At 71.8% G+C, this 57201-nt stretch carries 48 protein-coding genes (2 of these 48 only partly in view); 19 read left to right on the top strand and 29 right to left on the bottom strand.

What is annotated here, in order from left to right:
• A protein-coding gene (locus AC1PME_RS05440; protein WP_254460644.1) for a phospholipid scramblase family protein crosses the window boundary here: on the bottom strand, positions 1 to 163 show its 5' portion. Its footprint begins 425 nt before the window's first position; only the first 163 of its 588 coding nucleotides appear in the window; its start codon is at positions 161 to 163; its stop codon lies off the left edge, out of view.
• A 970-nt stretch (positions 164 to 1133) separates the two neighbouring features.
• Complete coding sequence (locus tag AC1PME_RS05435; protein WP_481097548.1) at positions 1134 to 2117, bottom strand: LysR family transcriptional regulator; 984 nt, start codon at positions 2115 to 2117, stop codon at positions 1134 to 1136.
• Positions 2118 to 2284: 167 nt separating this feature from the next.
• On the opposite strand from AC1PME_RS05435, the gene cobA reads away from it, so the two are divergent.
• On the top strand, positions 2285 to 3481 hold the full coding sequence (gene cobA, locus AC1PME_RS05430) for a uroporphyrinogen-III C-methyltransferase (protein WP_481097547.1): 1197 nt from the start codon (positions 2285 to 2287) through the stop codon (positions 3479 to 3481).
• A gap of 27 nt (positions 3482 to 3508) precedes the next feature.
• Entirely contained in the window at positions 3509 to 4468 is a 960-nt protein-coding gene (cysK, locus tag AC1PME_RS05425; RefSeq protein WP_481097546.1) for a cysteine synthase A, read from the top strand.
• Between the two features lie 1094 nt (positions 4469 to 5562).
• Here the strand turns inward: cysK and xdhC are convergent.
• The 15 genes from xdhC to AC1PME_RS05350 form a co-directional block, all read right to left on the bottom strand.
• Positions 5563 to 6621 (bottom strand): xanthine dehydrogenase accessory protein XdhC, encoded by a 1059-nt coding sequence (gene xdhC, locus AC1PME_RS05420; RefSeq protein WP_481097545.1) that lies wholly within the window; start codon positions 6619 to 6621, stop codon positions 5563 to 5565.
• A complete protein-coding gene (gene xdhB, locus AC1PME_RS05415) occupies positions 6611 to 8944 on the bottom strand; it encodes a xanthine dehydrogenase molybdopterin binding subunit (RefSeq protein WP_481097544.1) in 2334 nt (777 codons plus the stop codon). The genes xdhC and xdhB overlap by 11 nt, the downstream gene beginning before the upstream one ends.
• Positions 8937 to 10409 (bottom strand): xanthine dehydrogenase small subunit, encoded by a 1473-nt coding sequence (gene xdhA, locus AC1PME_RS05410; protein WP_481097543.1) that lies wholly within the window; start codon positions 10407 to 10409, stop codon positions 8937 to 8939. Before xdhA ends, xdhB begins: the two co-directional genes overlap by 8 nt.
• 1 nt (position 10410) lies before the next feature.
• Positions 10411 to 10776, bottom strand: coding sequence for a hydroxyisourate hydrolase (uraH, locus tag AC1PME_RS05405; RefSeq protein WP_254460637.1), 366 nt, complete (start codon positions 10774 to 10776; stop codon positions 10411 to 10413).
• Complete coding sequence (locus AC1PME_RS05400; RefSeq protein ID WP_481098075.1) at positions 10740 to 12161, bottom strand: FAD/NAD(P)-binding protein; 1422 nt, start codon at positions 12159 to 12161, stop codon at positions 10740 to 10742. Before AC1PME_RS05400 ends, uraH begins: the two co-directional genes overlap by 37 nt.
• Positions 12162 to 12178: 17 nt before the next feature.
• Positions 12179 to 12670, bottom strand: coding sequence for a 2-oxo-4-hydroxy-4-carboxy-5-ureidoimidazoline decarboxylase (uraD, locus tag AC1PME_RS05395; protein ID WP_481097542.1), 492 nt, complete (start codon positions 12668 to 12670; stop codon positions 12179 to 12181).
• A complete protein-coding gene (gene hpxZ, locus AC1PME_RS05390) occupies positions 12667 to 13047 on the bottom strand; it encodes an oxalurate catabolism protein HpxZ (protein ID WP_481097541.1) in 381 nt (126 codons plus the stop codon). Before hpxZ ends, uraD begins: the two co-directional genes overlap by 4 nt.
• Positions 13044 to 13934 carry an allantoinase PuuE gene (gene puuE / locus AC1PME_RS05385; RefSeq protein ID WP_307549034.1) on the bottom strand — a complete coding sequence of 297 codons (891 nt, stop codon included), beginning with the start codon at positions 13932 to 13934 and terminating at the stop codon, positions 13044 to 13046. The genes hpxZ and puuE overlap by 4 nt, the downstream gene beginning before the upstream one ends.
• Positions 13931 to 15127, bottom strand: a complete 1197-nt coding sequence (locus AC1PME_RS05380) for a pyridoxal-phosphate-dependent aminotransferase family protein (RefSeq protein WP_481098074.1) — start codon at positions 15125 to 15127, stop codon at positions 13931 to 13933. The genes puuE and AC1PME_RS05380 overlap by 4 nt, the downstream gene beginning before the upstream one ends.
• 52 nt (positions 15128 to 15179) lie before the next feature.
• Entirely contained in the window at positions 15180 to 16436 is a 1257-nt protein-coding gene (locus AC1PME_RS05375; RefSeq protein ID WP_481097540.1) for an allantoate amidohydrolase, read from the bottom strand.
• A 449-nt stretch (positions 16437 to 16885) separates the two neighbouring features.
• The gene (locus tag AC1PME_RS05370) at positions 16886 to 17800 is read right to left on the bottom strand and encodes a LysR family transcriptional regulator (RefSeq protein WP_481097539.1); all 915 of its coding nucleotides are present in this window, start codon (positions 17798 to 17800) and stop codon (positions 16886 to 16888) included.
• A gap of 142 nt (positions 17801 to 17942) precedes the next feature.
• Positions 17943 to 18344, bottom strand: a complete 402-nt coding sequence (locus AC1PME_RS05365) for a tetratricopeptide repeat protein (RefSeq protein ID WP_481097538.1) — start codon at positions 18342 to 18344, stop codon at positions 17943 to 17945.
• Positions 18345 to 18349: 5 nt separating this feature from the next.
• Positions 18350 to 19930 carry a gamma-glutamyltransferase family protein gene (locus tag AC1PME_RS05360; RefSeq protein ID WP_481097537.1) on the bottom strand — a complete coding sequence of 527 codons (1581 nt, stop codon included), beginning with the start codon at positions 19928 to 19930 and terminating at the stop codon, positions 18350 to 18352.
• Positions 19930 to 21387 carry an AtzE family amidohydrolase gene (locus AC1PME_RS05355; protein WP_481097536.1) on the bottom strand — a complete coding sequence of 486 codons (1458 nt, stop codon included), beginning with the start codon at positions 21385 to 21387 and terminating at the stop codon, positions 19930 to 19932. The genes AC1PME_RS05360 and AC1PME_RS05355 overlap by 1 nt, the downstream gene beginning before the upstream one ends.
• A gap of 189 nt (positions 21388 to 21576) precedes the next feature.
• Positions 21577 to 22677, bottom strand: coding sequence for a nucleoside hydrolase (locus AC1PME_RS05350; protein WP_481097535.1), 1101 nt, complete (start codon positions 22675 to 22677; stop codon positions 21577 to 21579).
• Between the two features lie 296 nt (positions 22678 to 22973).
• On the opposite strand from AC1PME_RS05350, the gene AC1PME_RS05345 reads away from it, so the two are divergent.
• Positions 22974 to 23480 (top strand): methyltransferase family protein, encoded by a 507-nt coding sequence (locus AC1PME_RS05345; protein WP_307549021.1) that lies wholly within the window; start codon positions 22974 to 22976, stop codon positions 23478 to 23480.
• 22 nt (positions 23481 to 23502) lie between these two features.
• Here AC1PME_RS05345 and AC1PME_RS05340 read toward each other — a convergent pair whose 3' ends face one another.
• A complete protein-coding gene (locus tag AC1PME_RS05340; protein ID WP_481097534.1) occupies positions 23503 to 24009 on the bottom strand; it encodes a hypothetical protein in 507 nt (168 codons plus the stop codon).
• 126 nt (positions 24010 to 24135) lie between these two features.
• Here AC1PME_RS05340 and AC1PME_RS05335 point away from each other — a divergent pair, with 126 nt between their 5' ends.
• The 3 genes from AC1PME_RS05335 (at position 24136) to AC1PME_RS05325 (ending at position 32538) form a co-directional block, all read left to right on the top strand.
• Complete coding sequence (locus AC1PME_RS05335; RefSeq protein WP_254460625.1) at positions 24136 to 24678, top strand: O-acetyl-ADP-ribose deacetylase; 543 nt, start codon at positions 24136 to 24138, stop codon at positions 24676 to 24678.
• Between the two features lie 239 nt (positions 24679 to 24917).
• Complete coding sequence (locus AC1PME_RS05330) at positions 24918 to 26615, top strand: ShlB/FhaC/HecB family hemolysin secretion/activation protein (protein ID WP_430543938.1); 1698 nt, start codon at positions 24918 to 24920, stop codon at positions 26613 to 26615.
• A 13-nt stretch (positions 26616 to 26628) separates the two neighbouring features.
• Positions 26629 to 32538 (top strand): MBG domain-containing protein, encoded by a 5910-nt coding sequence (locus tag AC1PME_RS05325; RefSeq protein ID WP_481097533.1) that lies wholly within the window; start codon positions 26629 to 26631, stop codon positions 32536 to 32538.
• A 166-nt stretch (positions 32539 to 32704) separates the two neighbouring features.
• Here AC1PME_RS05325 and AC1PME_RS05320 read toward each other — a convergent pair whose 3' ends face one another.
• Positions 32705 to 34777 (bottom strand): sensor histidine kinase, encoded by a 2073-nt coding sequence (locus AC1PME_RS05320; RefSeq protein WP_481097532.1) that lies wholly within the window; start codon positions 34775 to 34777, stop codon positions 32705 to 32707.
• A gap of 67 nt (positions 34778 to 34844) precedes the next feature.
• Between AC1PME_RS05320 and AC1PME_RS05315 the strand changes: the two genes are divergently transcribed.
• Positions 34845 to 35528 carry a response regulator transcription factor gene (locus AC1PME_RS05315; RefSeq protein WP_254460621.1) on the top strand — a complete coding sequence of 228 codons (684 nt, stop codon included), beginning with the start codon at positions 34845 to 34847 and terminating at the stop codon, positions 35526 to 35528.
• Positions 35529 to 35685: 157 nt separating this feature from the next.
• Here the strand turns inward: AC1PME_RS05315 and AC1PME_RS05310 are convergent, their stop codons facing one another.
• From AC1PME_RS05310 to AC1PME_RS05280, 7 genes are all read right to left on the bottom strand, one after another.
• Positions 35686 to 36690: a class I fructose-bisphosphate aldolase gene (locus AC1PME_RS05310; protein ID WP_010341500.1), complete on the bottom strand. Its 1005-nt coding sequence runs from the start codon at positions 36688 to 36690 to the stop codon at positions 35686 to 35688.
• A 118-nt stretch (positions 36691 to 36808) separates the two neighbouring features.
• Positions 36809 to 38218 (bottom strand): HD-GYP domain-containing protein, encoded by a 1410-nt coding sequence (locus tag AC1PME_RS05305; protein ID WP_481097531.1) that lies wholly within the window; start codon positions 38216 to 38218, stop codon positions 36809 to 36811.
• A 108-nt stretch (positions 38219 to 38326) separates the two neighbouring features.
• Positions 38327 to 39793: a pyruvate kinase gene (pyk, locus tag AC1PME_RS05300; RefSeq protein ID WP_010341498.1), complete on the bottom strand. Its 1467-nt coding sequence runs from the start codon at positions 39791 to 39793 to the stop codon at positions 38327 to 38329.
• Positions 39794 to 40028: 235 nt separating this feature from the next.
• On the bottom strand, positions 40029 to 40679 hold the full coding sequence (locus AC1PME_RS05295) for an HAD-IA family hydrolase (RefSeq protein ID WP_307549004.1): 651 nt from the start codon (positions 40677 to 40679) through the stop codon (positions 40029 to 40031).
• The gene (locus tag AC1PME_RS05290) at positions 40676 to 41851 is read right to left on the bottom strand and encodes a phosphoglycerate kinase (protein ID WP_254460618.1); all 1176 of its coding nucleotides are present in this window, start codon (positions 41849 to 41851) and stop codon (positions 40676 to 40678) included. The genes AC1PME_RS05295 and AC1PME_RS05290 overlap by 4 nt, the downstream gene beginning before the upstream one ends.
• 193 nt (positions 41852 to 42044) lie before the next feature.
• Positions 42045 to 43409, bottom strand: a complete 1365-nt coding sequence (locus tag AC1PME_RS05285) for a DUF3999 domain-containing protein (RefSeq protein WP_481097530.1) — start codon at positions 43407 to 43409, stop codon at positions 42045 to 42047.
• The gene (locus AC1PME_RS05280) at positions 43406 to 46123 is read right to left on the bottom strand and encodes a DUF2339 domain-containing protein (RefSeq protein WP_481097529.1); all 2718 of its coding nucleotides are present in this window, start codon (positions 46121 to 46123) and stop codon (positions 43406 to 43408) included. Before AC1PME_RS05280 ends, AC1PME_RS05285 begins: the two co-directional genes overlap by 4 nt.
• Positions 46124 to 46379: 256 nt before the next feature.
• On the opposite strand from AC1PME_RS05280, the gene AC1PME_RS05275 reads away from it, so the two are divergent.
• The 3 genes from AC1PME_RS05275 to AC1PME_RS05265 all read left to right on the top strand — a co-directional run bounded on the left by AC1PME_RS05275 (position 46380) and on the right by AC1PME_RS05265 (position 48754).
• Positions 46380 to 47456, top strand: a complete 1077-nt coding sequence (locus AC1PME_RS05275; protein WP_481097528.1) for a methyl-accepting chemotaxis protein — start codon at positions 46380 to 46382, stop codon at positions 47454 to 47456.
• A gap of 300 nt (positions 47457 to 47756) precedes the next feature.
• Positions 47757 to 48239: a hypothetical protein gene (locus tag AC1PME_RS05270; RefSeq protein ID WP_307548997.1), complete on the top strand. Its 483-nt coding sequence runs from the start codon at positions 47757 to 47759 to the stop codon at positions 48237 to 48239.
• Between the two features lie 53 nt (positions 48240 to 48292).
• Positions 48293 to 48754 (top strand): hypothetical protein, encoded by a 462-nt coding sequence (locus AC1PME_RS05265; protein WP_481097527.1) that lies wholly within the window; start codon positions 48293 to 48295, stop codon positions 48752 to 48754.
• 94 nt (positions 48755 to 48848) lie between these two features.
• Here the strand turns inward: AC1PME_RS05265 and gap are convergent, their stop codons facing one another.
• The gene (gene gap, locus AC1PME_RS05260) at positions 48849 to 49850 is read right to left on the bottom strand and encodes a type I glyceraldehyde-3-phosphate dehydrogenase (RefSeq protein ID WP_043094937.1); all 1002 of its coding nucleotides are present in this window, start codon (positions 49848 to 49850) and stop codon (positions 48849 to 48851) included.
• A 159-nt stretch (positions 49851 to 50009) separates the two neighbouring features.
• Here gap and AC1PME_RS05255 point away from each other — a divergent pair, with 159 nt between their 5' ends.
• The 3 genes from AC1PME_RS05255 to AC1PME_RS05245 all read left to right on the top strand — a co-directional run bounded on the left by AC1PME_RS05255 (position 50010) and on the right by AC1PME_RS05245 (position 52468).
• On the top strand, positions 50010 to 50639 hold the full coding sequence (locus AC1PME_RS05255) for an OmpW/AlkL family protein (RefSeq protein ID WP_481097526.1): 630 nt from the start codon (positions 50010 to 50012) through the stop codon (positions 50637 to 50639).
• A gap of 248 nt (positions 50640 to 50887) precedes the next feature.
• Complete coding sequence (locus AC1PME_RS05250; RefSeq protein WP_481097525.1) at positions 50888 to 51508, top strand: OmpW/AlkL family protein; 621 nt, start codon at positions 50888 to 50890, stop codon at positions 51506 to 51508.
• A gap of 147 nt (positions 51509 to 51655) precedes the next feature.
• Positions 51656 to 52468 (top strand): S1/P1 nuclease, encoded by an 813-nt coding sequence (locus AC1PME_RS05245; protein ID WP_481097524.1) that lies wholly within the window; start codon positions 51656 to 51658, stop codon positions 52466 to 52468.
• 157 nt (positions 52469 to 52625) lie between these two features.
• On the opposite strand, the gene trxC is transcribed toward AC1PME_RS05245, so the two are convergent.
• Entirely contained in the window at positions 52626 to 53063 is a 438-nt protein-coding gene (trxC, locus tag AC1PME_RS05240; protein ID WP_481097523.1) for a thioredoxin TrxC, read from the bottom strand.
• Positions 53060 to 53539 (bottom strand): OsmC family protein, encoded by a 480-nt coding sequence (locus AC1PME_RS05235; protein WP_481097522.1) that lies wholly within the window; start codon positions 53537 to 53539, stop codon positions 53060 to 53062. The genes trxC and AC1PME_RS05235 overlap by 4 nt, the downstream gene beginning before the upstream one ends.
• Positions 53540 to 53732: 193 nt before the next feature.
• Here AC1PME_RS05235 and AC1PME_RS05230 point away from each other — a divergent pair, with 193 nt between their 5' ends.
• The 6 genes from AC1PME_RS05230 to AC1PME_RS05205 form a co-directional block, all read left to right on the top strand.
• Positions 53733 to 54101 carry a rhodanese-like domain-containing protein gene (locus tag AC1PME_RS05230; RefSeq protein ID WP_254460607.1) on the top strand — a complete coding sequence of 123 codons (369 nt, stop codon included), beginning with the start codon at positions 53733 to 53735 and terminating at the stop codon, positions 54099 to 54101.
• A gap of 4 nt (positions 54102 to 54105) precedes the next feature.
• The gene (locus AC1PME_RS05225) at positions 54106 to 54447 is read left to right on the top strand and encodes an ArsR/SmtB family transcription factor (RefSeq protein ID WP_481097521.1); all 342 of its coding nucleotides are present in this window, start codon (positions 54106 to 54108) and stop codon (positions 54445 to 54447) included.
• On the top strand, positions 54444 to 55274 hold the full coding sequence (locus tag AC1PME_RS05220) for an MBL fold metallo-hydrolase (protein ID WP_481097520.1): 831 nt from the start codon (positions 54444 to 54446) through the stop codon (positions 55272 to 55274). Before AC1PME_RS05225 ends, AC1PME_RS05220 begins: the two co-directional genes overlap by 4 nt.
• Before the next feature lie 145 nt (positions 55275 to 55419).
• Positions 55420 to 56205 carry a molybdate ABC transporter substrate-binding protein gene (gene modA, locus AC1PME_RS05215; protein ID WP_481097519.1) on the top strand — a complete coding sequence of 262 codons (786 nt, stop codon included), beginning with the start codon at positions 55420 to 55422 and terminating at the stop codon, positions 56203 to 56205.
• Positions 56206 to 56214: 9 nt separating this feature from the next.
• Positions 56215 to 56910 (top strand): molybdate ABC transporter permease subunit, encoded by a 696-nt coding sequence (gene modB / locus AC1PME_RS05210; protein WP_481097518.1) that lies wholly within the window; start codon positions 56215 to 56217, stop codon positions 56908 to 56910.
• 28 nt (positions 56911 to 56938) lie between these two features.
• Positions 56939 to 57201: the 5' end (the start) of a molybdenum ABC transporter ATP-binding protein gene (locus AC1PME_RS05205; RefSeq protein ID WP_481097517.1), read on the top strand. It continues 355 nt past the right edge of the window; only the first 263 of its 618 coding nucleotides appear in the window; it begins with the start codon at positions 56939 to 56941; its stop codon lies beyond the right edge, outside the window.

Below are 57201 nucleotides of genomic sequence, written 5' to 3'. Positions count from 1 at the left end.
CGCTGAAACGAAAGATCCTGGTGAACACGCCCAGGTTCGGCTCGCGGCATTCCAGCAGCTTGCGGTTGCTGTGCGGGTCGAACACGTCGTAGTTGTTGGCGGCCTTGAACATGCCGACCTGTTCCTTGACGAAGAACAGGTTGTGCTGGAGAACAGGATGCATCGGGCGTCCTTGCGTTGGGAAAGTCGACACGCGCGAGGCACCGGCCGCAGCGACGGCGCATGGCCGGCAGCCGCCGGCACGTCCAGGGGCGCGGTCTGCCGGGTGGCAGAGCGGGCCGCATGATAGGGGGCGACTGCGGCGACGGCAACGCACGCGGTCCTGCCGCGCCAAGCGGCCACGTCGCTGCGTGGTCTTCCTTCCAGCATCCAGTACAGGCCGCGCAGTCGTTGCCCACGCGTCCTTTGCTCGAACGCCTGCCTGAAGCCAATCGGCTCATCAATCGCGGCGCGCCACTGTCGCGATTCCCCAATCCCGATTCCCGACTCCCAGCTTTATCGCGCTGCGCGCCTTAGCCAGCGATGGTCCGGTGGGCCGCGCCAAGCGGCCACATCGCTGGGTGGTCTTCCTTCCAGCATCCAGTACAGGCCGCGCAGTCGTTACCCATGCGTCTTTTGCTCGGACACCTGTCCGAAGCCGATCGGCGCATCGAGCACGGAACGCCGCTGTCGCGATTCCCCAATCCCGATTCCCGACTCCCAGCTTTATCGCGCTGCGCGCCTTAGCCAGCGATGGTCCGGTGAGCCGCGCCAAGCGGCCACATCGCTGCGTGGTCTTCCTTCCAGCATCCAGTACAGGCCGCGGTGTCGTTGCCCACGCGTCTTTTGTTCCGACATCTGCCTGAAGCCGATCGGCGCATCGAGCACGGCGCGCCGCTGTCGCGATTCCCCAATCCCGATTCCCGATTCCCGACTCCCGGCTTTATCGCGCTGCGCGCCTTAGCCAGCGATGGTCTGCTCAGTCGCGCCAAGCGGCCACGTCGCTGCGAGGTCTTCGTTCCAGCATCCAGCCCAGGCCGCAGCGTCGTTGCCCGTACGTCTTTTGCCCGGACGTCTGCCCGAAGCCAATCGGCTCATCGCTCACGGGGCGCCGCTGTCGCGATTCCCCAATCCCGATTCCCGACTCCCAGCTTCTAACTGGTAATGGTCTGGGTCAACGCCTCCCAACTCGGCGGCGCCGGCCAGTCCGGCTGCTGGTTGCCTTCCATCACCCGGCGCAGGTCGCGGGTGTCGATCTGCGGCGCCAGCACGTGCACCAGTTCCAGCGCGTAGTCGCGCAGCACCCGGTCGCGCGGCAACACCGCCCAGGCGATGCATTCGGGAATCTCCGGCGGCGCCGGCCAGGCGCGCAGGTCGGTGTCGTTGGCGCTGACCGCCATTTCCGCGAGCAGGCCCACGCCCAGCCCGGTGCGCACGTAGGTCTTGATCAGGTCCGCGTCCAGCGCGGTCAGCGCGATCCGCGGCTCCAGCCCGAGCCGGCCGAAGGCGCGCTGCAGCGAGGAGCCGGCGCGGGTCGAGGATTCGTAGCTGATCAGCGGCTGCGCCGCCAGCGCGGCCATGTCCGGTACCCGCTTGGACACGTCCAGCGCATGCCCGCGCGGCACCAGCACCAGCCGCCGCCAGCGGTACAGCGGCACGGCGATGCCGGCGGCCGGCGCGCTGCCGGCGGTGCTGACGATGGCGATGTCGGCATCGCCCTGGCTGAGCAGGTCCAGCGCCGCGCTCTCGGCGGCCTGCTGCAGGTGCACGCTGACCTGCGGGTAGGCCTGCTTGATCTGCGCCACCGCCGGCGGCAGCACGAAGCGCGCCTGGGTGTGGGTGGTGGTCAGGGTCAGCTGGCCCTGGCTCTCGCGGCGCTGGTTGGCCGCGTAGGTGCGGATGTTGTTGGCCTCGGCCAGCACCGCCCGCGCGCGTTCGATGACCTCGCGCCCGGCCGGCGTCACCGTCTCCAGGCTGCGGCCTTTGCGCACGAACAGCAGAAAGCCCAGTTCGTCCTCCAGCTGCTTGAGCTGCTTGGACAGCCCTGGCTGGGTGGCATGCACGCGCGCCGCCGCCAGGGTGATGTTCAGATCGGCATCGGCAATGGCGACGAGGTAGCGGAGTTGGGTCAGCGTCATCGGGACGAGGGCGAGGCGCCGCCTGGCGGGACGCTCGACTGTAGTGGAATTCGGCCTTCCACCTTATAACCGAAAGCTATCTGCCTTGGGCATGAAGTCATTTCCTGGGGCTATGAGCCGGCGCTACGGTCGTCGCTCCGCCCTTCCCCGCGTTGCGAGCCGCCCCTGTGAGCCCTGCCCCGATTGCCCTGTATCCGGACCTGCGCGACCGGGCCGTATTGGTGATCGGCGGCGGTGCGGCCGCCGAGCGCCAGGTGCAGGCGCTACTGGCCGCCGGTGCGGTGCCGCGGGTGGCGGCCCCGACCCTGACCCCGGCCTTACACGCGCTGGCCGCGCAGGGCCGGCTGGCCTGGCTGCGCGATGCGTTCGACAGCGCTTGGCTGGAGAGCGTGTGGTTCCTGTTCGCCGCCAGCGAGGATCCGGCGGCCAACCGGCAGGCGCTGCAGGCCGCCGCCACCCGGCGGGTATTGGCGCAGGCCGTGCCGGCCGAGCCGGCATCCGCGGTCGCGCCCCCCGATGATGCCGGCGAGACCGCCGCGGGCCAGGCGCTGCCGCTGCGCCCCGGCAGCGTGACCCTGGTCGGCGCCGGCCCCGGCGATCCCGGCCTGCTCACCGGCCACGCGCTGCAGGCCCTGCGCCAGGCCGACGTGGTCCTGCACGACCGCCTAGTCAGCGCCGCGATCCTGCAGTTGCTGCCGGCCGGCACCGAGCGCATCGCCGTCGGCAAGTCGGCCGATGGCCACAGCGTGGCCCAGGACCGGATCCATGCCCTGCTGCTGGAGCACGCGCGGCGCGGGCGCCGGGTGGTGCGGCTGAAGGGCGGCGACCCGTTCGTGTTCGGCCGCGGCGGCGAGGAACTGGAATACCTGCGCGCCCACGACGTCGACTACGCCGTGGTGCCCGGCATCACCGCGGCGCTGGCCTGCGCCGCCTATGCCGGCATCCCGCTGACCCATCGCGACCACGCGCAATCGCTGCGCCTGGTCACCGCGCACTGCAAGGCCTCGCTGGACACCCTGGACTGGGCCGCGCTGGCGCAGGAGCGACAGACCCTGGCGGTGTACATGGGCGTGGCCGGCCTGGACACGGTGCGCACGCGCCTGCTCGCCGCCGGCCGTGCCGCCAGCACACCGTTCGCGCTGGTGGAGAACGGCTCGCGCGCGGAACAGCGGGTGGTGCTCGGCACCCTCGCCGACCTGCCCGACACCGCCCACGCGCATGCGGTACGTGCGCCGGCGCTGCTGATCCTCGGCGAGGTGGCCGCGCTGGCCGACACCCTGCACTGGTTCGGCGCCGCGCCGCTGCGCGCGCCGTCCTCACCTTCCCCGACGCCGGCGGCGCCTACCCTGGCCCACGCCGCCTGACCCGCCTTCTTCCCGGAGACATTGCGCATGGCCATCTACGACAACATCCTCGACACCATCGGCCACACCCCGATCGTCAAGCTGCAGCGCCTGGCCCCGGCGCACGTGGACCTGTACGTCAAGGTCGAGGCTTTCAATCCCGGCGGCTCGGTCAAGGACCGCCTCGCGCTGGCGATCGTGCTCGACGCCGAGGCGCGCGGCCTGCTCAAGCCCGGCGACACCATCGTCGAAGCGACCTCCGGCAACACCGGCGTGGCCCTGGCGATGGTTGCCGCCGCGCGCGGCTACAAGTTCGTGGCGACGATGGTGGAGACCTTCTCGATCGAGCGCCGCAAGCTGATGCGCGCCTACGGCGCCAAGGTCATCCTGACCCCGGCTGCCGAGCGCGGCAGCGGCATGGTGCGCAAGGCCGAGGAACTGGCCAAGCAGCACGGCTGGTTCCTGGCCCGGCAGTTCGCCAACCCGGCCAATCCGGCCTACCACCGCAGCACCACCGCCGCGGAGATCCTGCGCGATTTCGCCGGCCGCCGGCTCGACCATTTCGTCAGCGGCTGGGGCACCGGCGGCACCCTCACCGGCGTCGGCGAAGTGCTGCGCCTGGCCCGCCCGGAGGTGCGCATCACCGCCACCGAGCCGGCTGGCGCGGCCCTGCTGCAGGGCCAGGAGTGGAAGCCGCACAAGATCCAGGGCTGGACCCCGGACTTCGTGCCCGAGGTGCTCAACCGCGAGGTCTACGACGAAGTGCTGAGCGTGGAGGACACCGACGCCATCACGGTGTCGCGCCGCCTCGCCGCCGAGGAAGGCATCTTCACCGGCATCTCCGGCGGCGGCACCGTGGCCACCGCCCTGCGCGTGGCCGAGACCGCCGCGCCTGGCGCGGTGATCCTGGCGATGCTGCCGGACACCGGCGAGCGTTATTTCTCCACGCCGCTGTTCGCCGACATCAACGAAGGCAGCGACGACGACTGGCTGGCCGGCCTGCCGTAAGCGTCGTCGTGGCGACGCGGGGATGCAGCCGCGTCGTCACGCCATGGCGGCACGTCAGCCGGGTGCACGACAAGGGAGCTTCGGCCCGACCCATCGCGCCGTCGGAAAGCACTGCGCTGCGTTCGTCGCGGCTGAAGCCGCTCCTACAGGGACTTGCGGCGAGCTTGCCGGGTGCATTGTGGGAGGGACTTCAGTCCCGACGCAGTGCGCCATCGGTGAGCGCACCGCTTCGCTCGTCGCGGCTGAAGCCGCTCCCACAGGGACTTGCGGCGAGCTGGCTGAGGCACTGTGGGAGGGACTTCAGTCCCGACGCAGTGCGCCATCGGAAAGCGGACCGCTTCGCTCGTCGCGGCTGAAGCCGCTCCCACAGGGGCTTGCGGCGAGCTGGCTGGGGCACTGTGGGAGGGACTTCAGTCCCGACGCAGTGCGCCATCGGCGAGCGCACCGCTTCGCTCGTCGCGGCTGAAGCCGCTCCCACAGGGACTTGCGACGAGCTGCCTGAGGCACTGTGGGAGGGACTTCAGTCCCGACGCAGTACGCCATCGGCGAGCGCACCGCTTCGCTCGTCGCGGCTGAAGCCGCTCCCACAGGGACTTGCGACGAGCTGCCTGAGGCACTGTGGGAGGGACTTCAGTCCCGACGCAGTGCGCCATCGGCGAGCGGACCGCTTCGCTCGTCGCGGCTGAAGCCGCTCCCACAGGGACTTGCGGCGAGCTGGCTGGGGCACTGTGGGAGGGCCTTCAGTCCCGACGCAGTACGTCATCGGCGAGCGCACCGCTTCGCTCGTCGCGGCTGAAGCCGCTCCCACAGGGGCTTGCGGCGAGCTGCCTGGGGCACTGAGGGAGGGACTTCAGTCCCGGCGCAGTGCGCCAAGTGCGCCATCGGTGAGCGCACCGCTTCGCTCGTCGCGGCTGAAGCCGCTCCCACAGGGGCTTGCGGCGAGCTGGCTGGGGCACTGTGGGAGGGACTTCAGTCCCGACGCAGTGCGCCATCGGTGAGCACACCGCTTCGCTCGCCAACGCTAAAGCCACTCCCACTCCATTCGTCGCGACTGATCGCCCCGGGCCGCGCAGCGACGCTTCCACAGTGCGATGTCATCGCGCAGCGAGCGCGGATTGCAGTGGCAGCGACGTGGCGTCCTCCGCCAGCGGACGCTGCGCGTCCAGTGCCGATGCGCGCAGCAACAGCTGCGCGGCCACCGCCACCGCGATCACCGCCGGGGCCTTGCCCTCAATCCCCGGCAGGCCGATCGGACAGGTCAGCCGCGCCTGTGCGGCCTCGCCCAGGCCGTCGTGGCGCAGCCGCGACAGGAAGCGCGCGCGCTTGGACGCCGAGCCGATCAGGCCGACGAAACCGGCACGGCCGGCCAGCGCCGCGGCGGTGAGCCGGTAGTCCAGGGCATGGTCGTGGGTCAGGATCAGCAGCATCGCCTCGGCCGGTGCGCTGCGGGCACGCGCAAGCAAGGCAGCGTCATCCAAGTGCGCGGCGCCGGCGGCGGCGGCCAGTTCCGCGCGCGAATCGACCCAGTCCAGCGCGAACGGCAACCCGTGCAGCGCACGCGCGATGGCGATGCCGACGTGGCCGGCGCCGAACAGCAGCAGCGGCGTGCGCCGCGGGCCGATCGCCTGCCGCAACAGGGTCCCGGCGGTGGGCGCCGGCGCACGCAGCGACAGCGCCTGCGGCGGCGCGTCGTCGATGGCGTGCGCGATGCCGTCCGCCTGCAAGCGGGTCGACAACGTGCGCCCCAGCGTCGCCTGCCGCAGCCAGTCGCTGCGCGCCGGATCCAGCCGCTCCAGCAACAGGCGCACGCGGCCGCCGCAGCACTGGCCGAGCAGATCGTCGGCCGCGGCGTGCGTGGCGCAGTCGCGGCAACTGCCGCTGCAACGCGCCGCGCGCGCCGGCGCCGCCGCACCCAGCGTGTAGTCCTGCACCTGCCAGCTGCCCGGCGGCTGCGCCAGCAGGTCGCGCGCCAGCGCGCAGGCGCGCCATTCGAGCACGCCGCCGCCGATGGTGCCGATGCTGCCATCGGCGCTCACCAGCATGCGCGTGCCGGCCTCGCGCGGGGTCGAGCCGGCCGTGGCCAGCACCGTGACCAGCGCGGCCGGGCCTCGCGCCAGCGCCGCTTCGGCATGCAGGCTCCAGTCAGCGCGCATCGGCCGCACGCCTTGCGATCGCGGCCAGGATCCGCTCCGGCGTGGCCGGCGCGTCCAGGGCCGGCACGCCGGCGCCCGGTGCCGCCGCGGCCACCGCCTGGGTCAGCGCCGAGAACACCGAGATCGCCAGCATCAGCGGCGGCTCGCCGACCGCCTTGGAGCGATGGATGCTCGGCTCCTGGTTGCGCCCGGCCTGCCACAGGCGGATGTCCATCCGCGCCGGGCGGTCGCCGGCGGTGGGGATCTTGTAGGTCGAGGGCGCATGGGTCAGCAGCCGGCCATCCGCGTCGTAGACCAGTTCCTCGGTGGTCAGCCAACCCATGCCCTGGACGAAACCGCCCTCGATCTGGCCCAGGTCGATCGCCGGGTTCAGCGAGCGGCCGACGTCGTGCAGCACGTCCACCGCCAGCACCTTGTGCTCGCCGGTCAGCGTGTCGATCACCACTTCGCTCAGCGCCGCGCCATAGGCGAAGTAGTAGAACGGGCGACCACGGTGGCTGGCGCGGTCGTAGTGGATCTTCGGCGTGGCGTAGTAGCCGCTGGCGGCCAGCGAGATGCGCGCCATGTGCGCCTGCCGGCACAGCGCGCCGAAGTCCAGCTCGAAGCGACCGGCCACGACCTTGCCGTCGGCGAAGCGCACCTGCGCCGGCGCCACGCCGCCGCGCTCGGCGGCCAGCGTGGCCAGCCGCGCGCGGATCTCGCTGGCCGCGTTGTAGGCGGCCATGCCGTTGAGGTCGGTGCCCGAGGACGCCGCGGTGGCCGAGGTGTTGGGCACCTTGTCGGTGCGCGTGGCGGTGATGCGCACGCGCGCGGTGTCGATGCCGAACACGTCGGCGACGATCTGCGCGACCTTGATCATCAGCCCCTGGCCCATCTCGGTGCCGCCGTGGTTGAGCTGTACCGAGCCGTCGGCATAGACCAGCACCAGCGCGCCGGCCTGGTTGAGATGGGTGGTGGTGAAGCTGATGCCGAATTTCACCGGGGTCAGCGCCAGACCCTTCTTCAGCACCCGGTGGCGCGCGTTGAACGCCGCCACCGCCGCCTGCCGCGCGGGGTAGTCGGCGCGCGCGGCCAGTTCCTCGATCAGCGCCGGCGCGACGTTGTCCTCCACGGTCATGCCGTACGGGGTGACGTTTCGGTGCGGCGCCGCGTACAGGTTCGCCAGGCGCACCTCCAGCGCATCGCGACCCAGTGCCGCGGCGACCGCGTCCAGCACGCGCTCGATCGCCAGCATGCCCTGCGGCCCGCCGAAGCCGCGGAACGCGGTGTTGGACACGGTGTGGGTGCGCAAGCGGTGCGAGACGATCTCCACCACCGGCAGCCAGTAGCAGTTGTCGGCATGGAACATCGCGCGGTCGTTGATCGCCAGCGACAGGTCGGTGGTGGCGCCGCAGCGCGAGGCCAGCTCCAGGCGCAGCGCCAGGATACGACCGTCGTCGTCGAAGCCGACCTGGTAGTCGACCTGGAAGTCGTGGCGCTTGCCGGTGATGCGCATGTCGTCGTCGCGGTCGTAGCGCAGCTTGGCCGGGCGGCCGGTCAGCGCGGCGACCAGCGCGCAGGCCGCCGCCGGCGCCGCCGCCTGGGTCTCCTTGCCGCCGAACGCACCGCCCATGCGCCGCACTTCCACGGTCACGTCGGCGCTGTCCAGGCCGAGCAGCGCCGCGATCAGGTGCTGCACCTCGCTCGGATGCTGGGTCGAGGACAGCACGTGCAGCTGGCCCTGTTCGCCGGGCAGGGCCACGGCGATCTGGCCTTCCAGGTAGAAATGCTCCTGCCCGCCGATCTCCAGCGCGCCGCTGCAGCGCCGCGGCGCCGCGGCCAGGGCCGCATCGACGTCGCCGCCGCGGGCCATGCGCTGCGCCGGCTCCAGCACCGCGCCGGCCGCGCGCGCCGCGGCGATGCTCAGCAGCGCCGGCAGCGGCGCGTACTCGACCCGCGCCAGGCGCGCCGCGCGCCGCGCCGCGGCATGGCTGTCGGCGGCGACCACGAACAGCGGCTGGCCGTGGTAGAGCACCGTGTCGCGGGCGAACAGCGGATCGTCGTGCGCGACCGGGGCGACATTGTTCTCGCCGGGAATGTCGGCGGCGGCGAACACCGCCACCACGCCCGGCGCCGCGCGCACCGGCGCCAGGTCCAGGCGCAGCAGCCGCGCATGCGGGTGGTCGCTCAGGCCGAACGCCAGGTGCAGCAGGCCGGGCGGTTCGGGCAGGTCGTCGATGTAGCGCGCCTGCCCGCTGACGTGCGCCGGCGCGCTGTCGTGGCGCAGCGCGCGGTGCACCTGCGAGGACGCGGCGGCGGTAGCGGCGGTCGGACCGTCAGCCATCGGCCAGCTCCAGCACCGACAGCGGCTCGTGCGGATGCGCGTGGCCGATCCACAGCCGCCGCAGCAGGTTCGCCGCGACCGCCAGGCGGTACCCGGCCGAACCACGCACATCGCTGAGCGGTTGGAAGTCCTGCGCCAATGCCGCGGCGGCGGCCTCGACCGTGGCCGCGTTCCATGGCTGCCCGAGCAGGGCCTGCTCGGCACCGCGCGCGCGTTGCGGCGTGCCGGCCATACCGCCGAAGGCGATGCGTGCCTGGCGCACCGTGCCGTCGCCGATGCGCAGCGCGAACGCGCCGCAGACCGCGGAGATGTCGCTGTCGAAGCGCTTGCTCAGCTTGTCCACGCGGTACAGCAGGTCCGCGGGCGGCCGCGGCACGTCCACGTGCTCGACGAACTCGCCCGGCTGCAGCGCCTGGCGGCCGTAGGCCAGGAAGAAGTCCTCCAGCGGCAACGTGCGCCGCACATCGCCGCGGCGCAGGGTCAGGCAGGCGCCGAGCGCGATCAGCGCCGGCGGCATGTCGCCGATCGGCGAGCCGTTGGCGATGTTGCCGCCGATGGTGCCGGCATTGCGCACCTGGGTCCCGCCGATGCGCCGCAGCAGCTCGCCCAGCGCCGGGTGCAGCGCCGCCAGCGCGGCCTGCGCCTCGCTGTAGCGCACGCAGGCGCCGATGCGCAGCCCGTCCGCCGTGTCCTGCAGCCGGCGCAGCTCGGGGATGTCGCCGATGAACACCACGTCCTCGAGCACGCGCTGCTGCTTGGTCACCCACAGGCCGACGTCGGTCGCGCCGGCGACCAGGCGCGCGTCGGGCCGCTGCAGCAGCAAGGCGGCAAGCGCGTCGGCGCTGCGTGGCGTGGTGGCGCGGCGCGCGCCCCCGATGGCGGCATCGGCCTGGGGCTGCGCCAGCGCAGCGGTGCGGCGCAGCGCGCGCAGGCCGGCCAGCGTGGCCGCATCGTCGCGCGACGCCGGCGGCACCGCCGCGCCGGCGTCCAGGATCGGGCCATAGCCGGTGCAGCGGCAAAGGTTGCCGGCGAGTACGTCGGCCACGGCCGCCTGGCCGGTGCCCAGCGCGCCGATGCTGCGCGCGTACAGCGACATCACGAAGCCGGGCGTGCAGAAGCCGCACTGCGAACCGTGGCGCTGCACCAGTTCCTGCTGCACGGCATGCAGTGCGCCGCCGACCGCCAGGCTTTCCACCGTCAGCAGCGCTTTGCCGTCGAGCATCGGCACGAACAGGATGCAGGCATTGAGCGCGCGCCAGCGCACCTGCTCGCCAGCATCGGCGCCATCGCCATCGGCCAGTTCGCCGACCAGGACCGTGCACGCGCCGCAATCGCCTTCGGCGCAGCCTTCCTTGCTGCCGGTGCGGCCGAGCCGGTAGCGCAGCAGGTCGAGCACGCTGGCGGTCGGGTCGCCCGCCTCGAGTTCCATCACCTGTCCATCGAGCAGGAAGCGCACCGTGTCCATCTCAGCTGCCCCGGTAGGTGGAGTAGCCGAACGGCGAGACCAGCAGCGGCACGTGGCAGTGCCCCGTCTCGGCCAGGCCGAAGGCGATCGGCACCACGTCCAGGAACGGCGGCTCGGGCAAGGCCACGCCGCCGCCGCGGAAGTAGTCGGCCACGGCGAATTCCAAGCGATAGCGCCCCGCCGCCAGGGTCAGCGCGCGCAGCGCCGGACAGCGGCCGTCGGCATCGGTGACGTCCTCATGCAGCAACGCCTCGCCGGCAAACAGGCGCAGCGCCACGCCGGCGGCGGGCAGCCCGCGGCTCAGGTCCAGCACATGGGTCGACAGGCTGCTCATCCGACGGATTCCTCCAGGTGCGGCATCGGCCATTGGCCGACGAATTCGGGTTCGGCGTAGTCCATGTACGCGGCGAGCATCGCCTCGCGCTCGTCCAGGAACAGTTGGTCGGCGACCGCCTTCACCAGCCGCGGCAACGCGTGCTTGAGCCCGGACAGCGCCGCCGCCGACAGGCCCAGGCTCAGCAGCGCCGAGTAGTTGAACGCGAACAGGCCGTGCAGCGCCGCCGCGTGCGCCGGCGTGCGCGGCAGCAACTCGAAGCCCGGCCCCAGGTAGGGATGCGCGTCGAGCAGCGGCAGTTCCTGTCCCGGCGGCGGGCGGTAGCGGTCGCGCCAGCGCGCGATGCCGTCGGCCACCGCCGCCAGTTCCGGGCGCAACGCCGGGTCGGTGACCAGGCCGGTGGACAGCACCACGAAGTCGAACGGCAGGCGCCCGTGCGGCGTGGTCACCAGCACCCCGTCGGCGGTCTCGGCCACGTCCTGCCACGGGCTGCCCAGGTGCAGGTGGAAATTGGGCCAGGCCGCGGCGCGTTCGAAGGTGTCGTTGGTCGGCGGCTGGTTGCGGCGGAAGAAGCTGGCCATCATCGCGTACTTGTCGGCATCCGCCAGCGCGGCGAAGCGCGGGATGATGCCGCTGCGTTCCATGTGCCGGATCGGATTGACCCGCGGCAGCGCGTTGCGGCGCACGAACACGTGCACCTCGCCGACGCCGGCGGCCAGCGCGTGCTGGGCGTTGTCGAAGGCCGAGGCGCCGCCGCCGAGGATGCCGATGCGGCGCCCGGCCAGCGCCGCGTAGTCGATCGCCTCGGAGGTGTGCGCGTAGCGCGCGCGGGTCAGCTTGCCGGCCACCAGCGACGGCACGTGCCATTGCCCGCCGCCCTGGATGCCGGTGGCCAGCACCACCTTGCGCGCCAGCAGCGTGTCGCCGCCGTCCAGGTGCAGGCGTTGCAGGCGCTGCGTCGGCAGCGGTTCGATGCGCAGCAGCCGCGCCTGGTTGCGCACCGGCAGGCCGAGCACCTGGCGGTACCAGCGCAGGTAGTCCATCCAGTCCGCGCGCGGGATCTTGCCCAGCGCGTCCCAGGCCGCGGCGCCGTGGAGGGCTTCCCAGTAGGCGCGGAAGGTCAGCGACGGCATGCCGAAGTCCAGCGCGCTCAGTTCCTTGGGCGTGCGCAGGGTGACCATCCGCGCGTAGGTGACCCACGGCCCTTCCTGGCCGGCGGGATTCTCGTCGATCACCAACAGGTTGGAGATGCGCTCGCGCAGCAGGCCGAAGGCCGCGCCCAGCCCGCTCTGGCCGCCGCCGACGATGACCACGTCGTAGACGTGCTCGCCATCGTGCGGCTGCGCGCGGGTCCAGTCGGGCCCGCCGTGGCCGAGCCACTGCAGCTCGCGCGCGACCTGCGCCGACAGCGCCTGCAGCCCGTCTGCGGCGGCGCTCACGACAGCGCCTCCAGGCGCAGCCGCGCGATCTTGCCGATCTCGTCGAGGGCGGTGGCGATCTCGGCCTCGCGCGTATTCGCCAGCCGCGCCTGCATCGCGGCGAGGATGCCGGCCTTGTCGGTCAGGCGCACGCAGACCACGAACGGAAAGTCGAAGCGCGCGCGGTAGGCGGCGTTGAGCGCGTGGAACCGGGCGAACTCCTCGGCGGTCAGGCGGTCCAGCCCGGCCTGCGCCTGCTCGGCGGCCGAGGCGGTGGTCAGGTTGCCGTCGATCGCGGCCTTGCCGGCCAGTTCCGGATGCGCGCGGACCAGCGCCAGCTGCTCCTCGGCGCTGGCCGCGTGCAGCACCTGCAGCAGGCCGGCATGCAGGTCGGCGAACGGACGCCGCGCCGCGGCGCGCTGCACCACCCAGGGCGAATGCTCGAACAGCGCATGCAGGCGCGCGACGAACTCCGCCTCGGGCAGCGCATTCCAGTCGACGCCGCTCATGCGTGGTCCCCCTGCAGCGACACGTGCGCCGACACCACCTTCCAGCCATCGGCGAAGCGCACCCAGCTCTGGCTCTGGCGGCCGCGGCGCGGACTGCCGTCGCGCTGGAACTCGGCATCGGCGGTGGCGAAGTCGCGCCCGTAGGCGACGATCTGCACGCGCAACAGCCGCCGTTGCGGCGAGCCGCCGCGGCTACGGCGGAACGCGCGGATCGCGTCGGCGCCGTACAAGGCCTCGCCGACGCCGTAGCGCACCGTGGTCGGCGCATCGTGGAACAGCTGGTCCAGCGCGGCGACGTCGTCGTCCATCAGCGCGCGTTCGTAGGCGGCGAACGCCGCCTGCACTTCGGCCAGCACCTCGGGCGCGTTGAGGATCATGCCGGGTGCACCCGCTGCCAGTGGCGGGCGATGTCGATGCGCCGCGCGATCCAGGCCTGGCCGCTGGCCAGGACGTGGTCGACGAAGCGGGCCAGCGCCAGGGCGCGCGCCGGGCGCCCGGCGATGCGCCCATGCAGGCCCACCGACATCATCCGCCCACCCTCGGCGCGTAACTGCTCGAAGCTATCGCGCAGGTAGCGGAAGAACGGTTCGCCGTCGGCGAAGCCGTTATAGGCGACGAACTTCATGTCGTTAGCGTCCAGCGTGTACGGCACCACCAGCTGCGCGCGGCCGTGGCGGCGGTCGTAGTACGGCAGGTCGTCGGCATAGCTGTCGGCGTCGTAGACGAAACCGCCCTCCTCGGCCACCAGCCGCGCGGTGTTGGGACTGGTGCGCCCCTGGTACCAGCCCAGCGGGCGCGCACCGGTGACCTGCGTGTGCAAGGCGATCGCCGCGGCGATGTGCGCACGCTCGGTCGCCTCCGGCACCTGCTGGTAGTCGATCCAGCGCAGGCCGTGGCTGGCGATCTCCCAGTCGGCGTCGCGCATCGCCTGCACCGCCGCGGGATTGGCCGCCAGCGCCTGCGCCACGCCGAACACCGTGACCGGCACGCCGCGTGCGGCGAACAGCCGCTGCAGCCGCCAGAAGCCGGCGCGGCTGCCGTACTCGTACAGGCTCTCCATCGCCATCGCGCGCGCACCGGCATGGCTGTGCGCGCCGACCATTTCCGACAGGAACGCCTCGGAGCCGGCATCGCCGTTGAGCACGCTGTTCTCGGCGCCTTCCTCGTAGTTGAGCACGAACTGCAGCGCCACCCGCGCGCCGCCCGGCCACTGCGGATCCGGCGGCTGCGCGCCATAGCCGACCAGGTCGCGCGCCGCGCTCATTGCCGCGCTCCGTCGGCGTGCCAGGCGGCCAGCGCCGCTTCCACCGCGGCGCCCGCCGCGCAGGCGTGGCCTTCGGCGCGCAGCACAGCCTCCAGCGCGCCCAGGGTGATCAGCACCTTGTGCTTCATCGCGTTGTAGCCCATCGCGCCGATCCGCCACAGCTTGCCCTGCAGCGGTCCGAACGCGGTGCCGATCTCGATCTCGAAATCCTCGCGCAGGCGCCGCCGCACCGCCTCGCCGTCGATGCCGGGCGGAATCACCACGCCGGTGACGTTGGCCATGCGGTAGCGGTCGTCGCCGAACACCTGCAGCCCCAGCGCGCGCACGCCGGCGGCGACCGCGCGGCCGGCCGCGGCGTGCCGCGCGAAGCGCGCCGGCAGGCCTTCCTGCAGCGCCACGCGTGCGCACTCGCGCGCCGCGTACAGCATGCTGGTGGCCTCGGTGTGGTGGTTCAGGCGCTTGTCGGACCAGTAGTCCATCACCATCGCCAGGTCGAAGTAGTTCGAGCCGATGCGCACGCCGCGGCCGTTGGCGATGTCGTCGCGGACGATGCCGCGCTCGACGTGGCGGCGCGCGAAGATCGCCTCGGCGGCCTGCGCGGAGACGGTGATCGGCGCCGAGCCGGACGGCCCGCCCAGGCACTTCTGCAGGCCGCCGGTGACCACATCCACGCCCCAGGCGTCGCTGGCGATCGGCATGCCGCCGATGGTCGCGGTGGCATCGACGTAGGACAGCGCGCCGGCGGCGCGGCACAGCGCGCCGAGGCCGTCCAGCGGCTGCGCCATCGTGGTCGAGGTGTCGCCGTGCACGCAGGCCACCAGCTTCGGCGCGAAGCGCTCGATCGCGTCGGCCACCGCCGCCATCGGCACCACCTCGCCCCACGGCGCCTCCACGGTCTCCACCACCGCGCCGATGCGGCCGAGGATCTCGCCCAGCAGCAGGCCGAAGCGGCCGAAGTTCAGCACCAGCACGCGCTCGCCCGGCGCCACCAGCGACACCAGCGCCGCCTCGATGCCGGCGCGCGCGGTGCCGTCGACCAGGAAGGTCCAGCGGTTCTCGGTGCCGAACAGCGGCCGGTACAGCGCCATCACCTGGTTCATGTAGCCGGTCATTTCCGGATCGAACTGGCCGAGCAGGTCCGCGGACATTGCGCGCAGCACGCGCGGATGCGCATTGACCGGGCCCGGGCCCATCAGCAGGCGTTGCGGCGGATCGATCTCGCCGAACAGGTCGGCGGGCAGCGGTTCAACGGACAAGGGTGTCTCCCAGGGAATCGAGGAAATGCAGCATCGCCGCCACCGCCAGGTCGGCATCGGCGGGATCCACGCGTTCGGCGGGGTGGTGGCTGACGCCGCCGGCGCAGCGCAGGAACAGCATCGCGGTCGGGCACAGCGCGGCCATCACCATCGCGTCGTGGCCGGCCCCGGACACCAGCCGCCGCGGTGCGATGCCCTGCGCGGCGATCGCCGTTTCCAGCGCCGCGACCAGGCGCGGAGCGCAGGGACTGGCCGGCAGGTCCTGCACGCACTGCAGGTCCAACTGCACGCCGCGCGCGGCGGCGATCGCGTGCAGGCGCTGCGCGATCGCGGCGGCCGCGGCATCGCGCGCGGCGTCGGTGCCGGCGCGCACGTCGATCGAGAACTCGACCCGCCCCGGCACCACGTTGACCGCGCCCGGCGCCACCTGCAGGCGCCCGACCGTGGCCACCAGGTCCGCCGGCCCGCTGCGCGCCACCTGCTCCACCGCCAGCACGCACTCGGCGGCGGCGGCCAGCGCATCGGCGCGCAGGTCCATGCGCGTGGTGCCGGCATGGCCGGCGCGGCCGCGCAGCAGCGCGCGGTAGCGCCGCTGCGCGGCGATGCCGCTGACCGCCCCCAACGCCAGCCCCTCGGCCTCCAGCACCGGCCCTTGTTCGATATGCGCTTCCAGGTAGGCCAGTACCTCCTGCGGCGCGCGCGCCGCACGCGGCAGCAGCGCGATGTCCAGGCCCCAGGCGGCCAGCGCCTCGGCCAGGGCGATGCCGTCGCCGTCGTGCACCTGCAAGGCCGCCGGATCCAGCGTGCCGGCCACCGCGCGACTGCTCAGCATCGACGCCGGGAAGCGCGAGCCCTCTTCGTCGCCGAAGCCGATCACCTCGATCGCGAACGGCAGCCGCCGGCCCTGCGCATGCAGCGCGGCCACGCATTCGATGCCGAGCATGACCCCGAGCGGGCCGTCGTAGCGGCCGGCGTCGCGCACGCTGTCCAGGTGGCTGCCGATCAGCAGCGCCGGCGCGTTCGCGACGGCGCCTTCGTAGCGGCCGAGCAGGTTGCCGGCCGGGTCGATGCGGGGGTGCAGGCCGGCCTCGCCCATCCACGCCGCCACCGCCGCCACGGTGGCGCGATGCGCCGGGCTGAGCCAGCCGCGGAACAGGCCGTCGGCGGTGTCGCTGTAGGGCGCCACGCCGAGCGCGTCGCAGCGCGCGACCGCGCGCAGGCCTGGCGTCGAGGCCGGCATCAGCATGGCCGCTGCCGGCTCAGCCGCGGCGGCCCGGGCGGGCGCGATGGGGATGGGGGTGGCGCATGGCGGGTCTCGCTTCGGGACAAACGGCAAGGCACTGGGGCCGGTCGGACGGGCGCGGCTTGGGATGCCGCGCGAACGCCCAGAAGTCCTTCCAAATCAATCGCTTGACAGAAGAATCCAGGCCTCGACCGGGGTTCACCGCACTATACGAACCCGCTCCGATGCACCGCAAACACCGTTTTCGCGGGCAGCCATTGCAAAAAATGCAACGCGATCCCCGCACACGTCCCATTTCGTACGCGACGCCGCGCGCGCCCACACGCGACGCCCGGTCGGAGGCTGGACCGGGCACGGCATCTCGACAGGGGCGACGGCGGTCGGCGTCGGCCGCATCCAGAAAGGGCGACGAACACGGCCTCGCGGCAGCCGCGCGACCGGCCGGCCCGCCGCTAGCGCGGCTCCAGGATCGCTTCCACGCGCGGCGCCAGCGCCTTGAGCATGGTCTGCGCGGCCCGGGACAGTTGCCGCTGCGGCGCCACGCACAGCGCCAGCGTCATCGGCCTGGCCAGGCCTTCGCGCAAGGGCACGAACGCCAGGCGCCCCTCGGCCAGGTCGGCGAGCACGTCCAGTTGCGACAGCAGGCCCACGCCGACGCCCTGGCGCACCAGCGCGCGCAGCGTGCGCACGTCGTTGCAGCGGATGCAGCGGCGCGTGTCGATGTGCTGGCGCTGGTACACCGCCTTGGCGTGTTCGTTGACGATCAGCGGCGCCGCCGGCAGCAGCAGGCGATGCTCGCCGAGCAGGTCGTTCAACTGCAGGCTGGCCCTGCCGCTGAGCGGATGCCCGACCGGCATGCACAGGCCCAGCGGGATCTCGGCGAAGGCGACCACCTCCAGGTCGATGCCGCTGACCGGATCCAGCAGCAAGCCGAAATCCACCTCCGCCGCGACCACCTTGTCGGCCACCTTCTGGTTGTCCTCGGTCTGCAGGCTGAAGGTCAGGCCCGGGTGCTCGTCGATCAGGTGCGCCAGCGCATCGACCACGATGCCCTCGCTCAACGCATCGATCATCGCGATCTCGACGTGGCCGCGGCGCAGCCCCTTCAGTTCGTCGAACAGCTCCAGCGTGCGCTGGTAGCCCTTCTCCCAGCGCCGCATGTCCACCAGCAGCAGTTCGCCGGCGCTGGTCAGGCGCAGGCCGCCCGGCAAGCGCTCGAACAGCTGCACGCCCAGTTCCTGCTCGGCCTTGAGGATCTGCCGGTCGATCGCCGACGCCGACACGTGCAGCGCCTCGGAGGCGCGGCGGATGCTGCGCCAATGCGCCACTTCCATGAAATAGCGGGTGAAGCGGGAGAAGGTCAGCATGGCGGCTCGAAGGTCCTAGGTGCCCAATACGCGGCGCGGACGCGGCGGCGTCGCGCCAGGGCCATGGTACGGAAGCGCTGCCGCCGGCGTGGCGTGCGCGGTACCGCGACGCAGGCGCGGATGGCCTGGCGCGCGGCGCGCGTCAGTGCGCATGGGCATCGAAATAGGCTTCCCAGGTCGCCGCCGATCCCGCCCGCGTGGCCGCTTGCCGGAACCACTGCATCGCCTGCTCGCCTGCGCCGCTGTTGAGCAGCGCGACGCCGAGATTGAAGTAGGTGTGGCGGTCGTCCGAGCGCAGCCGCACGGCACGCTGCAGGACCTCGACGGCCGCGTCGTACTGCCCCAGGTCGCACCGCACCGCGCCCAGGCCGGTGAGCAGCGCGACCTGGTCCGGCGCCGCCGCCAGCGCGGCCAGCAGCAGCGCTTCGGCCTGCGCCAGGGGCGCGGCCCCGCCCTGCGGATCGGTCATCGCCGCCGCCACCAGCGCCCTGGCGCGCACCAGGGCGTCGCGGCCGTGCTGCCCGCCGGCGCAGTCCGCAGGCAACGCGCCTACCACCCTGCCACCGCCCCATCGCTGCGCGGGTCGCTGGCACCGCTCAAGGTGCCGTCGGCCTCGCGCACCAGCGCGCCGGCGTGGCCCATCACCGCGGTGAACGGCGGCAGCAGTTCGACCACGTGCCCGGCCGCGCGCAGGGCCTGCACCACGGCGGGGTCGAAGCGGTCCTCCAGCTTCAGCGTGGTGCTGTCCTCGCCCCAGGTGCGGCCGAGCAACCAGCGCGGCGCGCTGACCGCCTGCTGCAGCGGCACGCCAAACCGGGCATAGCGGCTGAACAGCGCCGCCTGGGTCTGCGGCTGGCCCTCGCCGCCCATGGTGCCGTAGGCCATCAGCCGGCCGTCGTCGAAGCGCGCCAGCGCCGGATTGAGCGTATGGAAGGGCTTGCGCCCGGGCGCCAGCGCGTTCCAGCCGTCGGCGGCCAGACGGAAACTGCAGCCGCGGTTCTGCCAGACGATGCCGCTGCGCGGCAGCACCAGTCCGGAGCCGAATTCGAAGTAGGTGGACTGGATGCAGCTGACCGCGCGGCCGGCGCCGTCGATCGCGCCGAACCAGACGGTGTCGCCGGCCTGCGACGGCTGCGGCCACGGCAGCGCGCGCGCCGGATCGATACGCGCGGCCATCGCGTCGAGCGCGCCGGCATCGTCGAGCAGCGCCTGCGCGTCCAGGGTCATCCAGGCCGGGTCGCCGACATGCGCATCGCGGACCAGGAACGCCTGCTTGGTCGCTTCGACCAGGCCGTGCAGGTGCGCGTAGCCATCGGCCTGGTCCGCGGCCAGGCGGTCGAACAGCGCCAGGATCAGCAGCGAGGCCAGGCCCTGGGTCGGCGGCGCATGGTTGTACAGGCGCGCGCCGGCGATCGCCACCGACAGCGGCACGCTGGCCTCGGCCTGGTGCGCGGCCAGATCGCCGGCGCGCAGCGGGCTGCCCAGCGCCTGCAGGTCGGCGGCGAGGTCGGCGGCCAGCGCGCCGCAGTAGAAATCGTCCAGGCCGGCCGCGGCCAGGCGCTGCAGGGTGGCGGCCAGTTGCGGCTGGCGCAGCAGTTCGCCCTCGCGCAGCGGCCGCCCGGCGGGTTCGAAGATCGCCGCGTAGGCGCCGGGCTGGGCGCGCAGTTCGGCGCCCTTGGCCGCGGCGATGACGCTGCCGCCGAGGGTGACCGGCACGCCGGCCGCGGCATGCTGGATGGCGTCGTCGAGCAGGCGCGCCAGCGGCAGCCGCGCCCCGCTCTGGCGCAAGGCCAGCGCCCAGCCGGACACGGTGCCGGCGACGGTGTTGGCCGCGCCCGGCCCGCGCCAGGGAATCGCCGCCTGCCCGGCGTAGTGCTGCAGCGTGGCGCCCTGCGCGGCGCGGCCGCAGGCGTCGATCGCATTCACGCGGCCGTCGGGTTCGGCGATCAGCCAGAAGCCGTCGCCGCCGATCCCGGTCATGTGCGGATAGACCACCGCCAGGCAGGCCGCGGTCGCCACCGCCGCCTCCACCGCGGTACCGCCGTCGCGCAGCACGTCGCGCCCGGCCTGCGCGGCGAGATGATGCGGGGCGACCACCATGCCGCGCCGCGAACGCAGGGTGTGCAGCATCAGCGCGGCTCCAGCGACGGCGGGGTCGAGCCGATCAGGCCGGCGCGTTCCAGCTGCGCGGCGAGCGCGAACAGGCGGTCCTCGCGTCCCGGCGCGGCGATCAGTTGCACGCCCAGCGGCAACTGCCCAGGACGGTACAGCGGCGCGGCCAGCACTGGGCAGCGCGCCAGGCCCAGCGGCTGGGTGAACACGCCGAGATTGGCGCGCGCCGACACCGCCGCCCCGTCGAGTTGGATCGTCTCCTGGTCGATGCGCGGCGCCGCGCACGGCGTGGCCGGCGCCAGCAGCACGTCAACCTCGTCCCACAGGCGCTGCATCGCCTCGGCGAACCACGCGCCGAAGCGCTGCGCGTCGGCGATGGCCGCGGCTGGCAGTTGCAAGCCGGCAAGCAGGCGATCGCGCGTCGCCGGATCGAAGCGGTCGCCGTGCGTGGCCAGCGCCTGGCGATGGCGATAGCCGCCCTCGGCCGCGGTCATCACGAACGCGGCCGCGCGGGCGCGTTCGGCCTGCGGCAGTTCGCGCCAGGCGTTGCCGCCCAGCGCGGCATGCAGCGCGGCCAGGCCGGCGTCCAGTTCCGGATCGAGATTGCGCCGGAACCAGCCGTCCAGGCGCGCCACGCGCAAGCCGGCGGCGTCCAGCGACGGCAGCGGCTGCCCGCGCATGGCGTCGTACACCACGCGCAGGTCGGCGACCGTGGTCGCGAACGGCCCGACCACGTCGAAGGCCTCGACGAACGGGAACACGCCGTCCACCGCCAGGCTGCCGTGGCTCGGACGCAGGCCGTAGACGCCGCACAGCGCCGCCGGCACGCGGATCGAACCGTTGGTGTCCGAGCCCAGCGCGAACGGCACCCAGCGCGCCGCCACCGCCGCCGCCGAGCCGCCGGAGGACCCGCCGGCCAGGCGCTGCGGATCGTGCGGATTGGCGGTGGTGCCGTAGTGCGCGTTGACCGTGGCGAAGCCGTAGGCGAACTCGTCCATGTTGGCGGTGCCGACCAGCACCGCGCCGGCCTCGGCCAGGCGCCGCACCACCGCCGCATCGCGCGTGGCCGGCGCCGCGTCGGCGCGCAGCGCGGCGCCGGCGGTGGTCGCCAGGCCGGCGACATCGAACAGGTCCTTGACCACGAACGGCACCCCGGCCAGCGCACCGCCGTCGCCGCCGCCGGCCAGCGCCGCCTGCACGCGCGCCGCATCGGCCTCGGCCCGCGCCGGCAGCGGCCGCGTCACCGCGCACAGCTGCCGATTGCCGCGTTCGATCTGCGCCAGCGCCTGCTGCGCGTGCCGCCCGGCGGCGCTGCCGTCGGCGCGCGTGGCCGCCACCAGCGGGGCGATCACCCCGCCTTCCTGCGGCGCTGGCGCTGGCAGCGGCGGCGCGAAGTCCTGCAGCAGTTGCGCGTAGCCGCGCAGCAGCTCGGCGTTGCGCTGGATACCGGCCTGCCAGGTCTGTGGGATCTGCATGAGCTCGTCTCGATGGAGGGGGAACGGTGCACGCTGTCGATCGCCAGCGTCGCCTGCAACGCGCGCTTCGCGCAACCGGGCCGGCCAGCATGTGCGCTCCCGCCACACCTCCGCCGCGTCGCGCCTGGCAGGCACGGCGCCGATGGTCCGGGGCGCAGCGCCCGACCGGCCGCGGGCCGATGGCCCGCCCTATTCCGGCAGCGGCACGCCCAGCGCCGGCGGTTGCGGCGCGGTCAGGCGCTCCACCAGCAACTGTTCGATCGCGTCCACGTCGACCTCGCGCACCACCTGCTGCGCCTGCTCGCCCAGGCCCGGCTGGTAGCCCGGCGCCCACGACAGGATGTCGCCGTAGCCGGCGCCGAACTCGGTGTTGGTGTCCACGTACAGGGTCTCGCTGACGGTGGCCAGTTCCGGGCGCAACCACACCGCGGTGGCCAGTTCGTCCCACATCGGGAAGCCCGGCTCGCGCCGGCGCAGCGCATGGCCGATCGGCGTATCGGCGGCGCTCATCCGCGCCAGCAGCGGCGGGGTCAGTTCGGTGGCGGTGGACGGATCCACCGGCACCATCACCATGCGTCGCCACGGCGCACGCATCACGATGCTGGCCGCCTCCGGATCCCAGCGAATGTTGAACTCGCGCCGCGGCGAATTGACGAACTCGCGGGCGAACTGCGCCGCCGAGACGCTGTCGCGGCGCTGCCGCGGATTGAGGCTGCCGCCCATGTAGACCAGCTCCTTGGCCAGCGCCGCGAACTCGGGGTCGAGCCGCTGCGCGAGGGCCAGGTTGGTCAGCGGGCCGGTGGCGACGATGCTGACCTCGCCCGGGAATTCGCGCACCTTGCGGATCATGAACAGCGCCGCCGGCTCGCTGGCCGCCTGCACCACCGTCGGATTGCCCAGCGGCAGGTCCGGGACCACGTCGTGGGCGTGGTAGCGCGGCGCGCTCTGCACGGTGTCGTGTTCGATCCACTGCCGGGTCCAGGCGCCCTTCCACAGCAACTTGCCGTACAGCGCTTCCCAGCGCTCGGTGGCCAGTTCGCTGTTGAGCAGCGGGAACACCGGGCCGGGCAGCACCGGCACCTCGCCGCGCCCGGCGATCTCCAGCAGGCGCCGGGTGTGCGCCAGCGCCTCGTCGCGCCAGATGTTGCCGCTGACCACCGAGATGCCTAGCACCTCCACCTCGGGCGATTGCAGCAGCAGCAACTGCGCAGGGGTGAAGCCGTCGATGTCGTCCTCGAGGATGACCCGGCGGCGCGGGGCGGTGGCGGTGCTGGCGGAAGCGATCGGCATGGAGCTGGTCAGTCGGTTGCGAAGGGGGAACGGCACACGATCGGCGCGCAAGGTCGGCCGGTCGACGCGGGACGGGCGCGGTGCGTCGAACGGGCGCTCCTGCGACGTGCCGCGTAGGCGGTAGGGTAATCGGGTTTGCAGGTACCGCCACGCGTGACGCTGCGCCGCGCTGTGGTGCGTTGTCGCGCCGCGCGCGCTGCCGCAGCGGCGGAGCATCGGCGTGGCGCCGCCCGCGCCGACGCCGTGGGCCGCCGCGTACACTTGCCGCGGCCGCACCCGAACCAGGAAAGGACGCCATGCACGACCGAACCGACCGACCGCCAGTGCGCGCGCAGGCGCGCGTGCCGTTGCTGGTGCGCACGACCTCGCCGGCGCATTTCCTGCTGGCGCTGCTGCTCGGCGCCAGCCTGCAGCGCGCGCTGCCGTTGCCGCTGCCGCAGGGCGCCGCACTGGCCTGGCTGCAACTGGGCGGCGGCGTGGTCGCGCTGGCCGGCCTGCTGCTGGCGTGCTGGTGCTTCGTGCTGTTCGCGCGCGGGCGCACCACCCTGCTGCCCGAACGCGCGCCGTCGCAGTTGGTCTGCCACGGGCCCTACCGGTTCACCCGCAACCCGATGTACGTCAGCCTGACCCTGAGCTACCTCGGCCTGAGCGTGCAGATCGGCTGGCCCTGGTCGGCGCTGTTGCTGCCGTTGCCGCTGCTGGCCCTGCAGTGGGTGGTGATCCCCTACGAGGAAGCGCGCCTGCGCGAACGCTTCGGCAGCGCCTATGCGCGCTACTGCGCGCAGGTCGCGCGCTGGCTGTAGCCGCCGGCCTGGCCGGCGCGCCTCAGCGCGCCAGCCACCAGGCCACCGCCGCCGCGGCCGGCAGCAGCACCAGCAGCGCCCAGCGCCAGCGCCCGCCGTGGTCGCCGGCGGTCACCGTCGCGGCCATGCCCGGCGTCGGCGCGGCCTGCAGATGACGTTGCACCAGGTCCAGTGCCTCGCGCAGCGAAATGCCCGGATAGTGCTCGAACACCGCCTCGGCGGCCTTGCGCCGCTCGCCCCGGCGCAGCGCCAGTTCCGCCGCCGGCGGCAGGCGTCGTTCCTCGGCCACGGCCGGCGGCACGAGCGACTGGACCGCGGTGACCGGCGCCGCCGACACCGCGCCGGCGGCGTGCCGGTCGAGCATCTCCGCCACCGTCCGCGCCGCGCCGGCCAGCAGCCAGGCGTCGACCTGCTCCCTGGCGCTGCGCAAGTCCATGCCGCTGTGCGTCCGCAGCAGCTTGATCGCCTTGACGATCTGGCCCTGCGCGAGGGCAGCGGCGACCTGCGGAGGCGGCGGGTTCGGGTTCATGTCGCAAGTGCTGAGATGGGGACGCGCCAGTCTTGCCGCTGGCCGGTTAAGCGGCTGTAGCAACGCGGCGACGGCGTTCGCCCCGCCCTCACGTGTCCATCATTCGGCTCCCCTAAAGATCGGCCCATGAACATCGAAATCTGGCAAGGCGACATCACCCAGCTCGACGTGGACGCGATCGTCAACGCCGCCAACGAGTCCCTGCTCGGCGGCGGCGGCGTGGACGGCGCCATCCACCGGGCCGCCGGCCCGGAACTGCTGGACGAATGCCGGCGCCTGCCGGAACTCAAGCCGGGCGTGCGCTGCCCGGTCGGCGAGGTCCGCGCGACCGCGGGCCACCGACTCAAGGCACGGCATGTGCTGCATACGGTCGGCCCGGTGTGGCGCGACGGCGCCCACAACGAACCGGCGCTGCTCGCCAACTGCTACTGGCGGACGCTGCGCCTGGCCGAGCAGATGGGCCTGCACTCGGTGGCGTTCCCGGCGATCAGTTGCGGCGTCTACGGCTACCCGCTGCAGCAGGCCGCGCGCATCGCGGTCACCGAGACCGACGCCTGGCAGCGCGCGCACGCGGTGCCCAAGCGGATCCTCCTGGTCGCCTACAACGACGCCACCGCCAAGGCCTACCGGCAGGCGCTGCGCGACGCGCAGTGCGCCACCGCGGCCTGAGTCAGCGACCGGTCGCAGGGCCGGCCAAGCTCCCATGCAGCGCGGCCTGCGCCGCGCGCCAACCCAGGCGGCGGCCGACCGCCTGGCGGGGTACGGCAGCAGCGCGCTGTCGGTATTTCCCTGACACCATGTCGGGGGCACGGCACAGAGAGTGACCGCGCGCTCAGATTTGCTCAGATTGACCCGCGGTGCGACGGCTACATTGCGCGAGCCTCAACACTAAACGCCGCCTTAATATCATGACGATCTCCTGCCGTCCGCGTCCGAGCACGCTGGCGAATGCACTGTTTGCGCTCCCGTGGGCCGCCGGCCTGGCCTTGACCCTGACCTGCTTGCCGGCGCTTGCCCAGGAGGCCGCACCGGCCGCCAGCGCGTCCACCGATGCGGCGGCACCGATCGCGGTGCAGGCGATCCGCGTCACCGGCGTCGGCACCCATCCGCGCGAGCACATCGATCCGGCGCGCCTGCAGTCGCTGGCCGACGCCCGCCTGCGCGAACTCGGCGGCGGCGCGCTGCCGGCCCAGCTCAGCTTCGCGCAACTGCAGCAGATCGCCGACGCGCTGACCCAGGCCTATCGCCAGGCCGGCTTCCTGGTCGCGCGCGCCTATCTGCCGGTGCAGACCCTGGGACCGGACCAGGTGGTCGAGATCCGCGTGGTCGAAGGCCGGGTCGGCAAGATCACCGTCGAGGGCACGCGCCGCTACGACGACCGCCTGATCGCCAGCCCCGCCCTGGCCCTGCAGGGCCAAATCCTGCGCCAGCAGGACCTGCAATCGGCGCTGCTGTACGCCCGCGACCTGCCGGGCGTCTCCGCCATGTCCGTGCTCAAGCCCGGCGCCAACCCCGGCGAGACCGACGTGGTGATCCAGGCCCGCGAAGAACGCCCGCTGCAGGTCAGCCTGGGCGCCAGCAACTACGGCACCCCGAGCATCGGCCGCTACCGCGCCCAGCTCGGCGTGGACTGGAACAACCCGCTTGGCCTGGGCGACCACCTGTCCGCCAGCTACGCCTATGCGCTGGATCCGGCCAACACCTGGCAGGGCAGCCTCGCCTACCAGGTGCCGATCGCCAGCGTCGACGGCCTCAGCGCCAGCGCGTCCTACACGCGCAGTGTGGTCAACCTCGACAACGGTGCGTTCGCCGCGCTCGACATCCAGGGTCCGACCCAGCAGACGGCGCTGGGCCTGGACTGGAAGTTCGTCAATTCCGACGCCTGGCGCGTGCAGAGCTGGCTGCACCTGGTCAAGGAGAGTTCGCGCCTGCAGGGCCTGGGCGTGCTGTTGTCCAAGCAAAAATTCGACGTGGCCGAGCTCGGCACCAGCGTGCGCCACGACGACCGCCAGCGCCACGCCATCGATCTGCTGCAGCTCAGCGTGCGCGGCGCGCTCGACGACGACTCGCCGCAGACCGACTACCTGTACGCCCGCCACGACCGCCACTTCACGGTCGCGCGCCTGAGCTACACCCGGCTGCAGGGGCTGACCGCCACGCAGCGCCTGCAACTGCGCGTCAACGGCCAGTACAGCGACGACACCCTGACCCCGCTGGAACAGTTCTCGCTGGGCGGACCGACCAGCGTGCGCGCCTTCCCGCTCGGCGCCGCGCTGGGCGACCGCGGCTTCGATTCGGGCCTGGAGTACCAGGTGGACGCGCCGGGCTTCGCCACCGCCGCCTCGCCGTTCGGCGGCCGCGCCTGGGGCCAGTTGCTGACCGCCAGCGTGTTCTACGACTACGGCCGGGTCTACCCCAACGGCGCCAACCGCGCGGTGTACGACGCGGTGACCACCTTCGAGGGCGCCGGCGTCGGCCTCGGCTTCCGGCTGCCCGACTGGCACGGGCTCTCGTTCGATCTGACCGCGGCCAAGCCCACCGGCACCACCAAGCCGGGCGACGGCAAGGACGTGCGCTACTGGGCCCGCTTCGGCCTGACCTTCTGACCTGGGGATCCCCATGAACCGCATCTACCGCCTTGTCTTCAACCGCCATCTCGGCGTGCTCCAGGTCGCCTCCGAAGTCGCCGCCGGCCACGCCGGCGGCACCGGTGCTGGCGCCGGCGCCGCCCGCCTGGCCGCGCCGCTGCTGCCCTTCGCCCTGGCCTGCGCGCTGGCCGCGCCGGCCCACGCCAGCGGCGTGCCGTCGCTGTCCAGCGCCACCGGCGCCACCGTGTCGCAGAACGGCGGCACCCTGCAGATCGACCAGAACGCCGCCAAGGCGGTGCTGAACTGGAACAGCTTCAACGTCGGCAAGGACGCCAGCGTGGTGTTCGTGCAGCCGTCCAGCTCGGCGGTGGCGCTGAACCTGATCGATGCCAGCCGCGGCGCCAGCGTCATCGACGGCAGCCTGCGCGCCAACGGCAACGTGTTCCTGATCAACTCCGCCGGCATCCTGTTCGGCAACCACGCGCAGGTGAACGTCGGCGGCCTGGTCGCCAGTTCGCTGGGCCTGGCCGGCGACGACGAGCACGGCTACCTGCTCGCCCGCGGCGAGCATGGCGCCGCCAGCGTGATCAACCAGGGCAGCATCCGCGCCGGCAACGGCGGCTCGGTCAACCTGGTCGGCAACCAGGTCGCCAACCGCGGCACCATTACCGCCGACGGCGGCGCCATCCGCCTGCTCTCCGCCGATCAGGTCAAGGTGACCATGGACGCGGCCGGCGCCATCGGCATGCAACTGGTCGCGGCCGCCAGCCAGTCGGTGGACGGCACCGCGGCGGCGGTGGAGAACAGCGGCAGCCTGCGCGCCAATGGCGGGCAGATCCTGTTGCAGGCCGGCAGCAGCGGGCTGTCGCAGTTGCTGGTCAACAACACCGGCACGCTCGAAGCCACCGGCATCGACACCTCCGGCGGCAGCGTGCGCCTGGTCGGCAGCGGCGGCGACGTGGCCAGCAGCGGCCGCATCGACGTCTCCGGCCCCCGTGGCGGCAACGTGGAGCTACTGTCCGACGCGGCGGTGAACGTCGCTGGCCGCATCGACGCCAGCGGCAGCGCGGCCGGTGGCCGCATCCGCATCGGCGGCGGCTACCAGGGCGGCGAACAACTGCAACACGCCAGCGCGGCCACGGTCGCCAGCGGCGCGCTGCTCGATGCCAGCGCGACCGGCCAGGGCAACGGCGGCTCGATCGTGGTCTGGTCCGATGGCCACACCGCGGTGCATGGCGCGCTGCGCGCCAACGCCGCCGGCCACGGCGACGGCGGCCTGCTCGAAACCAGCGGCCACACCGTCGACTTTACCGGCATCGCCGTCGGCGCCAAGGGCGCCGGCCCCGGCAACGCCGGCACCTGGCTGGTCGACCCGGAAGACCTGACCGTGGACAGCGCGGCCGCCAGCACCATCAGCGGCACGTTGAACGGCGGCACCAACGTCACCCTGCTCGCCAGCCTCACCAACGCCAGCGGCCCGGGCAACGTGAGCAGCGGCAGCGGCGACATCAACGTCAATGCGGCGATCGGCTGGAGCGGCAACTCCACGCTGACCCTGGACGCGTACCACAGCATCCACCTCAATGCCGCCGTCACCGCGACCGGCGACATGGCCGGCCTGGTGCTGAACTACGGCGGCTACACCGACAACGGCACCGTCGGCGGCTCGGGCGACTACTACGTCAACACCCCGGTCTCACTCGGCGGCGCGCATGCCAGCCTGGCCATCAACGGCCAGGCGTACACGCTGATCCACTCGCTGGCCGACGCGGCCACCTATTTCAACAGCCCCGGCGCCTATGCGCTGGCCCAGGACATCGACCTGGGCGGCGTCACCCACAGCAGCGCCCTGGTGTCCTCCTTCCAGAGCCAGCTGGCCGGCCTGGGCCACAGCCTCAACAACCTGACGATCTCCGACTCCAGCGGCTACGTCGGCCTGTTCGGCACGACAAGCAGCAACAGCCTCATCCGCGATCTGCACCTGGGCAACGTCTCCATCTCCGGCGGCTTCTACGTCGGCGGCCTGGTCGGCTACGGCCAGGGCGCGATCAGGAACGTCACCGTCGACGGCACCGTGACCGGCACCTCGGGCGGCGTCGGCGGATTGGCCGGCTACAACCTGGGCTTGATCGACAACGGCGTGTTCAACGGCAACGTCAGCGGGCAGAGCGCGGTCGGCGGCCTGGTCGGCAACAACGTCGGCGCCACGATCCGCAATTCCCACAGCACGGGCAGCGTGACCGGCAGCAGCGACTACATCGGCGGCCTGGTCGGCTACAACGACGGCGGCAGCGTCACCAACGCGTATTCCACCAGCAACGTGAGCGGCACCAGTTCCGTCGGCGGCCTGGTCGGAGCGAGCCAGAACGCCGGCACGATCAAGAACAGCTATGCCAGCGGCAGCGTGACCGGCACCAACTACGGCGTCGGCGGGCTGGTCGGCATGAACTACCGGAGCGCCATCGCCAACACCTACGCGACCGGCAGCGTCACCGCACCGACCTCGGTGGGCGGGCTGGTGGGCATCAACAACCCGGGTAGCGCGGCCGTCACCTCCGCCAGCGTCGGCAACAGCTACGCCACCGGCGCGGTCAGCGGAACCAACAACGTCGGCGGGCTGATCGGCACCAATCAAGGCGGCGTCAGCAATGCGTCCTGGGACGTCGGCAGCACCGGCCAGGCCAATGCCATCAGCAGCGGCAGCAGCGGCAGCGTCACCAATCTGACCAGCTTCGGCAGCGGCAACCGCTACAACCACGCCACGTACGGCAATCTCGGCACCTGGTCGCTGCTCGCCGGCACCACCAATGTCTACGTCGCCAGCGATGGCGTCGGCAACCCGGCCTGGATCATGATCGAGGGGCAGACGCGTCCGTTCCTGGCCAGCGAGTACAGCACCAGCATCGGCAACGCGCACCAGCTGCAGTTGATGGCGTACAACCTGGCGGCGAGCTACAGCGTCTCCGCCGACATCGATGCCAGCCAGACCGCCGGCGGCACTGCCAGCGGGATGTGGAGCAGCGCCGGCTTCAGCCCGGTCGGCAACGACAGCTACGCGTTCACCGGCAGCCTGAACGGAGCAAACCACACCATCTCCGGGCTGACCATCGCACGCGGCGGCGCATCCTACGTCGGCCTGTTCGGCAATACCGGCGCCGCCAGCCGGATCGGCAACCTGGCCCTGAACGCCGCCAGCATTTCGGGTTACGCCTACGTCGGCGGTATCGCCGGCCTCAATGCCGGCACGCTCAGCGGCATCAGCGTCGCCGGCAGCATCGCCGGCACGGGCAATTTCATCGGCGGCCTCGCCGGCTCCAACAATGCCGGGGCGATCAGCGATGCGACCACCACTGGCACCGTGGTGGGCAGCGGCGGCCCGTACAGCGGCAACTACGTCGGCGGACTGATCGGCAGCAACAACGGCGGAACGATCAGCGCCGCGTTCTCGAGCAGCACCGTCTCCGGCGGCAGCGGCGTCGGCGGCCTGGTCGGCAATGACTACCAGGGCAGCTACACCAACGTGAGTGCCAGCGGCAACGCGACCAGCACCAGCAACGCCAGCGGCGACCATGTCGGCGGACTGATCGGCAACGCGACCGAGAGCCTGATCCAGAACGCCTCGGCCAGCGGCAACGTCGTCGCGACCACCACGCACGCGGGCGGCCTGCTCGGCCAGGCGTCCAGCGCCACCATCTCGAATGTGCGGGCCAGCGGGAACGTCTCCGGCTCGACCTACGTCGGCGGGTTGATCGGCTTTGCCTCCAGGGGCACCGTGACGAACGCGTCCGCGAGCGGCAGCGCGTCGGGAGTCCGCCATGTTGGCGGGCTGGTCGGCAACCTCTTCGGCACGAGCCTCAGCGACGCCTATGCCGTGGGCGATGTTTCCGGCACGTCGTTCATCGGCGGGCTGGTCGGGTACAGCAATCGCGGCGTCCTTGCCCGGGTCTATGCCACCGGTTTCGTGGCCGCCACCGAGTACGCGGGCGGCCTGGTCGGCTACAACGAGCTCGGCAGCGTCAACGCCGCCTATGCCACGGGCGGGGTGATCGGAACCCAGGATCTTGGCGGCCTGATCGGCTACAACGAAGGCGGCAGCATCAACGCCAGCTACGCCACCGGCGACGTGGGCGGCAACAACGCGTTCGGGGGCCTGGTCGGCACCAACGACGCCGGCACCATCAACGCCAGCTTCTTCGCCACCGACATCGGCGGCAATGCGATCAATACGGGCCTGAGTACGGCAGGCGCCAACACCGGCAGCATCGACACGATCAGCGGCGGCAGAACCTGGGCCGCGCTGAACACCCTGTCCACCTTCACCGACGCCGGCTGGGCGATCGACGACCGCGGCGGCACCGGCCTGACCTGGCGGCTATACGAACACATGGGTACGCCGCTGCTGCGCAGCTTCCTGACCCCGCTCACGGTCAGCACCAGCCTCTCCGGCCTCGACAAGGTCTACGACGGCAGCGGCGCCAACGGCACGCTTTCGTCCTACACGGTCGGCGGCGCCTTCGATCCCAACCTGCTGTTCGGCTCGTCGCTGCACTACGCGACCGCCGGCACTGGCGCCGGCAGCTACACCACCGGCGACGGCACGCTGCAACTCGGCGGCCTGTTCTCGTCGCAGCAGGGCTACGACATCGCCTACGTGGTCTCCGGCGGCATCGCCATCACCCCGGCGGCGCTGACGGTGACGGCGACCTCGGGCTCCAAGACCTACGGCGGCACGGCCAACCTCAGCGGCTACAGCGTCTCCGGCCTGCTCAACGGCGACACCGTCTCCAGCGTGGCCCTGGGCAGCGCCGGCGCCGGTGCCGGCGCCGCGGTCGGCAACTACGCCATCACCGCCTCCGGCGCCAGCGGCACAGGGCTGTCCAACTACGTCGTCAGCTACGTCGATGGCAGCCTGCGCGTCGATCCGGCCACCCTGCGCATCGTCGCCACCGATGCCAGCAAGACCTACGGCAGCACCGCCCCCCTCAGCGGCTACAGCGTCTCCGGCCTGCTCAATGGCGACACCGTCTCCAGCGTGGCCCTGGGCAGCGCCGGCGCCGGTGCCGGCGCCGCGGTCGGCAACTACGCCATCACCGCCTCCGGCGCGACCGGCGCAGGCCTGTCCAACTACGTCGTCAGCTACGTCGATGGCAGCCTGCGCGTCGATCCGGCCACCCTGCGCATCGTCGCCACCGATGCCAGCAAGACCTACGGCAGCACCGCCCTCCTCAGCGGCTACAGCGTCTCCGGCCTGCTCAATGGCGACACCGTCTCCAGCGTGGCCCTGGGCAGCGCCGGCGCCGGTGCCGGCGCCGCGGTCGGCAGCTACGCCATCACCGCCTCCGGCGCCAGCGGCGCAGGGCTGTCCAACTACGTCGTCGGCTACGTCGATGGCAGCCTGCGCGTCGATCCGGCCAGCCTGCGCATCGTCGCCAGCGACGCCAGCAAGACCGTGGGCAGCACCGCCACGCTGACCGGCTACCGTGTCTCCGGCCTGCTCAATAACGACACCGTCTCCGGCGTCGCCCTGGGCAGCGAAGGCGCCGGCGCCGGCGCCGCGGTCGGCAACTACGCCATCACCGCGTCCGGCGCCACCGGCGCGGGGCTGTCCAACTACGCCATCACCTACGTCGATGGTCTGTTGAACGTGGTCGCCAGTGACGGTGTCCAGTTGCCGACCACGACCGTGCAGGCGATCAACAGCTCGGTCGCCGCCGCCACCGTGACCAGCGATGCCGGCAGCACGACCGAGACGAGCCCGCAAAAGGCCGACGAAACGGCCAGGGAACTGGCCGCCGCGGCACACGCCGGCAGCAGCGGGACCGTGACGGCCGCCACCGACGCGATCCTGGTCGTCGACGGCGGCATCCGCGCCCCGGCGGTCGCCTGCAACCCGAGCGGCGCGCCCAACGGATCGGCGGACAGCTGCATCATCCGGCAATAACCGGGGACGACCTGACGACACCGCCGCACGGTGTCTTCAGGTCACGGCGCCGCTTTCATCGCGGCCTTCGCCGGCAAGCCGAGGCCGCATCGCTCATCGACGAACCCGCGATCGGGCGCAGCCGCGCCCGATCGCTTTCGCCGACGACGCAGGCCGCACGACACGCTCAGGCATCCGCTGGCGGCGGCAGGCGCGACAACGCGCGCTGTCCATCCGGGCGGCGCGGCAGCAGCAACACGAAGCAGACCGATTCGTCCGGCGCCTGCCTGGCCAGCCCCACCCAGCCACCGAGACGCTCGGCGATCCGCCGGACCAGATACAGGCCCAGCCCTGCGCCCGGCGCATGCCGCGCGTTCTCGCCACGGTAGTACTTCTGGAACAGGCGTTCGCGCTCGGCCGGCGCGATGCGTTCGCCCGGATTGGCGACCTCCAGGCGCAGGCCTTCGGCGCTGCCGCGCACGCGCACGCGGATCGACATGTCCGCCGGGCAATGGCGGTCGGCATTGGCGAGCAGGTTGCGCACGGCCACGCGCAACAGGCCGATGTCGGTGAGCAGGCCGTCGTCGTCGACGAGACTCTCGCAAACCACGCGCTGCGGCGGGAAGTCCCGGCACAGGTCGTCAAGCAGCACGCGCAGGGCACACGGCTGCAGTCGCAGTTCCGAGGCCGCCTCGCCCATGCGGTCGTCGGCGAGATACTCGTCCACCAACGCCAGCAGCCGCTGCGCCGCGTCGCGGATGTTGCCGCAGCGCGCGCGATTGCGTTCCGGCGGCGCGTCCAGCTTGCGCGCCAGCTGTTGCGCCGAGGCCATGATCACGGCCAATGGCGTACGGAACTCGTGCGACACCATGGCCACGAAATCGCGTTGTTCCTGCCTGACCTTGCGCTCGGTCTGCAGCGAAGCGCGCAGGTCGTTTTCCAGCGCCTGCCGCCTGGCGATTTCGTTGCGCAGCTCTGCCGTGCGCAGCGCCACCTCGCGCTCCAGCGCCAGGCCATGCCTGCGCGCCAGCTCCACCGCGGCGGCGGCGTGCCGCCGTTCGCGCTGGCGGCGCTGCCGCTCGTACCGGCCGATGAGGAAGACGCTCAGCAGCATCATGTGCAGCATGGTGCCGAACGTGGTGACGTACTGGGTCCACGCATTGACCGGGACGAAGCCGAGGTTGCGCAGGAATCCCAGCATCACGCCGAAATAGAACGGAAAGAACGCGAGCACGAAGAACCGCGCCGGCCGATAGCGGCGCCACAGCAGGCGCAGCCCCAGTCCCGCCAGCAGCAGGATCTCCAGCAGGCCCAGCGACTGCACCGGCTGCATGCCCCAGGCATAGTGGCCGGCGAGTACGAACACGGCGCAAGCGAGCGCGACCGCCCACAGCAGCCGCGTGCCCCAGCGCACCAGACGCGGATAAAAGGCGCGCAGGTTCAACTGCCGGCTGGCGACCTGGAACCCCACCGGCAGACTGCAGGCGATGCTGATGCCCAGCAGACTGTCGCTCCAGGCCATCGGCATGCCGGTGACCTGCTGCACCAGGCCGATCGACATCGCTTCGTTGAACACGCAGCCGCCGAGATAGGCCACGAACAGGCCGCTCATGCGCGCGCGCGTGGCCAGCCAGAACACCACGTGCAGGCACAGCAGCAGCAGATAGAAGCCGAAATACAGGCCGAACTGCAGGCCCTCCCGCCGCGACTGATTGTCGAACGGCAGGCGTTGCCAGACGTCCACGCGAGTGACCAGCGCGTTCTTGCTGCGCAACCGGATCAGCACCTCGTAGTCGCCCGGATGCGCGGGCGCGAACTGGAAGACCGGACTGCGGTAGTCCACCGGCCAGTCGCGCCGCGGAACGCGTTCGCCGCTGTGTCCCAGCGCGCGCCAGGCGCCGCCGTCGGGGCGCACGTAGGCCTGCACGTCGTCGAGCAAGGCGTTGCTCAATCGCAACATCCAGCCGCCGGGCGGTACACTTTCGACATGAACAGGCAGGCGCAGCCATACGGGACCGTCGGCGAATCCCGCGTTGACGCCGGCGGGCAGCCGGGTCCAGCCGGCCGCGGCGGCGGCCTGCGCGGCATCCAGTCGGCCGTGCGGATCGTCCAGGCGCTGCAGGTACCCGCTCGCATCGTGATGCGCGGCGCTCAACGGCAGCGCCGCGGCCGGGGATTCCGCCGCGGCGGCGGCCAGGCCCACGCCAAGCGCCGCCACCAGCCATGCGCCCACCAGCCAGCGCCACCATTGCGCCATCATTCGCCATACCGCACCGTTGCCAGCCGATGACGTTACAGCAAACCGCACGACGCGAGGATGCGCCGCGATGTCCGAGGTGATCCTGCTCGAGGACGAACCGGTGCTGCGCGAGGAACTCGGCGAATTCCTGCAGGATCTGGGTTACGTCGCCGTCTGCGTGGACAGCATCGCCGGCTTCCGGGCACGGTTCGACCCGGCGCGCCACGCCATGGCCGTGATCGACGTGGGCCTTCCCGACGGCAGCGGTCTGGACCTGGTCCGCGACCTGCGACGCGCCGGCCATCGCCTGGGCATCGTGGTGTTCAGCGCGCGCAATACCGCCAGCGACCGCATCGGCGGCCTGGAAGTCGGCGCGGACCACTACCTGGGCAAGGGCATCGACCTGGACGAACTGGCCGCGACCCTGGCCGCGCTCGGCCGCCGTTTGGCGCTGCCGCCGCCGGCCGCGCGCTGGGTCCTGGAACTGGCCGCCGCACGCCTGAACGTTCCCAACGCGCCGCCGGTGCCGCTCTCGCACCAGGATCTGCTGGTGCTGGCCTGCCTGATGCGCCAGGCCGGCGAGAGCGTGGGCCACCGCGAGATCGCCGAGGCCCTGGGGGTGAACTTCCTCGAGTACGACCGGCGCCGGCTGGACACGCAGATGTACCGGCTGCGGCGCCGCGTGGAAGAGATCAGCGGACGCCCGCTACCGGTCAAGACCCTGCGCAACAGCGGCTATCGCTTCCACGCGCCCGCCGCGCTGGCGCCCTGAGCACGACGCGTCGTTGCCGATCTCGCCCCCCGCTTGCCCAGTGCCTTGGCCATCGCTGCGGGCGTGCCTCCAGGGCTCTGGCAAGACGCCGCACCACAAACGAAAAACGCCGGCGATGCCGGCGTTCTTCGTTGCTCGTCGGCGGTGTCGGGACCGCTCAGCCCTGCCACTTGCCCAGCGCGGCCAGGCCGTTTTCCTTGGCGCGCTCGTACACCACCTGCTGCGCCTTGGCGAAATTGCCCTTCATGTCCTGCGCCCACAGCTTCAGTGCGGCCTGCTGCATGGCGCGGCCGTAGGAGAAGCTCAGCGGCCACGGCAGGTTGCCGAGCTGGTTCATCGCGTTGAGGTGCGCGGTGGACTGCTCGTCGGTCTGGCCGCCGGACAGGAACACGATGCCCGGCAGGATCGCCGGCACGGTGCTCTTGAGGCACATCACGGTGGACTCGGCCACTTCCTCGACGCTGGCCTGCTCGTCGCAGTCCTTGCCGGCGATGACCATCGAGGCCTTGAGGATGGTGCCTTCCAGGACCACGTTCTGCTCGTACAGCGCGCCGAACAGCGAACGCAGCGTGGCTTCGGTGACCTCGTAGCAGGTCTCGATGTCGTGGTCGCCGTCCATCAGCACTTCCGGCTCCACCATCGGCACCAGGCCCTGTTCCTGGCACAGCGCGGCGTAGCGGGCCAGCGCATGCGCGTTGGTCTCGATGCACACGCCGGACGGGATGTCCTCGCCGATGGTGATGACCGCGCGCCACTTGGCGAAGCGCGCGCCGAGCTTGTAGTACTCCTCCAGGCGCGCGCGCAGGCCGTCCAGGCCCTCGGTGATCAGCTCGCCCGGCATGCCGGCCAGCGGATGCGTGCCCTTGTCGACCTTGATGCCGGGGATGATGCCGTGCTCGGCCATGTACTTGGCGAACGGCACGCCGTCCTTGGTCTTCTGGCGGATGGTCTCGTCGTACAGGATCGCGCCGGAGATGTGGTCGCTCAGCTTCGGCGTGGTCAGCAGCAGCTCGCGGTAGGCACGGCGGTTCTCTTCGACATTCTCGATGCCCACGCCGGCGAAGCGCTTGGCGATCGTGCTGGTGGATTCGTCGATCGCGATGATGCCCTTGCCCGGGGCGACCATTGCCTGTGCGGTTTCGGCAAGCTGTTCGATGCTCATACGGTTCCTGATGGCTGCAGCGGGGGAACGCCCAGTATACCGGGCCGACCTGCATGCATTCCGTTACCGCGGGTCTTGCAAGCGGTTACAGGCGTAGACCGCGCATCTTCCCGACACCTCAGCCAAGCGTCTCCGTCACTGCGTCACACTGCGCCGGCGCGTCGACCTGCGCCGTCTGCAGCGGCGCAGCGTCCGCCACCGGTGCCTGCGCCGGCGCGCCCGGCGCCGCCGGCACGGCGATGTCGAGCGCGTCGAGCAAGGACCGCCAGTCCTCGGCGCTGCGCGCGCGGCGATGCGCGAGCAACGCGGCGTGGTGGCGCAACCCCGGCAACTGCCAGCGCAGCTCGCAGCAGATGCGATCGACCTCCTCGGCCGCTTCCGGCGCGGCGATCAGCCACGGCAATTGCTCGACCATCTTGCCGGCGCCGGAATCGTGGATGGCCATGATGTAGCCCACGATCAGCAGCAACAGATGCTGCAGGGCCGCGCGCTCGTCCTCGCGCAGGTCGCCGGCGCGCTGCAGGCGCAAGGCTTCGTCGCGCGCCCGCTCCAGGCCGTCGAGCAAGGCCGCCACCACTTCGCGCAGGTGCTGCGGATCGTGCGCCGGCGCCTGCTCCAGCGCGCAGTCGCGCAGGCGCTCGGTCATCAGGTCGACCACGTCGCGCGGGAACTGCCCGGGCACCACGCGCAGCGCGATGCGCATCCGCGCCAGCGCCTGCGCATGGCCGCGCTCGCGCTCGAACAACCCGTCCATCGCTTCGGCGCAGGAGATCAGCCGCCCCAAGGGCGACAGGACCGACGCGCCGACCGGATAGCCGGAGCCGTCGATGCGTTCGTGGTGCTCGCGTGCGGCGGCGGCCTGCTGCGCCGAGTACACGCCGGACTCGCCCAGCAGCGCGGCGCTGATCACCGGGTGCACGCAGCGCATGCGCCACTGCGCGAAGTCCTGCTGCGCCTCCGGAATCTCCAGCACCGCCGGATCCACGTACATCTCGCCGAGATCGTGCAGCAAGCCGACTTCCGCGGCCTCGCGCATCGCCGCGTCCGACCGCGACAGCAGCGCCGCCAGCCACGCCACCAGCATCGCCACCCGCACCGCATGCGAGAACGCGACCGGCCGGGTCTGGCCGATAGTGGTCAGCAAGGTGCCCGGCGCTCCCAGCGTGCGGGCGCGGGCCAGCGCAGCCATCACCGGCGGCAGTTCGTCGCCCAGCAGCTGCCGCAGGTGCGGGTGTTCGTCCAGTTCGCGCTGCGCGGCCAGTTGCACTTCGCTCGGGCGCAGTTCCTCGCAGAACGCCAGCGAGGATTCCAGCGGACGCAGCAGCCGCCGCGCGATCAGCCGCTCGCGCAGCCCGGCATTGATGCGCTGGCCCTTGGCGACGAGCAGGATGCCGCGGCGGTCGCGGATGTCCTCGGTAACCACCAGCTCGCGCGTGGCCGAGGCCTGGATCAGGTGTTCAAGGCAATGCGTGCCGGGGCGCTCGGGCAGTTCAAGCCCGAGTTCGGCGTGCGCGCGCGTGGAAGTCATGAGGGGGGTCGCACGATCAGGGAACGGGTGGGCGCCGCGCCGTCCCATGCGCGATCGAACAGGTGTTGCCGACGGCGCGGCGGCTGCAGCCGCCGCGCCGTGCGTCCTTCAGAGTTCGCCCAGGCCGCTGGCGCGGCCATCCGGGCCGACCTCGAGCAGGCGCAGGGTATTGGTCGCGCCGTGGGTTTCCATGTGCTCGCCGCTGGTGAACACCACGCGGTCGCCCGGCGCCAGCAGGCCGGCCTCGACCAGCACGCGAATCGCGCCGCGCGCGGCCTCGCGCGGGGTCAGGCCGCGGCTGTCGAAGTTGATCGGGAACACGTCGCGCATCATCGCCATGTGCCGGCGCGCGCCGTCGTGGCGGGTCACCGCGAAGATCGGCGCCTTGGCGCGGAAGCGCGACAGGTAGCGCGGGGTGCCGCCGGATTCGGTCATCGCCACGATCGCGCGCACGCCCACGTGCTGGGACAGGAACATCGTCGCCATGGCGATGGCCTGGTCGGCGCGCTCGAGGTTGCGCGGGGCCATGCCGAAGTCGGTCTCGGTCTCGAACTGGCGTTCGGCGCCCAGGCAGATGCGCGCCATCGCCTCGACCGCGCGGATCGGATAGGCGCCGGCGGCGCTCTCGGCCGACAGCATCACCGCGTCGGTGCCGTCGATCACCGAGTTGGCCACGTCCAGCACCTCGGCGCGGGTCGGGATCGGGCTTTCCACCATCGACTGCAGCATCTGCGTGGCGGTGATCACCACTTTGTTCTGCGCCAGCGATTCCTTGATGATCTTCTTCTGCAGGCCGGGCAGCTCGGCGTCGCCGATCTCCACGCCCAGGTCGCCGCGCGCGACCATCACCACGTCGGAGGCCTCGACGATCTCGCTCAGGTTCTCGATCGCCTCGGTGCGCTCGATCTTGGACACCAGCGCCGCGTCGCAGCCGTGCGCGCGGGCGATGCGCCGCGCCTCGTTCATGTCCTCGGCGTTGCGGCAGAACGACACCGCGATGAAGTCGACGCCGATCTTGGCGACGATGCCGATCAGTTCCTTGTCGCGCTCGGTCAGCGCGCCCAGCGACAGGCCGCCGCCCTGCTTGTTCAGGCCCTTGCGGTCGGACAGCACGCCGTCGTTGAGCACGCTGGTGACGATGCGCTCGCCCTGCACCTCGACCACCTTCAGCTGCATCAGGCCGTCGTCCAGCAGCAGCACGTCGCCCGGCGCCACGTCCTGCGGCAGGCCCAGGTAGCTGACCCCGACCTGGCTGGCGTCGCCCGGCGCGGCATTGGGATCGGCAATCAGGTCGAAGCGGTCGCCGAGCTTGAGCGAGACCTTGCCCTGGGCGAAGCGCTCGATGCGGATCTTCGGGCCCGGCAGGTCGGCGAGGATGCCGATCTCGGCGCCGACGCGGGCCGCGGCGGCGCGCACTTCGGCGGCGCGCTTGGCCTGGCCGGACGGATCGCCGTGGCTGAAGTTCAACCGCACCACGTTGACGCCGGCGCGGAACAGATCCTCGAGCACGCCGGGCGGGTCGGTGGCCGGACCGAGGGTGGCGAGAATCTTGGTGCGGCGCTGGCGTTCGATCATGGTGGCATCCTTGGAAAAAGCGCTCAAAGCTAGCACACGCGGCCCTCACACCGCATGGCATTTCGGCATAGACGCACGCGCAGTCCGGCATAGCGGCCGGACAATGCGGGACAGTATGTGGTCATGCCGCGCCTGCCAGCGCCTGCCCACGGATGCCGCCGGGGCAGGCGCCTCCGGCGACGCGCCCTGCGCGGTCAACGCCCGCTGCGCCGGACGCACCGGCGCACGGGCCCGTTCAGGCCGCGACGAGCGCCGGCAACTGCGCCGGTGTCTGCGCCAGGACATCGGCGCCGGCCTGGCGCAGTTCCTCGGCGTCGCCGAAGCCCCACAGCACGCCGATGCTGCGCATGCCGTGGTGGCGGGCGCCGTCGATGTCCATGCGCCGGTCGCCGATCATGCGGCACTGCGCCGGCGCCACGCCGAGCCGCCGCAGCGCCTCGGCGATCAGGTCCGGCTTGGCCCGGCGCGCGCCGTCGTCGCTGGCGCCGACCACCTCCTCGAAGCGGCCGCCGAACGGCAGGTGCTCGACGATGCGGCGCGCGAAGCGTTCGTTCTTCGAGGTCACCACCGCCAGCCGGTGGCCGGCCGCGGACAGGGCGTCCACCGCCGCACCGATGTCCGGGAACACCGTGTGCTCGCGCCAGCCCTGCTGGTCGTAGCGCATCCGGTACTCGGCCAGCACCTGCTCGATCAGCGCTGCATCGCCGTGGAAGTGGGCGTTGAAGCTGTCGCGCAGCGGGGGCCCGATCCAGGCACGCAACTGCTGCGCATCCGGCTCGGGACGCCCCACCTTGGCGAAGGCATGGCGCAGGCTGCCGACGATGCCGGCCTCGGAATCGACCAGGGTGCCGTCCAGGTCGAAGAACAGGACGTCGGCGGCGCTCACGCGCCGCGCGCCTGCAGTGCGGCCACCGCCGGCAGGGTCTTGCCTTCCAGGAACTCCAGGAACGCGCCACCGCCGGTGGAGATGTAGCTGACCTGCTCGGCGATGCCGTACTTGTCGACCGCCGCCAGGGTGTCGCCGCCGCCGGCGATGGAGAACGCCGGCGACGCGGCGATCGCCCGCGCCAGGGTCTCGGTGCCCTTGCCGAAGGCGTCGAACTCGAACACGCCGACCGGGCCGTTCCAGACCACCGTGCCGGCCTTGGCGATCAGCTCGGCGTAGTGCGCGGCGGTCTGCGGGCCGATGTCCAGGATCAGGTCGTCGTCGGCGACGTCGGTGACCGCCTTCACCGTGGCCTCGGCATCGGGCATGAACTGCTTGGCCACCACCACGTCGCTGGGCAGCGGGATCGCCGCGCCGCGCGCGTTGGCGTCGGCGACGATCTTGCGCGCGGTCTCCAGCAGGTCCGGCTCGCACAGCGACTTGCCCACCGCGTGCCCGGCCGCGGCGATGAAGGTATTGGCGATGCCGCCGCCGACGATCAGTTGGTCGACCTTGTTCACCAGGTTGGACAGCAGCTCCAGCTTGGTCGAGACCTTGCTGCCGGCGACGATCGCCAGCAACGGCTTGGCCGGGTGCTCCAGCGCCTTGGCCAGCGCGTCCAGCTCGGCCATCAGCAGCGGGCCGCCGGCGGCCACTGGCGCGAACTTGATCACGCCGTGGGTGGAGGCCTGCGCGCGGTGCGCGGTGCCGAAGGCGTCCATCACGAACACGTCGCACAGCGCCGCGTACTTCTTCGCCAGCGCCTCGTCGTCCTTGCCCTCGCCGACGTTCATGCGGCAGTTCTCCAGCAGCACGATCTGCCCCGGCTGCACCTCCACGCCGTCGACCCAGTCGCGGACCAGCGGCACGTCGACACCGAGCAGCGCGGCCAGGCGGATCGCCACCGGCTCCAGCGAGTCCTCCTGGGTCCACACGCCTTCCTTGGGCCGGCCCAGGTGCGAGGTCACCATCACCGCCGCGCCCTGCGCCAGCGCGTGCTTGAGCGTCGGCACAGAGGCCAGGATGCGTTGCTCGGAGGTGATCAGGCCATTGTCGATCGGCACATTCAGGTCTTGCCGGATCAGCACGCGCTTGCCGGACAGGTCGAGATCGGTCATTCGCAGGATGGACATGTAAGTGCTCGCTTTCGTGGGGTTGCAAAGGGAAAACCGCGCCATCGGTGCAGTCTCGGCATCGGCATCGGAACGCCAGGTGCAGCGGCGCCGGCCGCTCGCCGCGCTGCGTCGGCCAAACCGCCATTGTCCGGCGTCGGCCGCACAGCGGCAAATCGGCGCGCGGTGCGCGCGCCATCGGCTGGGTGCGTGGTCAGCCCGCGCCGTCGGCGGCGCCGGGTTTGCGCAGCAGGCTGAGCGCGAACCCGACCACCAGCAGCGCGCCGCCGATCAGCAGCGCCCACAGCAGCCAGGTCTTCCAGTCGCGCGGCGGCGGCGGCGCCTGCAAGGCCGCCGCGCCGGCCAGCGGCTGCGCGGCGCCGAGGCTGGCGGTGGCCGGCGCCCACTGCGGCCCGCGCTGGGCGTGCAGGGCCTGCAAGGCGGCGGCCAACGGCGCCTGCGCCCGCTGGGTGCGCGCACTGCCGGCGGCCAGCGCATACGGCGGCGCGCCCTGGGCGAGGAACACCAGCGTCTCCGGCTGGTAGCCCAGGCGCAGCGCCGGGCGCTGCCGGCCAGGGTCCTGCGCCGCGAGCAGCCGCCAGTAGCGATCGCGCACCGGTGCGGTCAGCGCCTGCGGCGGCGAGCGGCTGCCGCCACCGACCTGGTAGGCCAGCCATGGTCCGGCGCGGTCCCGCCACGGCGCCTCGGCGCTGTCGCGGCTCTGCACGCGCCACTCGATGGCGTTGTTGCCGGGCAAGGCGACGTCGATGCGCGTCACCGGATAGCGCCCCGGCGAAACGAAGGCATAGGCATGCTGCGCGGGATCGGTGCTCGTCGCATCCAGTTGCTGCCAATGCCAGTCGGCGGCGACCGGCGCCGGCGCCAGTTCGGCCTCCACCCCGGTCAGCGGCGGCGCGCTGGCGCTGGCCAGCGGCAACAGGCGCAGATAGCGCACCGCGCGACCGATGGGGATGCGCAACTGCTGCAGCCGGTGTCCCTGGTTGGCCAGGTCGACCAGGGTCGCATCCGCCACCAGCACCTCCCAGTCGCGCAGATCGTCGCTGCCTTCGACCCGGTAGCGGGCCTGCTGCGGCTGCGCGGCGGCGGCCCATTGCAACGACAGCGCGCGCAGCGGCGCATGCAGCGCGCTGGCATCGACCAGCCAGCCGGCCGCGCCGCTGTCGGGGCCACCGCCGGCCACGCGGGTCTGGATCCGGCGCACGCTGCCGTCGCGGTCGCGTTCGGCGATCAGCTCCAGGTCCGGCGCACGTCCGTCGGTCGCCGCCGGCAGCGCAAACCACGGCAACGGTTGCCGGCGCGGCGCGGTCTCGGCCTGTTCGGCGGCGAACAGCGCGGCCGGCAGCGGATCGCCCGCCGCGTTGAACACCTCCACGTCGCCCAGCGAGGCGCGCTGCGCGCTGCGGTAGACCGCATCGTCGAGCTGCACGCGATAGGCGCCGGCATCGGCGTCCTGCAGGGTCAGCGGCCACTGCTGGGCATAGTCGTCGCGCTGGCTGGCGGCGAACGCGCACAACGGCAGCCAGGCCAGCCACAACGGAAACAGCGCACGTCGGATCATCGCAGGGCCTCCTCGGCCGGTTCGGCGGCGCGCGGCGGCGCCGGCGCCAGATAGCCGACCACGGTACACAACAGCCCGTAGGCGATGAACGACGCGATGCCGGCGACATTGCCCAGATTGCCGCGGTCCACCAGCAACAGCTTGCCCAGTACCACCGCCATCAGCACCGCGCCGGCCAGCCACAGGCCGCGCTGGCCGCGCCGCGAGCCCAGCACCCAGCCGAGCACGCCCAGCACGCTCCAGACCACGGTCAGGCTGGTCTGCGCCACGCCATCGCCCAGCACGCCGGGCCACGGCACCGCCGCCCAGTCGTGCACCGCATGCAGGGTCACGCTGGTGATCCACAGGAAGCCGGCGCCAGCCAACAGATGCGTGCGCCAGGCACGCAACAGCGCCGGCAGCGTCGGGCTGCGGGTCCAACGCACGCCCAGCACCAGCAGCGCCAGCTGCGTCAGTTCCAGCGGGTTGAGCACCGGCACCCACGGCAACGGCGCGCTGCCGCCGGGCCGGCCCAGGCTGTACAGCCAGGCCACCGCCAGCAGCCCGAAGTAGGTGCTCTGCAGCGCGCTGCGGCACGGCGCGAACGCCGCGCCCAATGGCGCCGCCAGCCAGGTCCAGCGCCACAGCGACAGCGCCGCGACCAGCAGCCAGGGCGCAACCAGCAGCATCCAGCGCCAGCCGGCGGCCAGGCTGCCGTGCAACGCCAGCCAGGCGCACAGCAAGGTGGTCGCGGTCGGCCACACCAGCCACCACACGAACTGCGCCGCACGCGCCACGCCGCCACCGCTGTCGCGCAGGCACAGCAGGCTGCGCACGCCGAGCACGGCGAACAGCGCCCAGGCCCAAGCGCCGTGCCCGGCGAACGGCTGCCCGTGCGCCTCGGCCTGCCAGGCCGCCAACGGCAACGCCAGCGCCAGTGCGCCCAGCGTGGTCGCGGCCAGCGCGCGCGCCGGCCAGCGCCGCTGCGCTTCGGCGGCGAGCCAGCCGCTGACCGCCGCCCAGGCCAGCAACACGTCGGCCCGCGCGTCGGCGTCGACGAAGCGCAGGATCTCGGCGACGCCGATCCCGCACCACCAGGCCAGCCCCCACAGGTAGTAGCCCAGCGCCGGCAGGACGGCGCGTCCACGCCGGTAGCACCAGGCGCTGGCGAAGCCGGCCAGCGCCAGCAGCAGCGCACTCATGCAGGTGGCATTGGCCACGGCCTGGGTGTCCTGTGACGCCGCGTCCAGGCCCAGGGCGAAGCCGAACGCGGCCGCCAGTTGCAGCCCGGCGCCGCTGAGCTGCGGCAGCCAGCGCCGCTGGCGCAGGCCCAGCCACACCAGCGCCGCGCCCTCCAGCGCGAACACGCTGGCGGTGGCACGCGCGGACAGCGCCAACGGCACCGCCAGCGTGGCGAACCCCACCGCCAGCACCGCATACGCCTGCCCCAGCAGCGCGAAGCGCGCGCGCCGGATCAGCGCCGCCGCCAGCAGCGCGTAGATCGCCGCCAGGCCCAGCGCGCACAAGGCCAGCGGCAGACCCTCGCCGCGCAGCAGCCCAGCCTGCAACGAGAACGCGATCAGCGGCGTGCCGAACAGCAGGCTGCCGTCGATCAGGTTGGCGCGCGCCGCCTGCCGCCGCGCGTACAGGATCGGGATCAGCAGGTAGAAGGCGAAGAACAGCAGCAGGAACGGCTCGGTGCTGGCGAACTGCTCGGGCCGGTACTGCAGCACGCCCCACAGCGTGCCGATGCCGAAGGTGAAGCCGAATCCGAGCAGGTTCAACACCCGCCACGGCCGGTACCAGGCGATCGCGAACACCGCCGCGTTGAGCAGCGCGTAGTAGGAGAACAACGCGACATGGTTGCCGCTGCCGGTGGACAGCCACAGCGGCGCGAGGAAGCCGGCCAGCGTGCCCAGCACCGCCAGCGTGCGCGACTCCTGCGCCACCGCCAGCACGCACATCCCCGCGACCAGGGCGATGCTCAGCGCCAGCGCCGCGCCGGCCGGAATCAGCCCGGACAGCTTGAACGCGGCGAACACGGTCAGCAGCAGCACGCCGATCGCCCCGCCCTGCAGAGCCAGCGCGAAGCTGCGCTTGCGCGTGCGCTGGCGCCAGCCGAAGGCCAGGCCGGCCAGCGACGCGGCGGCGATGCCGGCGTAGCGCAGCTCGATCGGCATGCGCAACCAGCCCTGGTCGCCGGCGTACTTCAGCAGCGCGGCGACGCCGGCCAGCAGCACCAGCATGCCGATCTTGACCGGCACGTTGCCTTCGGTGAACCAGCGCTTGATCCCGCCCAGCAGCCGCTCCACCGGATCCGGCCCGCGCGGCGCGACCGGCTCGGCGGCGCGTGCCTGCGCCTGCCGCTGCTCGGCCTGCGCGACCGTCGCCGCCAGCGCCGCGAACCGTTCCGCTTGCGGCTGCGCCGGCAAGGGCGGCGGCAACGGCGGTGGCGCGACGGCATCCTCCACGGCCTGGCGAGGCTGCGGGACGTCGTGGGGCGCATCGGTCCGCGTGCCCTCGGCCTCGCCTCCGGCGGTGGCGGCCTCTCCGGCGGTGGCCGCGGACCCGGCCCACCCCGTCGCGGGCGCCGCCGTCGACGCAGCCATCCCTGCCACCCGCGCCTCCAGCGCGGCGAGCCGCTGGCGCAGGCGCGCCTGCCCGACCAGGGCCACGATCAACAGCACCGGCACCGCCAGCACCGCCAACACCACCAGCACGATCAACATCTCCATTCGACTCGCATCTCCATAGCGGTGGCGCGGCGCCCGCGGCGCGCATCCGGCGCCCGGCGGCGCCGGGCCTGGCGCAGATGGTAGACGAGTTCGGTGCCGGCATCGGCCCACTGGCCAGGCCGCAAGCCAGGCAGGGCAAGGCCCCACGTTCCGACGAACGGTCTTCACGCCGCCCTCAAGGCGGTAGACCGACGGCCGCTACACCCCTTATCGCGCCGTCCGTCTGCTGTTCCCTCCCACCCCACCGGCAGCATGCATGAACCTACCCGCCCACCCCGCAGAAGCGGGGATCGATGACCATATCCGCGCCGTCGTCGGCCTGTCCGACCAGTTGCTCGGCCAGCTGCGCCGCTCCTTGCAGGGCATCGACGCGATCAACCGCACCACCCACATGATCTCGATGAACGCGCGCATCGAATCGGCGCGGATCGGCGCCGCCGGACGCGGCTTCAGCGTCATCGCGCAGGAAATGGACGGGCTGTCGCGGCGCGTGGCCGAGGCCACCCAGGACCTGGACAAGGTCGCCGCACGCACCAGCGCGGAGATGCGGCAGACCCTGGGCCGCCTGCAGGACGACGTGCGCCGCACGCGGCTCAGCGAACTGGCCCTGAGCAACATCGACCTGATCGACCGCAACCTCTACGAGCGCAGTTGCGACGTGCGCTGGTGGGCCACCGACGCCGCGGTGGTCGCGGCCGCGCGCGCCGACAGCGATGCCGAGGCGCTGGCCTACGCATCGCGGCGCATGGGCCAGATCCTGGATTCGTACACGGTCTACTTCGACCTGATCCTGGCCGGAAGCGATGGCCGCATCCGCGCCAACGGCCGGCCACGGCAGTTCGCCTCGGTCGGCAGCGACGTCTCCGCGCAGCCATGGTTCGAGCACGCGATGCGCACCCGCAGCGGCGAGGACTTCGGCTTTCAGGACGTGCACGCCAGCGCCCTGGTCGATGGCGAGCGGGTGCTGGTGTACGCATGCACGGTGCGCGATGGCGGCCGCGTCGACGGCCGCGTGCTGGGCGTGCTGGGCATCGTGTTCCGCTGGGACGCGCTGGCGCAGACGATCGTGCAGCGCACGCCGCTGTCCGAATCCGAATGGGGCCGCAGCCGGGTCTGCATCCTCGACGCCCAGGGTCAGGTGCTGGCCGACTCGTCCGGGCGCATGCTGCAGGACCGCATCGACTTCGACGGCCGCGACGCCTTGTTCAAGCAGCCGCGCGGCGCCATCCTGATCGACCTGGACGGCCGGCCGCACTGCATCGCGCATGCCGCCTCGCCCGGCTACGAAACCTACCGCACCGGCTGGCACTCGCTGATCCTGCAGGCGCTGTAGGGACGCTGTCGCACGACCAACCACGGAGGGGGCGCCGCCGACTGCGCCACGTTCCAATGCAGGTCCCGGCTGCCGGACAACTTCCAGGCAACCACCATCCACCGTCTGCAATCGCGGACGGGGGATCGCGCGGGCGGCGACGCACCATTGGCTGCGTCGTTGCCCGCGATTCCATCGCCCCCTGAAGGCGAGCACGCAAGGGCGCTTGTCGGCACCAGCCGAGCGTGATAGAACTCGCGCCAGCGTGCGCTCATGCGCCCGCCCATGGACCCAGCACCGCCTAGACCAAGGATGTCAGCAATGCATCGGTTTCGTCGCTCCCGCGCCCTCCCCGTGCTGTGCACTTTTGCGCTCTTGGGCGCGTCGCCTCTCGCCTCGGCCGACATGTTCGGCAGCCCCGAAGAAATCGCCCGCAGCTGGGTCGGCCACGACGCCGGCGAATTGATGCTGCAGTGGCCGGTAGACCGCGGCCTGTACGTCTCGGAAAACCCGGAGACCAACGAAACCGCCTATACCTACAACTTCGGCATCGACGCGCATTACCGGACCGATTACTGGACGACGCAGGGCGCCGTGATCGGCCAGGTCGGCGGCGGCAACGGTGTCGCTCCCACGCCGGTCTTCCAGCAGGAGTTGCACAGCCAGACCACCTTCGTGCCGACCCAGTACCACTGCGAAGTCACCTTCGTCGCCAATGCCGAAGGCATCATCACCCGCTACGACTTCGCCGGCAGCAAATGCAATCCGTACTTCAAGAGCTGGGGCCGGCCGAAGAAAAAGTAAGCGCCGGGCCTGCCGTCCGGCGTCCTCTCCCTCTTTGACAAAGGCAATCTCCGATGACCGCAAACAAACCTCTCGCCCGTCTGGCCTGGTCGGCGATCGCGTTGACGCTGTTGGCGGCGGCCGCGCCGGGACTCGCCGCTGAACCGCGCCATGGCACCATCACCGCACTGGAGCCGATCGAGAACAAGGGTGATGACGTTCCAGAAAAAACCAAGAGATTCGCCAATCTCGGCGCGGCGCTGGGCAGCACGGCCAGCAGCATTCTAGGCATCAAGAGCGAGGCGTCACCGATGGTCCAGAACGTTGCCAAGACCGCCGGCACCGAAGCGGGAAGAAGCGCCGGCGCCAAGATCGCAGGCAATGGCGACGCGGCGCACTACATGGTCAAGATCCGTTTCGACAACAAGTCGCAGGTCGTCGTGCCCAAGGCCAGCAGCGAAATCCACGGCCTGGCGGTCGGCAGCCGGGTCACCGTCACCGGCAGCGGCGAGAACATGCAAATCGCCGCCGAGTGAGCGCGACACCGGCGCCACGCGCGACCCGGCACCGCTTCATCACCCACAAAAAAAGCGCCTCGCGGCGCTTTTTTTGTGGGCGGCAGAATCCGCCTTACTTCGCCACCACCTTGACCATTTCCAGGCACTTGTTGGAATAGCCCCACTCGTTGTCGTACCAGGACACCAGCTTGACGAAAGTGCCGTCCAGGGCGATGCCGGCATCGGCATCGAAGATCGAGGTGCGCGCGTCGCCGCGGAAATCGGTGGCCACCACCTTGTCCTCGGTGTAGCCGAGGATGCCCTTCAGCGCGCCTTCGCTCTGCGCCTTCACCTCGGCGCAGATCTCGGCGTAGGTGGCCGGCTTCTCCAGTTCCACGGTCAGGTCGACCACCGACACGTCCGAGGTCGGCACGCGGAAGCTCATGCCGGTGAGCTTCTTGTTCAACTCCGGGATCACCACGCCGACCGCCTTGGCCGCGCCGGTGCTGGACGGAATGATGTTCTCGAGGATGCCGCGGCCGCCGCGCCAGTCCTTGTTGCTCGGGCCGTCCACGGTCTTCTGGGTGGCGGTGGCCGCGTGCACGGTGGTCATCAGGCCGCGCTTGATGCCCCACTTGTCGTTGATCACCTTGGCCAGCGGCGCCAGGCAGTTGGTGGTGCAGCTGGCGTTGGAGACGATCGCCTGGCCGGCATAGGTGCTGTCGTTGACGCCGTACACGAACATCGGCGTGTCGTCCTTGGACGGCGCCGACAGGATCACCTTCTTGGCGCCGGCGTCCAGATGCTTCTGCGCGGTTTCCTTGGTCAGGAACAGGCCGGTGGATTCGATGACCACGTCCACGCCGACCTCGCCCCACTTCAACGCCGCCGGATCGCGCTCCTGGGTCAGGCGGATCTTCTTGCCGTTGACCAGCAGATGGCCGCCGTCGACCGACACCTCGCCTTCGAAGCGGCCGTGCACGGAGTCGTACTGCAGCATGTAGGCCAGATAATCCGGCTCGAGCAGGTCGTTGATGGCGACGATCTCGATGTCGCTGCCGAAATTCTGCACTGCCGAGCGCAGCACGTTGCGCCCGATGCGACCGAAACCGTTGATGCCGACCTTGATTGCCATTTCAGTAGCTCCTGCGGCCGCGCCTGGCGCGGCGGATGGAAGGGGAATCGCATTCTAGCAGGCCGGCCGAGCCACGCCGGACACGCCGGTTTGATCAGGATCAAGGCGGCGCGGGGCGGCGCGCCGGACACTGCGCCCACACCCAACCGAGACTCCACCATGCGTACCACCTCCCCCCTCCTGCTCAGCGGCCTGGCCGCCGCCCTGACCCTGTGCGCCCTGCCGGCGCTGGCGCAGTCGCAAGGCGACTGGACCCTCGGCCTCGGCGCCCACCAGGTCAACCCGAAGTCCGACAACGGCACGCTGGCCGGCGGCACCCTGCCGCTGCGCATCGACAGCGACATCCGGCCGACGGTGACCTTCGAGTACTTCGTGCACCAGGACCTGGGCGTGGAAGTGCTGGCCGCGCTGCCGTTCGAGCACGACATCAGCGTCAAGGGCGTGGGCAAGGTCGGCAGCACCAAGCACCTGCCGCCGGTGGTGTCGCTGCAATACCACTTCAACAGCGCCGGCAAGCTCTCGCCGTTCGTCGGCGCCGGCCTCAACTACACCACGTTCTTCAGCGAGAAGACCAGCGGCGCGCTGGCCGGCAGCAAGCTCAGGCTGAAGGACTCCTGGGGCCTGGCCGCGCACGCCGGCGTGGACATCGCGCTCACCGACAGGTCGGCGCTGCGCGTGGACATGCGCTGGATCGACATCGACAGCAAGGTCAAGGTCAACGGCAGCGACCTGGGTACCGCGCACATCGACCCGCTGGTGTACGGCCTGGCCTACGTGATGAAGTTCTGAGCCGGGCACCGGCGCCGCCGCGCTGCGCGGCGCCGGTGACAGCAGGACCGCCGCCGCGCGTCGCGGCGGCGCCCTCCTGGCCGCGGCCGTGCCGGCTCCGCGCGGCATGCCGCGCACGCGACCAGCCGGATCGCGGCGCGTCCGCCCCGCTTCTCTGGCAGACTACGCGCCACACGGATGTGGATCGGTGCCCACCGGGCCGACACGGGGATTCGCATCCGCCCACTCGTCGTCCACCGGGGTCTCCCATGCCGCCACGCCTGTTCCGTCGCCTTGCCGTCGCCGCCCTCGCCAGCATCGCCCTGCCCGCCGCGGCGCAGTCGGCCGGCCACTTCACCACCAGCTACGGCCTGCACGGCATGGTGCCGGGCGGCTCCAACGGCACGCTGCGCGGCAGCGACCAGCGCTTCGACGCCGACACCGCACCGGCCGTGTCGTTCAGCTACGAATACTTCTTCCGCGGCAACCTCGGCGTGGAGATCCAGGGCCTGGTCGGCCAGCAGAAGATCGGCGTGGACCGCGGCGGCGACATCGGCAGCGCCTGGATGCTGTCGCCCACGATCTCGCTGCAGTACCACTTCAACGGCAACGGCGACATCTCCCCGTTCGTCGGCGTCGGCCTGAACTACACCGCCTTCCTCGGCAACGACGGCAAGGGTGCGTTTTCGTCCAGCGACGTGAAGTTCAAGGACAGCGTCGGCCCGGCGCTGCATGCCGGCGTGGACTTCGCCGTCGGCGAGCGCAGCGCGATCCGCGTGGACGCGCGCTGGACCGGGATGCGCAGCGACGTGGAGGTCGATGGCAGCACGCTCGGCAAGGCCAAGCTCGATCCCATCACCTACGGCGTCGCCTACCTGATGTACTTCTGAGCCAGCGTAACGGGCCGCGTCCACGGGCGCGGCCTGGAGTGGCCGGCACACCTGCTGCCGCAGCGTTGCCCCCGTCACGCTGAGCCGCAGCGCAACGGACCCGGCATGGGTCATGGCCGCGTCGTCGTCGCCGGCTAGAATCCGCGCATGAAAACCTCTTCCCTCGTTTGCGCCGCGCTCGCCGCGGCCCTCGCCGCCGCGCCGTCCGTCGCCTTCGCCTGGGGCCCGCTGGGCCACCGCCTGGTCGCCGATCTCGCCGCCACCCAGCTCACCCCGCAAGCCCGCGCGCAGGTCCAGACCCTGCTGCAGGGCGAACCCGAACCGACCCTGGCCGGCGTCGCCAACTGGGCCGACCAGCTCCGCGAACACGATCCCGACCTGGGCAAGCGCAGCGCGCGCTGGCACTACGTCAACCTGGCCGAAAACGACTGCCACTACGAACAGACCCGCGACTGCCCGGACGGCAACTGCGTGGTGGAGGCGCTGCGTCGCCAGGCCGCGATCCTCGCCGACCGCAGCCAGCCGCAGGCCGCGCGCGCGCAGGCGCTGAAGTTCGTGGTGCATTTCGCCGGCGACGTGCAGCAGCCGCTGCATGCCGGCTATGCCCGCGACAAGGGCGCCAACACCGTGCAGATCCAGTTCGAGGGCAAGGGCACCAATCTGCACTCACTGTGGGACAGCGGCCTGCTGCGCAGCCGCGGGCTGGACGAGCAGGCCTACCTGGCCGAGCTGGAAAAGCAGCCGTTGCCGCCGCCATCGCCGGCCGGCAGCGCGCTGCCGCCGCCGGCGGCCGCCTGGGCCGAGGCTTCCTGCAGGATCATGATGCGCCCGGGCTTCTATCCGCCTGGCGCCAAGCTGCCGGCCGATTACGTGACGACCTGGCGGCCGGTGGCCGAGGCGCAATTGCGCCAGGCCGGTGCCGACCTGGCGGCGACCTTGAACGCAGCGCTGGCCAAGTAATCGCGGCTGGCGGCTGGCGCCGGTGCCGCGTGCCCTGACGCGCGCGCCCTGGTTGCCCGCGCAGGAGCGGCGTCAGCCGCGACGGCGTTATCGACACGCCTGTCGTGGCTGAAGCCGCTCCTACGGGAACGTCACGGTCGGGCCCGGGATCATCGCGTCAACCGGCATGCGCCCGCGCCCAGCGCACGATCTCGGCCGCACCGATGGCGCCGCTGTGCCGGCCGAGTTCGCGACCCTGGTGCAGCAGGAGCAGGGTCGGAATGCTGCGAATGCCGAAGCGCCCGGCTAGCGCCGGCTGCGCCTCGCTGTCCAGCTTGCCCAGGCGCAGCCGCGGCTCGAGCTGCGCGGCCGCGGCCGCGAAGTGCGGCGCCATGCTCCGGCACGGGCCGCACCATGGCGCCCAGACGTCCACCAGCAGCGGCAGGTCGCTGCGCTCGGCATGCGCGGCGAAGGTGTCCGCGGTCAGCGTCACCGGCGTGGCGTCGAACAAGCCGCGATGGCAGCGCCCGCACTGCGGCCCCGCGACCAGCTTTGCCGCGGGCACGCGGTTGAGCGCCGCGCAATGCGGGCAGGCGACATGCAGCGGCTCGCTCATGCCCCGGCCTCGATGCTCTTGTCGCCAAGCAGCACCGTGCCCTGCGCATCCTTGACCGTGACCTGCACGTCGATGCCCTGGCGCACGCTCTGGGTGACCACGCAGAACTGCTCGAACTGGGCGAGGATCCGCTCCAGCTGCGCATAGTCCTGGTTGGCGCCGGGCAACTGCAGCTCCACCGAGGCCTGCGGAATCCGCCAGAAGCCCTCCGGATTGCGCATCGGCGTGGCGGTGATGTGCGCGACCACCCCGGCCGGATCGTTCTTGTACTTGCGCATCGCGAACAACAGGCTCGCCGCCAGGCAATTGGCGATGCTGGACAGCAGGATCCGCGAAGGATTGGGCCCGCGCTCCTGGCCCAGCGGCGGGGTTTCGTCGCTCAGCCAGGGCTCCAGCGCGGTTTCGTCGAAGCGGATGCGGAACGCGAAGTCCGTGTCCTGCTCCAGGGTGACGCGGATCGGATCGCCGATGGGCATCGTTTTACTCCACTCCAGTGACTCCACCGACTCTACGCCCGCGCCAGCAAGGCCATGTCGACGCACCGTTTGCATCACGCGCAACTGGCGCACGGCGAAGGTGACGCGGCGCTGTCCAGGCGATGCATGCGCCTGCGCGCATATTAGCGTCGGCTGATATGATGCACCGCACCATTCCCCTTCGAGCGCTCCCATGCCCGCCTCCTCCGTCCAAGCCCTGGTCGATCGCGCGCGCGCCCAGATCCACGAAACCCCCGTCCATGCGGATGCCGCCACCACGCCACTGCCCGGCGAATGGATCATCGACGTGCGCGAGCCCGGCGAGTTCGCCATGGGCCACCTGCCCAATGCCATCAACATCCCGCGCGGCATCCTCGAGTTCCGTCTCGATGCCGATCCGGCACTAGCCCGGCGCGACCAGCCGATCCTGCTGTACTGCGCCAGCGGCGGCCGCTCCACGCTGGCGGCGCTGAGCCTGCAGCATCTGGGCTATACCGCGGTGCGCTCGCTGACCGGCGGCTTCCTCGGCTGGACGGCGTCCGGCGGCCCGGTCGATTTTTGAGGCGGTGCTGCGCTCCTTCGCGTACGCGCCGGAATTCGGCGCGCACGCCGGCGACGCCGCGCGCCTGCTGAAGCGGCTCGGCAACGAGAAACGGTTGCAGCTGTTGTGCCTGCTGGCCGAACGCGAGCAATCGGTCGGCGAACTCAACGCCTGCGTGGACCTGAGCCAGTCGGCGCTGTCGCAACATCTGGCGCTGCTGCGCGAGGATGGGCTGGTGCGGACCCGCCGCGACGGCCAGACCATCTACTATTCGCTGGTGCCCGGCCCGGTGCAGCGCATCCTCGAGGTGCTGCACGGCATCTACTGCAGTGCCGCGCCGCCCGCCGCCACCAGGAGCGATCGATGAGCCAGCGTCCACACGTCCATCCCTTTCACCATGCCGGGTCCGGCACCTGGAGCTATGTGGTGGAGGACGGCCACGACGCCGCGGTGATCGACCCGGTGGTCGGCTACGACCCGCAGACCGGCACACTGGACGACGCACCGGCACAGGCGTTGGCCGCCTGCCTGAGCGAACGCGGGCTGGAAGTGCGCTGGATCCTCGAGACGCACGCCCATGCCGATCATGTCTCCGCCGCGCAATGGTTCAAGCAGCGCTGGCCGCAGGCGACGCTGGCGATCGGCGACGGCATCCGCGAGGTGCGCGCCCGCTTCGCGCCGCAGTTCGGCCTGGCCGCGGAGGCGCAGGCGCGCTGCGGCTTCGATCACCTGTTCGCAGACGGCGAGCGCTTCGCGATCGGCGGGGTGCAGGCGCAGGTGATCGCCGTGCCCGGCCACACCGGCGACAGCGTCGCCTACCTGATCGGCGATGCGCTGTTCCCGGGCGATTCGCTGTTCATGCCCGACAGCGGCACCGCACGCTGCGATTTCCCCGGCGGCGACGCGGCCACGCTGTACCGCTCGATCCAGCGGCTGTACGCGCTGCCGGAGGCCACCCGCGTGTTCGTGTGCCACGACTACGGCGCCGGCGGCCGCGCGGTCGCCTGCCAGACCAGCATCGGCGAACAGCGCCGCGACAACATCCACGTGCGCGACGGCATGGACGAAGCGGCCTTCGTCGCCTTGCGCCAGGCGCGCGACGCGACCCTGGCCGAGCCGCGACTGATGCAACCGTCGGTGCGCGCCAACATCCAGGCCGGCCGCACCGACGACCTGGTGCCGCCGTCGGCGTGATCGGACCGTCGCGCCGGCGACGTCCCGCACCCGCGCTAGGATACGGATCTGCGGCAGCGCGCCCGCGCCCTGCGCGATGGCGCCTGCGCACGTCGCGGCCAGCGCCCCTGTCGCACCGTCTCCTCCCTCACTGCTGGAGTGTCCCATGACCCGACCGCTGCACCGCCTGCTGTGCCTGTGCACGCTGCTCGTCGCCACCGTGATCGCGATCGCGCCGGTCTCGGCGCAGACGCCGCTGACCGTGTTCGCCGCCGCCAGCCTCAAGGAATCGCTGGACGAGGCCGCCAGCGCCTACCAGCAAGCGCGCGGCACCCCGGTGCGGGTGTCCTATGCCGCCAGCTCGACGCTGGCCCGACAGGTGGAACAGGGGGCGCCGGCGGACGTGTTCGTGTCCGCCGACCAGGAATGGATGGACTACCTGCAGCAGCGCAAGCTGATCGACCTGGCGCAGCGCCATGACCTGCTCGGCAACACCCTGGTATTGGTGGCGCCAGCCGCCAGCACCGTCCAGGTCGATCTGCGCAAGCCCGGCGCGCTGCTCGCCGCACTCGGTGCGCAAGGTCGCCTGGCGGTCGGCCAGACCGCCAGCGTGCCGGCGGGCAAGTACGCGCGTGCCGCGCTGCAGGCGCTGGGCCAGTGGAACAGCGTGCAGCCGCGCCTGGCCGAAAGCGAGAGCGTGCGCAGCGCGCTGATGCTGGTGGCGCGCGGCGAGGCGCCGCTGGGCATCGTCTACGGGTCCGACGCCCAGGCCGAGCCGAAGGTGCGGGTGGTGGCGACCTTCCCCGCCGACAGCCACGCGCCGATCGTGTATCCGGTGGCACCGCTGCGGGCGAGTGCGCAGGCGAAGAGCGCCGCCGATTTCGTGCGCTGGCTGGGCACGCCACCGGCACAGGCGATCTTCCGTCGCCACGGTTTCTCGCCCGCCCACTGAGACCTGCCATTGTTCGACTTCACCGCGCAGGAACTGACTGCGATCGCACTGAGCGTCAAGGTGGCGCTGGTCGCGGCGCTGGCCAGCCTGCCCTTCGCGGTGGCCTGCGGCTGGCTGCTGGCGCGGCGCCGCTTCTTCGGCAAATCGTTGCTGGACGCGCTGCTGCACCTGCCGCTGGTGATGCCGCCGATCGTCACCGGCTATGCACTGCTGCAGCTGTTCGGCCTGCAGGGCCCGATCGGCGGCTGGCTGTTCGAGCACCTCGGCGTGCAGTTCGCGTTCCGCTGGACCGGCGCGGCGCTGGCCAGCGCGGTGATGGGCTTCCCGCTGATGGTGCGGGCGATCCGCCTGGCCCTGGAATCCACCGACCGCCGCCTGGAAGCGGCCGCCGCCACGCTCGGTGCCGGCCCGTGGCGGGTGTTCTTCACCATCACCCTGCCGCTGGCATGGCCGGGCGTGGTCGCCGGCGGCGTGCTCGGCTTCGCCAAGGCGCTGGGCGAGTTCGGCGCCACCATCAGCTTCGTCTCCAACATCCCCGGGCAGACCCAGACCCTGGCCTCGGCGATCTACAGCCTGCTGCAGGTGCCCGGAGCCGAGGCCGGCATCTGGCGGCTGGCGGCGGTGGCGCTGGCGATCTCGCTGGGCGCCTTGCTGGCCTCCGAGTGGCTGGTGCGGCGCCAGCGCGGCGCGGAGGCGGACGCATGAGCCGCGCGTGCACCCGGAGCCGGCGCCGATGCTGAGCATCGACCTGCACCTGCAGCGCGGGCGTTTCGCCCGCCATGTGCGCATCGAGGAACAGGCGCGCGTGGTCGCCCTGGTCGGGCCGTCCGGCGCCGGCAAGACCAGCCTGCTCAACGCCATCGCCGGCGTGCTGCCGCCGCGCAGCGGGCGCATCGCCATCGACGGCCGGGTGCTGTACGACAGCGCCGCCGGCATCGACCTGCCGGCGCACCGCCGCGGCATCGGCTACGTGTTCCAGGACGCACGGCTGTTCCC

The organism is Xanthomonas sp. NCPPB 901, assembly GCF_056725085.1.
The sequence above is the reverse complement of the archived record's forward strand: the minus strand, read 5'-3'. Positions and strand labels throughout refer to the sequence as shown.

Excerpts from the sequence above, each read along its gene's own strand:
- AC1PME_RS05435 (WP_481097548.1), bottom strand. The coding sequence starts at position 2,117 with ATGACGCTGACCCAACTCCGCTACCTCGTCGCCATTGCCGATGCCGAT.
- cysK (WP_481097546.1), top strand. The coding sequence starts at position 3,509 with ATGGCCATCTACGACAACATCCTCGACACCATCGGCCACACCCCGATC.
- xdhC (WP_481097545.1), bottom strand. The coding sequence starts at position 6,621 with ATGCGCGCTGACTGGAGCCTGCATGCCGAAGCGGCGCTGGCGCGAGGC.
- xdhB (WP_481097544.1), bottom strand. The coding sequence starts at position 8,944 with ATGGCTGACGGTCCGACCGCCGCTACCGCCGCCGCGTCCTCGCAGGTG.
- xdhA (WP_481097543.1), bottom strand. The coding sequence starts at position 10,409 with ATGGACACGGTGCGCTTCCTGCTCGATGGACAGGTGATGGAACTCGAG.
- uraH (WP_254460637.1), bottom strand. The coding sequence starts at position 10,776 with ATGGCCGATGCCGCACCTGGAGGAATCCGTCGGATGAGCAGCCTGTCG.
- uraD (WP_481097542.1), bottom strand. The coding sequence starts at position 12,670 with ATGAGCGGCGTCGACTGGAATGCGCTGCCCGAGGCGGAGTTCGTCGCG.
- hpxZ (WP_481097541.1), bottom strand. The coding sequence starts at position 13,047 with ATGATCCTCAACGCGCCCGAGGTGCTGGCCGAAGTGCAGGCGGCGTTC.
- puuE (WP_307549034.1), bottom strand. The coding sequence starts at position 13,934 with ATGAGCGCGGCGCGCGACCTGGTCGGCTATGGCGCGCAGCCGCCGGAT.
- AC1PME_RS05380 (WP_481098074.1), bottom strand. The coding sequence starts at position 15,127 with ATGGGCCCGGGCCCGGTCAATGCGCATCCGCGCGTGCTGCGCGCAATG.
- AC1PME_RS05375 (WP_481097540.1), bottom strand. The coding sequence starts at position 16,436 with ATGCTGATGCCGGCCTCGACGCCAGGCCTGCGCGCGGTCGCGCGCTGC.
- AC1PME_RS05370 (WP_481097539.1), bottom strand. The coding sequence starts at position 17,800 with ATGCTGACCTTCTCCCGCTTCACCCGCTATTTCATGGAAGTGGCGCAT.
- AC1PME_RS05360 (WP_481097537.1), bottom strand. The coding sequence starts at position 19,930 with ATGCTGCACACCCTGCGTTCGCGGCGCGGCATGGTGGTCGCCCCGCAT.
- AC1PME_RS05355 (WP_481097536.1), bottom strand. The coding sequence starts at position 21,387 with ATGCAGATCCCACAGACCTGGCAGGCCGGTATCCAGCGCAACGCCGAG.
- AC1PME_RS05350 (WP_481097535.1), bottom strand. The coding sequence starts at position 22,677 with ATGCCGATCGCTTCCGCCAGCACCGCCACCGCCCCGCGCCGCCGGGTC.
- AC1PME_RS05345 (WP_307549021.1), top strand. The coding sequence starts at position 22,974 with ATGCACGACCGAACCGACCGACCGCCAGTGCGCGCGCAGGCGCGCGTG.
- AC1PME_RS05340 (WP_481097534.1), bottom strand. The coding sequence starts at position 24,009 with ATGAACCCGAACCCGCCGCCTCCGCAGGTCGCCGCTGCCCTCGCGCAG.
- AC1PME_RS05335 (WP_254460625.1), top strand. The coding sequence starts at position 24,136 with ATGAACATCGAAATCTGGCAAGGCGACATCACCCAGCTCGACGTGGAC.
- AC1PME_RS05330 (WP_430543938.1), top strand. The coding sequence starts at position 24,918 with ATGACGATCTCCTGCCGTCCGCGTCCGAGCACGCTGGCGAATGCACTG.
- AC1PME_RS05325 (WP_481097533.1), top strand. The coding sequence starts at position 26,629 with ATGAACCGCATCTACCGCCTTGTCTTCAACCGCCATCTCGGCGTGCTC.
- AC1PME_RS05320 (WP_481097532.1), bottom strand. The coding sequence starts at position 34,777 with ATGATGGCGCAATGGTGGCGCTGGCTGGTGGGCGCATGGCTGGTGGCG.
- AC1PME_RS05315 (WP_254460621.1), top strand. The coding sequence starts at position 34,845 with ATGTCCGAGGTGATCCTGCTCGAGGACGAACCGGTGCTGCGCGAGGAA.
- AC1PME_RS05310 (WP_010341500.1), bottom strand. The coding sequence starts at position 36,690 with ATGAGCATCGAACAGCTTGCCGAAACCGCACAGGCAATGGTCGCCCCG.
- AC1PME_RS05305 (WP_481097531.1), bottom strand. The coding sequence starts at position 38,218 with ATGACTTCCACGCGCGCGCACGCCGAACTCGGGCTTGAACTGCCCGAG.
- pyk (WP_010341498.1), bottom strand. The coding sequence starts at position 39,793 with ATGATCGAACGCCAGCGCCGCACCAAGATTCTCGCCACCCTCGGTCCG.
- AC1PME_RS05290 (WP_254460618.1), bottom strand. The coding sequence starts at position 41,851 with ATGTCCATCCTGCGAATGACCGATCTCGACCTGTCCGGCAAGCGCGTG.
- AC1PME_RS05285 (WP_481097530.1), bottom strand. The coding sequence starts at position 43,409 with ATGATCCGACGTGCGCTGTTTCCGTTGTGGCTGGCCTGGCTGCCGTTG.
- AC1PME_RS05280 (WP_481097529.1), bottom strand. The coding sequence starts at position 46,123 with ATGGAGATGTTGATCGTGCTGGTGGTGTTGGCGGTGCTGGCGGTGCCG.
- AC1PME_RS05275 (WP_481097528.1), top strand. The coding sequence starts at position 46,380 with ATGAACCTACCCGCCCACCCCGCAGAAGCGGGGATCGATGACCATATC.
- AC1PME_RS05270 (WP_307548997.1), top strand. The coding sequence starts at position 47,757 with ATGCATCGGTTTCGTCGCTCCCGCGCCCTCCCCGTGCTGTGCACTTTT.
- AC1PME_RS05265 (WP_481097527.1), top strand. The coding sequence starts at position 48,293 with ATGACCGCAAACAAACCTCTCGCCCGTCTGGCCTGGTCGGCGATCGCG.
- gap (WP_043094937.1), bottom strand. The coding sequence starts at position 49,850 with ATGGCAATCAAGGTCGGCATCAACGGTTTCGGTCGCATCGGGCGCAAC.
- AC1PME_RS05255 (WP_481097526.1), top strand. The coding sequence starts at position 50,010 with ATGCGTACCACCTCCCCCCTCCTGCTCAGCGGCCTGGCCGCCGCCCTG.
- AC1PME_RS05250 (WP_481097525.1), top strand. The coding sequence starts at position 50,888 with ATGCCGCCACGCCTGTTCCGTCGCCTTGCCGTCGCCGCCCTCGCCAGC.
- AC1PME_RS05245 (WP_481097524.1), top strand. The coding sequence starts at position 51,656 with ATGAAAACCTCTTCCCTCGTTTGCGCCGCGCTCGCCGCGGCCCTCGCC.
- trxC (WP_481097523.1), bottom strand. The coding sequence starts at position 53,063 with ATGAGCGAGCCGCTGCATGTCGCCTGCCCGCATTGCGCGGCGCTCAAC.
- AC1PME_RS05235 (WP_481097522.1), bottom strand. The coding sequence starts at position 53,539 with ATGCCCATCGGCGATCCGATCCGCGTCACCCTGGAGCAGGACACGGAC.
- AC1PME_RS05230 (WP_254460607.1), top strand. The coding sequence starts at position 53,733 with ATGCCCGCCTCCTCCGTCCAAGCCCTGGTCGATCGCGCGCGCGCCCAG.
- AC1PME_RS05220 (WP_481097520.1), top strand. The coding sequence starts at position 54,444 with ATGAGCCAGCGTCCACACGTCCATCCCTTTCACCATGCCGGGTCCGGC.
- modA (WP_481097519.1), top strand. The coding sequence starts at position 55,420 with ATGACCCGACCGCTGCACCGCCTGCTGTGCCTGTGCACGCTGCTCGTC.